The 57671-nt window shown below is 56.6% G+C and carries 44 protein-coding genes and 2 CRISPR repeat arrays (2 of these 46 running past the window's edge); of the genes, 40 read left to right on the top strand and 4 right to left on the bottom strand.

From position 1 onward, the window contains the following. From GXP70_RS30200 to GXP70_RS26840, 22 genes are all read left to right on the top strand, one after another. Positions 1-526, top strand: the 3' portion of a protein-coding gene (locus GXP70_RS30200; protein WP_318652393.1) for a M15 family metallopeptidase. Its footprint begins 104 nt before the window's first position; only the last 526 of its 630 coding nucleotides appear in the window; the start codon falls outside the window, past its left edge; it ends in the stop codon at positions 524-526. Positions 527-697: 171 nt separating this feature from the next. Continuing rightward, complete coding sequence (locus tag GXP70_RS26945; protein ID WP_162359661.1) at positions 698-1825, top strand: sugar ABC transporter substrate-binding protein; 1128 nt, start codon at positions 698-700, stop codon at positions 1823-1825. Positions 1826-2027: 202 nt separating this feature from the next. Further along, positions 2028-3551, top strand: a complete 1524-nt coding sequence (locus GXP70_RS26940; RefSeq protein ID WP_225442572.1) for a sugar ABC transporter ATP-binding protein — start codon at positions 2028-2030, stop codon at positions 3549-3551. Further along, on the top strand, positions 3548-4534 hold the full coding sequence (locus GXP70_RS26935; protein WP_162359660.1) for an ABC transporter permease: 987 nt from the start codon (positions 3548-3550) through the stop codon (positions 4532-4534). The genes GXP70_RS26940 and GXP70_RS26935 overlap by 4 nt, the downstream gene beginning before the upstream one ends. Positions 4535-5393: 859 nt before the next feature. Further along, positions 5394-7808: direct repeats of the CRISPR family, unit length 32 nt; unit sequence GTCGCATCCTACGCGGATGCGTGGATTGAAAT. 293 nt (positions 7809-8101) lie between these two features. Then, positions 8102-10537 (top strand): CRISPR-associated helicase Cas3', encoded by a 2436-nt coding sequence (cas3, locus tag GXP70_RS26930; protein ID WP_162359659.1) that lies wholly within the window; start codon positions 8102-8104, stop codon positions 10535-10537. A 205-nt stretch (positions 10538-10742) separates the two neighbouring features. Beyond that, entirely contained in the window at positions 10743-11462 is a 720-nt protein-coding gene (gene cas5c / locus GXP70_RS26925) for a type I-C CRISPR-associated protein Cas5c (protein ID WP_162359658.1), read from the top strand. Next, positions 11459-13345: a type I-C CRISPR-associated protein Cas8c/Csd1 gene (gene cas8c, locus GXP70_RS26920; RefSeq protein WP_162359657.1), complete on the top strand. Its 1887-nt coding sequence runs from the start codon at positions 11459-11461 to the stop codon at positions 13343-13345. The genes cas5c and cas8c overlap by 4 nt, the downstream gene beginning before the upstream one ends. Before the next feature lie 16 nt (positions 13346-13361). Further along, the gene (cas7c, locus tag GXP70_RS26915) at positions 13362-14228 is read left to right on the top strand and encodes a type I-C CRISPR-associated protein Cas7/Csd2 (RefSeq protein ID WP_162359656.1); all 867 of its coding nucleotides are present in this window, start codon (positions 13362-13364) and stop codon (positions 14226-14228) included. Beyond that, the gene (cas4, locus tag GXP70_RS26910; protein ID WP_162359655.1) at positions 14218-14877 is read left to right on the top strand and encodes a CRISPR-associated protein Cas4; all 660 of its coding nucleotides are present in this window, start codon (positions 14218-14220) and stop codon (positions 14875-14877) included. Before cas7c ends, cas4 begins: the two co-directional genes overlap by 11 nt. After that, a complete protein-coding gene (cas1c, locus tag GXP70_RS26905) occupies positions 14874-15905 on the top strand; it encodes a type I-C CRISPR-associated endonuclease Cas1c (protein ID WP_162359654.1) in 1032 nt (343 codons plus the stop codon). Before cas4 ends, cas1c begins: the two co-directional genes overlap by 4 nt. A gap of 9 nt (positions 15906-15914) precedes the next feature. Further along, positions 15915-16205 (top strand): CRISPR-associated endonuclease Cas2, encoded by a 291-nt coding sequence (gene cas2 / locus GXP70_RS26900; RefSeq protein WP_162360702.1) that lies wholly within the window; start codon positions 15915-15917, stop codon positions 16203-16205. Between the two features lie 178 nt (positions 16206-16383). Continuing rightward, positions 16384-18932: a CRISPR direct-repeat array (repeat unit 32 nt; unit sequence GTCGCATCCCGTGCGGATGCGTGGATTGAAAT). A gap of 236 nt (positions 18933-19168) precedes the next feature. Next, positions 19169-20041, top strand: coding sequence for a sugar phosphate isomerase/epimerase family protein (locus GXP70_RS26890; RefSeq protein WP_225442571.1), 873 nt, complete (start codon positions 19169-19171; stop codon positions 20039-20041). Positions 20042-20406: 365 nt separating this feature from the next. After that, a complete protein-coding gene (locus GXP70_RS26885; protein ID WP_162359653.1) occupies positions 20407-22029 on the top strand; it encodes a response regulator in 1623 nt (540 codons plus the stop codon). A gap of 15 nt (positions 22030-22044) precedes the next feature. Further along, positions 22045-23949 carry a cache domain-containing sensor histidine kinase gene (locus GXP70_RS26880; RefSeq protein ID WP_162359652.1) on the top strand — a complete coding sequence of 635 codons (1905 nt, stop codon included), beginning with the start codon at positions 22045-22047 and terminating at the stop codon, positions 23947-23949. Continuing rightward, a complete protein-coding gene (locus GXP70_RS26875; RefSeq protein WP_162359651.1) occupies positions 23930-25333 on the top strand; it encodes an ABC transporter substrate-binding protein in 1404 nt (467 codons plus the stop codon). The genes GXP70_RS26880 and GXP70_RS26875 overlap by 20 nt, the downstream gene beginning before the upstream one ends. A gap of 68 nt (positions 25334-25401) precedes the next feature. Beyond that, positions 25402-26352 carry a carbohydrate ABC transporter permease gene (locus GXP70_RS26870; protein WP_162359650.1) on the top strand — a complete coding sequence of 317 codons (951 nt, stop codon included), beginning with the start codon at positions 25402-25404 and terminating at the stop codon, positions 26350-26352. Between the two features lie 6 nt (positions 26353-26358). Then, a complete protein-coding gene (locus tag GXP70_RS26865) occupies positions 26359-27192 on the top strand; it encodes a carbohydrate ABC transporter permease (protein WP_162359649.1) in 834 nt (277 codons plus the stop codon). Between the two features lie 161 nt (positions 27193-27353). After that, positions 27354-28214, top strand: a complete 861-nt coding sequence (locus GXP70_RS26860; RefSeq protein WP_162359648.1) for a phosphotransferase — start codon at positions 27354-27356, stop codon at positions 28212-28214. A 380-nt stretch (positions 28215-28594) separates the two neighbouring features. Beyond that, positions 28595-29575, top strand: coding sequence for an ABC transporter permease (locus GXP70_RS26855; RefSeq protein WP_225442570.1), 981 nt, complete (start codon positions 28595-28597; stop codon positions 29573-29575). Between the two features lie 15 nt (positions 29576-29590). Then, positions 29591-30460, top strand: a complete 870-nt coding sequence (locus GXP70_RS26850) for a carbohydrate ABC transporter permease (RefSeq protein WP_162359647.1) — start codon at positions 29591-29593, stop codon at positions 30458-30460. Positions 30461-30711: 251 nt separating this feature from the next. Then, on the top strand, positions 30712-32391 hold the full coding sequence (locus tag GXP70_RS26845; RefSeq protein WP_162359646.1) for a type 2 periplasmic-binding domain-containing protein: 1680 nt from the start codon (positions 30712-30714) through the stop codon (positions 32389-32391). Between the two features lie 121 nt (positions 32392-32512). Beyond that, on the top strand, positions 32513-34789 hold the full coding sequence (locus GXP70_RS26840; protein ID WP_162359645.1) for a helix-turn-helix domain-containing protein: 2277 nt from the start codon (positions 32513-32515) through the stop codon (positions 34787-34789). A gap of 131 nt (positions 34790-34920) precedes the next feature. Here the strand turns inward: GXP70_RS26840 and GXP70_RS26835 are convergent, their stop codons facing one another. Next, a complete protein-coding gene (locus GXP70_RS26835) occupies positions 34921-36000 on the bottom strand; it encodes a hypothetical protein (RefSeq protein WP_162359644.1) in 1080 nt (359 codons plus the stop codon). Between the two features lie 419 nt (positions 36001-36419). Between GXP70_RS26835 and GXP70_RS26830 the strand changes: the two genes are divergently transcribed. Beyond that, entirely contained in the window at positions 36420-37733 is a 1314-nt protein-coding gene (locus GXP70_RS26830) for a glycoside hydrolase family 140 protein (protein WP_162359643.1), read from the top strand. Between the two features lie 139 nt (positions 37734-37872). Further along, positions 37873-38334 carry a GNAT family N-acetyltransferase gene (locus GXP70_RS26825; protein WP_162359642.1) on the top strand — a complete coding sequence of 154 codons (462 nt, stop codon included), beginning with the start codon at positions 37873-37875 and terminating at the stop codon, positions 38332-38334. Between the two features lie 90 nt (positions 38335-38424). On the opposite strand, the gene GXP70_RS26820 is transcribed toward GXP70_RS26825, so the two are convergent. Beyond that, a complete protein-coding gene (locus GXP70_RS26820) occupies positions 38425-38778 on the bottom strand; it encodes a VOC family protein (protein WP_162359641.1) in 354 nt (117 codons plus the stop codon). 160 nt (positions 38779-38938) lie between these two features. On the opposite strand from GXP70_RS26820, the gene GXP70_RS26815 reads away from it, so the two are divergent. The 5 genes from GXP70_RS26815 (at position 38939) to GXP70_RS26795 (ending at position 42809) form a co-directional block, all read left to right on the top strand. Then, a complete protein-coding gene (locus GXP70_RS26815) occupies positions 38939-39616 on the top strand; it encodes a hypothetical protein (protein ID WP_162359640.1) in 678 nt (225 codons plus the stop codon). A gap of 32 nt (positions 39617-39648) precedes the next feature. Beyond that, entirely contained in the window at positions 39649-39906 is a 258-nt protein-coding gene (locus tag GXP70_RS26810) for a hypothetical protein (protein ID WP_162359639.1), read from the top strand. A gap of 32 nt (positions 39907-39938) precedes the next feature. Beyond that, the gene (gene yidC, locus GXP70_RS26805) at positions 39939-40670 is read left to right on the top strand and encodes a membrane protein insertase YidC (RefSeq protein WP_162359638.1); all 732 of its coding nucleotides are present in this window, start codon (positions 39939-39941) and stop codon (positions 40668-40670) included. Positions 40671-41317: 647 nt separating this feature from the next. Then, complete coding sequence (locus GXP70_RS26800) at positions 41318-41734, top strand: Rrf2 family transcriptional regulator (RefSeq protein ID WP_162359637.1); 417 nt, start codon at positions 41318-41320, stop codon at positions 41732-41734. Positions 41735-41942: 208 nt separating this feature from the next. Then, positions 41943-42809, top strand: coding sequence for an SDR family oxidoreductase (locus tag GXP70_RS26795; RefSeq protein ID WP_162359636.1), 867 nt, complete (start codon positions 41943-41945; stop codon positions 42807-42809). Positions 42810-42992: 183 nt separating this feature from the next. Here the strand turns inward: GXP70_RS26795 and GXP70_RS26790 are convergent, their stop codons facing one another. Then, a complete protein-coding gene (locus GXP70_RS26790; RefSeq protein WP_162359635.1) occupies positions 42993-43343 on the bottom strand; it encodes a winged helix-turn-helix transcriptional regulator in 351 nt (116 codons plus the stop codon). A 127-nt stretch (positions 43344-43470) separates the two neighbouring features. Here GXP70_RS26790 and GXP70_RS26785 point away from each other — a divergent pair, with 127 nt between their 5' ends. From GXP70_RS26785 to GXP70_RS26760, 6 genes are all read left to right on the top strand, one after another. Beyond that, entirely contained in the window at positions 43471-43824 is a 354-nt protein-coding gene (locus GXP70_RS26785) for a DoxX family protein (RefSeq protein ID WP_162359634.1), read from the top strand. Between the two features lie 87 nt (positions 43825-43911). After that, entirely contained in the window at positions 43912-44679 is a 768-nt protein-coding gene (locus tag GXP70_RS26780; protein WP_162359633.1) for a DODA-type extradiol aromatic ring-opening family dioxygenase, read from the top strand. A gap of 417 nt (positions 44680-45096) precedes the next feature. Beyond that, positions 45097-45870: a phytanoyl-CoA dioxygenase family protein gene (locus GXP70_RS26775; RefSeq protein ID WP_162359632.1), complete on the top strand. Its 774-nt coding sequence runs from the start codon at positions 45097-45099 to the stop codon at positions 45868-45870. Further along, positions 45863-46078, top strand: a complete 216-nt coding sequence (locus tag GXP70_RS26770) for a DUF1450 domain-containing protein (protein ID WP_162359631.1) — start codon at positions 45863-45865, stop codon at positions 46076-46078. Before GXP70_RS26775 ends, GXP70_RS26770 begins: the two co-directional genes overlap by 8 nt. A gap of 89 nt (positions 46079-46167) precedes the next feature. Further along, positions 46168-47013, top strand: a complete 846-nt coding sequence (locus tag GXP70_RS26765; protein ID WP_162359630.1) for a helix-turn-helix domain-containing protein — start codon at positions 46168-46170, stop codon at positions 47011-47013. Between the two features lie 245 nt (positions 47014-47258). Continuing rightward, complete coding sequence (locus GXP70_RS26760; RefSeq protein WP_162359629.1) at positions 47259-47888, top strand: hypothetical protein; 630 nt, start codon at positions 47259-47261, stop codon at positions 47886-47888. Positions 47889-48212: 324 nt separating this feature from the next. On the opposite strand, the gene GXP70_RS26755 is transcribed toward GXP70_RS26760, so the two are convergent. Continuing rightward, positions 48213-49142 carry an ArsR/SmtB family transcription factor gene (locus tag GXP70_RS26755; protein WP_162359628.1) on the bottom strand — a complete coding sequence of 310 codons (930 nt, stop codon included), beginning with the start codon at positions 49140-49142 and terminating at the stop codon, positions 48213-48215. A gap of 235 nt (positions 49143-49377) precedes the next feature. On the opposite strand from GXP70_RS26755, the gene GXP70_RS26750 reads away from it, so the two are divergent. The 5 genes from GXP70_RS26750 to GXP70_RS26730 form a co-directional block, all read left to right on the top strand. Beyond that, complete coding sequence (locus GXP70_RS26750) at positions 49378-52131, top strand: glycoside hydrolase family 2 protein (RefSeq protein ID WP_162359627.1); 2754 nt, start codon at positions 49378-49380, stop codon at positions 52129-52131. Positions 52132-52407: 276 nt separating this feature from the next. After that, positions 52408-52599 (top strand): YiaA/YiaB family inner membrane protein, encoded by a 192-nt coding sequence (locus tag GXP70_RS26745; protein ID WP_225442910.1) that lies wholly within the window; start codon positions 52408-52410, stop codon positions 52597-52599. A 167-nt stretch (positions 52600-52766) separates the two neighbouring features. Beyond that, positions 52767-54464, top strand: a complete 1698-nt coding sequence (locus GXP70_RS26740; RefSeq protein ID WP_162359625.1) for a molecular chaperone HscC — start codon at positions 52767-52769, stop codon at positions 54462-54464. Beyond that, complete coding sequence (locus GXP70_RS26735; protein WP_162359624.1) at positions 54465-56084, top strand: hypothetical protein; 1620 nt, start codon at positions 54465-54467, stop codon at positions 56082-56084. Between the two features lie 102 nt (positions 56085-56186). Beyond that, positions 56187-57671 carry the 5' portion of a response regulator gene (locus tag GXP70_RS26730; protein ID WP_162360699.1) on the top strand. Its footprint extends 141 nt past the window's final position, so only the first 1485 of its 1626 coding nucleotides appear in the window; its start codon is at positions 56187-56189; the stop codon falls past the right edge of the window.

The raw sequence follows: 57671 nt of genomic DNA, 5'->3' as shown, positions 1-57671 counted from the left end.
TATCATCCATTCGCCTGCGAAAGAGCGGATTTGGCCGGGAATAGCGGGCGAAGAGACGCCGGCGCCGAAGTCCGCGGCGATGCCCGTCGAATCGCTTCATCCGGTTGTATCCGCGAAGATGATGGAGCTGATCCGGCGAACGTCGAAGGCGGGCATTACGATTCTGATCACCGACGGCTTCCGCAGCAGCCTGGAGCAGGACGCGCTCTATAAGCAAGGCCGCACGGCCAAGGGGCAGATCGTCACGAACGTCAAGGGCGGCGAATCCTACCATAACTACGGGCTCGCGATCGATTTCGCGCTGCGCGTCCCGAACGGCGATGTCATCTGGGACTTGGACTACGACGGCAACCGTAACGGGGAATCGGATTGGATGGAGGTCGTCGCGATCGCCAAGTCGCTCGGCTTCGCCTGGGGCGGCGACTGGACGAGCTTCAAGGATTATCCGCATTTGCAGATGGATTTCGGTTATTCCATCAGCGAGCTGAAGCGGGGCAAGCGGCCGCCGGACGACTCGCAGCCGTAACCGGATAAGGGGATGAAACCGTCGCGGCGAGCGGGGGTTATAGCCTTGGTATGGAGATAAATGGAATGGTAAATTATGTCTTTCATATTTCCGATTGACGTACTAGGATATAACGAGATATAGTAGATTTCATAGCTTAAGAGAGAATAGGGATAGGGAGGCAATTTCAACATGAACAAACAGAAACGCGCGTGGCTCTCGGTTACGCTCATCCTTGCGATCGCATTGGTGTTGTCCGCATGCGGCAGCAAGACGAACAACTCGAACGGCGCCGGCAATGCGGCGGCAAACAACGCATCGTCGAACAACGCGGCATCGGGCGACAGCTCGTCCGTCGATACGTTGAAAGGCAAGAAAATCGCGCTGATCATGCAATTCAACCAAGGCACGTTCTCGGCGCAGTACGTCGACGGCGTTAAGAAGCAGGTCGAGAAATTCGGCGGCAAAGTAACGGTGCTGGCGTCGGATAACGACTTGAATAAAATGGTATCCAACCTCGACACGGCCATCAACCAGAAGTACGACGGCATTCTGCTCGACCACGGCAACGCGGACGCGCTGACGAGCGGCGTCAACAAAGCGGTCGCGGCGCATATTCCGGTCGTGGCGTTCGACTCCGGTCTCTCCGTCGAAGGCGTAACGAGCCTGGCGCAGAACGACCAGATGCTGGCGGACAAATCGCTCGAGGCGCTCGCGAAGGACGCAGGCGGCAAAGGTAACATCGTTAAAGTATGGGTCGCGGGCTTCCCGCCGATGGAAAGCCGTCAAATCACGTACGCGAGCTTCCTGAAGAAATACCCGGACATTAAAGAGATCGCCCAGTTCGGCGACGCAAGCCAGCCGCAGCTCGACGCGCAAACGCGCATGGAAGCGATTCTGAAGCAGTACCCGGAGAAAGGCAGCATCACGGCGGTGTGGGCTGCATGGGATGAATTCGCCAAAGGCGTAACGAACGCCATCAAGCAAGCGGGCCGCACGGAAATCAAAGTGTACGGCATCGACATGAGCGACGAGGATCTGGCGCTTATCCAGGATCCGACGAGCCCTTGGGTAGCGGCAGCCGGCGCCGATCCGTCCTCGATCGGTCAAGTTCAAGTGCGCTACCTGTACCAGAAGCTGCACGGCGACGCAACGGACGCAACGGTTCAAATCGAGCCGGTATTCGTAAGCCGCGACGCGCTGCCGACGGACAAGAAATTAACGACGGCGGATCTCGGCGAGTACGTACAAGGCTGGGGCAAAAGCGAACAAGGCAACACGGACTACCTCAAAGAGCTGGAGCAAGCCGTCGGCAAGTAAGCAAGCAAGGTTAGAGAGGGACGGCGCGGATGCAACCGCGCCGTTTCCTGCTGTTTAGAAGCGTTAGCTGTTTATAGGATTAATTGTTTTATGAGTCTAGAAGCGTTAGCAAGTTATAATTAATGTGGTGAAAGAAGCGACCGGAGGGAGCGAGCCCTTTCACCAATCGATTATTCAGGCGAAGCGCGGAAGGGGAATCACGATGGTTACTGAACAGGCGGCGCGAATGCTGCGCATGAGCGGAATCGGCAAATCCTTCGCGGGCGTGACCGCGCTCAAGAACGTCGATTTCGAGCTGCGCGGCGGCGAGGTTCATGCCTTGCTCGGCGCGAACGGCGCCGGCAAGAGCACGCTGATGAAGATTTTATCCGGCGCCTACGAGGGCGATGAAGGCACGCTGACGATCGACGGCGAGACGCTGCTCGTCCGCTCGCCGGCGGATGCGAAGAAGTTCGGCATTCATTGCGTATATCAGGAAGTCGATACGTCGCTCGTCCAGCATTTGAGCGTTGCGGAGAACATTATGCTGGACCGCCTCGCGGCTTCGGAAGGCAGCGCATGGATTTCGTGGGGCAAGCTCAACGAAGAAGCGGCACGGGTGCTGGGCAGGCTCGGCCTGCGGATCGAAGTGCACCGCAGCGTGTCGGAGCTGACGCTCGCCGAGAAGCAGCTCGTGCTGATCGCGCGGCTGTTCGCCCAGGAGGCGAAGTTCGTCATCCTGGACGAGCCGACGGCGCCGCTCAGCATCGAGGAGGCGGAGCGGCTGTTCGGGCTCATGGACGGCTTGAAGGCAGCCGGTATCGGCATCGTCTTCATCTCGCACCGTCTGCCGGAGGTGTTCCGGGTCAGCGACCGGATCACGGTCATGCGCGACGGCGGCGTCGTCATGAACGAGCCGGCCGAGGCGACGAACGCGGCCGCAGTCATCCGGGCGATGCTCGGCAAGAGCTTCGAGGAGGAGTATCCGAAGCTGCCGGCCGTTATCGGCGATCCGCTGCTGGAGACGAAGGGACTGGCCGCGGGACGGCGCGTCCGCGGCGTGGACCTGTCCGTGCGCAGCGGCGAGATCGTCGCCGTCGTCGGTCTGGTCGGCGCGGGCAAGACGGAGCTGTCGCGGCTGCTGTTCGGCGCGGACGTCGCGGAGCGCGGAACGATTACGCTCGGCGGCAAGAACATCATTCCGCGCTCGCCGGCCGAAGGCGTGGAGGCCGGCATCGTGCTCGTGCCGGAGGAACGCCGCAAGGAAGGCATTCTGGTGCGGGAGTCGGTGCTGCATAACCTCAGTCTGCCGATTCTGCGGACGCTCGGCCGGTTTGGCGTCATTTCCGGCGCGAAAGAGAAGCGGCATGCCGCGGATACCATCGCGCGCCTCGGCATCAAGACGCAGAGCGCCGAAACGGCGGTCGCCTTCTTGAGCGGCGGCAACCAGCAGAAGGTCGCGATCGGCAAATGGACGAGCACGGATGCGAAGGTGTTCATGTTCGACGAGCCGACCAAAGGCGTCGACGTCGGCGCGAAGCGCGATATTTTCCGGATTATCGGAGAGCTTGCCCAGCAGGGCAAGGGCATTCTGTATTTAACCTGCGAATTCGCCGAGGCGCTCGGCCTGGCGGACCGGATTCTCGTGCTGTGCGACGGCGAGATCGTCCGATCGTTCGACCGGGGCGAAGCGACGCAGGAAGATTTGCTTTATTATGCGAGTGCGGGTAAGGAGGAATTGGCGTGAACAATCGCCTGCTGCAGTTTTCGTTCAAATACGGAGCGATCGTTTTCATCGGCATCGTCCTGGTTTTCTTTTCGCTCTACAATGAATATTTCTTGACCTATAACAACCTGGCGGATATTCTGCGCTCCATCTCCATCGTGACGTTCGTCGCCATCGGCGTGACGATTTCGCTCACGGTCGACGGGTTCGACTTGTCCGTCGGTTCGACCGTGTCGCTCGCGACCGTGCTCTCGGCGACGCTGATGGTGTGGTTCCAGCTGCCGCTGGCGCTCGTCATTATTATTCCGCTCGTCTTCGGCGCGATCGTCGGTCTCATCAACGCGTTCCTGATCGTCAAGATCCGGATTCCGGATTTGCTGGCGACGCTGGCCGTCATGTATATCGTGAGCGGCGTGCACAAGACGTACACGAAGGGCTACTCCATCTATAGCAACATGCAGATGCAGGACGGCACGAAAGCGCCGGGCGCCATCACGAAGGAATTCCTGTGGATCGGCCAAGGCAAGCTGTTCGGCGTGCCGTTCCCGGTCATCCTGATGATTATCGCGGTCATCGTGGCGCATCTGTTCTTCAAGTACACGCGGCTCGGCCGGCAGATGATCATGATGGGCGGCAACGAAGAAGCGGCCCGCCTGTCCGGCCTGCGCGTCAAGCGCGTGCGCACGATCGCGTACGTCGCGTCCGGCGTGCTGGCGGCCATCGGCGGCATCCTGTTCACGGCGCGGGTCGGCAACGGCCAGATCGACGCCGGCTCGCCGATGCTCATGGAAGCCGTCGCATCGGTATTCGTCGGCTACTCCGTGTTCGGCGCGGGGCGCCCGAACATCATCGGCACGTTCATCGGCGCCGTCCTGATCGGCGTGCTGGTGAACGGCATGACGATGTTGAACGTCGAGTATTACACGACGGATATCATCAAGGGCGCGGTGCTTGTACTGGCGCTCGCGGTGACGTTCATCCATTTGAACCGCCGGCGGAATTAACGCTTCTGGCGGCCGGGCCGGCCGCAGCAGCCGGCCGTTTCTGAAGGCAGCCCGGGACTCGTCCCGGGCTGTCAGCATGTAGAGAAACCCGTGGATGATGAAACGGAATGACTCGTAGAACCTGAACGGCCGACTTCGGGCAGTTCTGGCGGCCGCATCTGTGTTCCCCAGCTTAGACAGCTCTAGCTGCATGGCTAACATCGCTTCAGGAGAGATAGGCAGCAGCCCTGTCTGCGAAAAGCATTGCATCCGGACAGGAGATCCGTTATTCGCCTGCTTTCATGGTTTTTTTAATACCCGCGGACATAGGATCCTTTATTTCGTCAAAAAGGCAGACTTTCGATGCTTTCCGGAGGCAATAACGAATCCTGTGTCCTTTTGCCAACCCAAACCTACCGATTTCCACCAAATAACGGATTCTGTGTCCGTTGCCCATGAAGACGATCTAGCCGGCATGGGCAATGTCGATACATCGAGTGCTTTCTCGACAGCCAGGCAGCCCGGGACTTGTCCCGGGCTGTTTTTGGCATGCCGCTCGGTGAATTGCGGGCGCAGCGAATGATCTGAATATAGTAAAATATTGGTACTTATTATATGATTTATGAGAGATAGGATAAAGGGAGGATGAAGTGGATCACGTAGTTGGACGGGGAGCGAATCAATAGTAGGCAATTCTTAATGCGAACTTGTGGTGCGAATGTCAAGCTCACATGATATTCTGGGGGCATTCGCACCTGTTTAAAGGTATGCATGAGTGGGAAAATGGCCTTATTTTGTTGAATCAGTACTAGATTTACTTATTTATGAAATATTCAATCAATAAAATGATTGGAAAAGTCGGATTCTATTGAAAATCGCTGTCGCATCCTACGCGGATGCGTGGATTGAAATTCGTTTTGCCGCCCACTCTTCCAGGGCGTCCAAGTCGCATCCTACGCGGATGCGTGGATTGAAATCTCTCGACAGCCGGGACAGTAGTAAGCGCGTGGACCGTCGCATCCTACGCGGATGCGTGGATTGAAATTTCGAGTGCGTAGTTATTGTCACCGGATATTTGTGTCGCATCCTACGCGGATGCGTGGATTGAAATCATCGGATTTCACATACCTAATATACTGATCGTAAGTCGCATCCTACGCGGATGCGTGGATTGAAATACCGTCGTCATCGATAAACGAGATCACAGGTTCAAGTCGCATCCTACGCGGATGCGTGGATTGAAATCTGCTCATACAATCCGCGAAGCCGCTCGATTTCCGTCGCATCCTACGCGGATGCGTGGATTGAAATTCTGTTATGGACGTCTTATTTCCTCGCTTCTGCGGTCGCATCCTACGCGGATGCGTGGATTGAAATTCCATCTCATCCGCGATCATATCCGCCGCTTTAAGTCGCATCCTACGCGGATGCGTGGATTGAAATCTACTAATTTCCACGGACTCTGTCCCGCGTAAACGTCGCATCCTACGCGGATGCGTGGATTGAAATTCATGCACGCTCCCTATATCGGCGTTTGCCATAGTCGCATCCTACGCGGATGCGTGGATTGAAATATCGTTGCCATTGCCAAACCTGTTTCTGGCGAAAGTCGCATCCTACGCGGATGCGTGGATTGAAATCTCCTAGTCCGCCTCAAAATGTTCATGTTGTGAAGTCGCATCCTACGCGGATGCGTGGATTGAAATTATGAACCTGATTACTTCTTCGGGACTTTGAACGTCGCATCCTACGCGGATGCGTGGATTGAAATCCCATGGTATCGTCTGGTTAGCGGTAGACGGCGTGTCGCATCCTACGCGGATGCGTGGATTGAAATGCTGTAAACGACATTTAATGTAACGTTACCGAGTGTCGCATCCTACGCGGATGCGTGGATTGAAATGGATATTTTGCCCTTGATTGCCTTGCCGGATCGAGTCGCATCCTACGCGGATGCGTGGATTGAAATCGTAAAACCCATCGCCAGGTATGCTCAACCTAATGTCGCATCCTACGCGGATGCGTGGATTGAAATCGCCCCTTCCAGTCCTGCGGTCAGCCGCGATAGATGTCGCATCCTACGCGGATGCGTGGATTGAAATTTTAATCGGGCGGCGGACAATGATGCAAGACTGACAGTCGCATCCTACGCGGATGCGTGGATTGAAATTTGGCTCCGCGTATCCTTGTAACGCCCAATGCCCGTCGCATCCTACGCGGATGCGTGGATTGAAATTATGCTCTCTGATCTGAACCCAGCCATGCCAGCGGTCGCATCCTACGCGGATGCGTGGATTGAAATCCCATCGACCCGATCCTCTTGAATTTGGTTTCAGAGTCGCATCCTACGCGGATGCGTGGATTGAAATCGCCACCCGCGCGAAATACTCCCCGAACTTGATCGTCGCATCCTACGCGGATGCGTGGATTGAAATCTCCTGATCACGGGCAAGCGGTCATGAAGATCGGGTCGCATCCTACGCGGATGCGTGGATTGAAATTCGGACAAATCACTGATCGTGCGTGTTTCGATCGGTCGCATCCTACGCGGATGCGTGGATTGAAATGATTTGCTTGAGGATTTGCAGGATATGGAGTTGATGTCGCATCCTACGCGGATGCGTGGATTGAAATTATAATACGAAGTATATGCAGAAGGGAGTTAATGCGTCGCATCCTACGCGGATGCGTGGATTGAAATTTTACTCTCGGTTCGTGCCGCTCTATGTGCCGCGTCGCATCCTACGCGGATGCGTGGATTGAAATGTCGATACCCGCAAAATCGATTTGGTTGCGATCCGTCGCATCCTACGCGGATGCGTGGATTGAAATATGGCAATATGGCCGGATGATGCAAATGATCGAAGTCGCATCCTACGCGGATGCGTGGATTGAAATATGCCAACGAGGCCGAGCAGCGTTGGTGCGTCATGTCGCATCCTACGCGGATGCGTGGATTGAAATTGCGATAATCAAAAAGAACAAAATACCGGAAGACGTCGCATCCTACGCGGATGCGTGGATTGAAATCAATCAGTGCCCAGCGTGGCATCGAATTTATGCAGTCGCATCCTACGCGGATGCGTGGATTGAAATGGTTATCCGATCTCGTTATTTCGAATCGAGGAACGGTCGCATCCTACGCGGATGCGTGGATTGAAATTTGTTACTCTTCCTGCTCCTCCATCCAATCGCAAAGTCGCATCCTACGCGGATGCGTGGATTGAAATTTGAAGAACGCGTCAGAAGCGTACCGGGACACCGCCGCATCCTACGCGGATGCGTGGATTGAAATCGTCTGACCATACCCATATGACGTGACATGCCAGTCGCATCCTATCACGGATGCGTGGATTTAAATGTATACAGGGCGATCAATAGATGTGACGCCAGAGGTCGCATCCTACACGAATGCGTGCATAGAAAATCTCGACATCGACAGCCAGATGAATCACCGTTACTAGTCGCATCCTATGCGGATATGGATATAACGTTGCTAGAACAGATGGGCAGAAAGCCGAGTGTATGAGCATTCATTACGAACATGATTAGCATCACTCATTCAATTTGAGATGGGAGTGTCTGAAAATGAACTATATCGCCCACATTCGTGAACGGGATAAACAAATTCAGACTGTAGAAGAACACCTGCTTGGCGTTAAATGTATAGCAGAACAATTCGGCAAGAAAATGGGTGTCAAACATATTGCGGGTCTTGCTGGCATGTTGCACGACATGGGCAAGTATACCATCGAGTTCAGGGAATACATTTGGGCTGCTGTTCACGATCCGGGGTCATCGCCGAAGCGTGGAAGCGTCGACCATTCAACAGCCGGCGGTAAGTTGTTATTCGAATTATTCCATCAAGGCACGCCTTCAAGATACGAGTGGATGATAGCGGAAGTAGTCGGAAACGCAATTATATCGCACCATTCGTACTTGCATGATTTTTTAAATGCAGAGTTGAGATCGCCTTACCTGGAGCGTACCAGTCAGAAACATCTGAAGGAGTTTGAGCAAGCCAAACAATGTTTCTTTGAACACGTTTTAAACGAAGAGGCATTTCGGCATTATGTGGCCGAGGCCTGTCGTGAATTGGAAGCTTTTCTATTGAAACCTTCGGCTATTAATGTCGAGGGTAAGTTGATGTATTTAACCAAATTTATATTTAGTGCATTAATTGACGCAGATCGGACGAACACAAGGCTCTTTGAAGAAGATAAAACTATGGAAGAGGAGTCAGATCGCAAGGTATTGTTCCAGTCCTACTATGCAAAGCTGATGGGGAAAATCGATTCTTTCCCCGATCAAACGGAAGAATTCGCAAAGGCGCGAATAAACAGGTTAAGAAGAGAAATGTCGGATAGGTGCGGTCAGTTTGCAGAGAGGCCTTCCGGCATTTATACGTTATCAATTCCAACCGGCGGAGGCAAAACATTGGCTAGTTTGCGGTATGCGCTCAAGCATGCCGTCGAGCATGGGAAGAAGCATGTCATTTTCATCGTTCCCTACACGACGATTATCGAACAGAATGCGCAGGAGATTCGCAAGATTTTGAAGGACGACCCAAACATTCTGGAGCATCATACGAACGTTATTCAAGATGCGAACGATGACGACGAGCATGAGGACGGCATGACCACTATGCAGCAGAAGCTAAAGCTTGCCAAGGATAATTGGGATGCCCCGGTTGTGTTAACCACCTTGGTGCAGTTTCTGAACGTGTTTTATGCCAAGGGAAGCAGAAATATCCGTAGGCTTCACAATCTATGCCAGTCGGTTATTGTGTTTGATGAAGTGCAGAAAGTCCCTGTTTCTTGCATCTCGTTATTTAATCAGTCGCTTAATTTTCTGAAGTCATACGGCAGCTCTTCGCTCATTCTTTGCACTGCAACCCAGCCCGCTTTGGATTTCGTCCAACATAGGCTGGATAAGCACATAGATGCCGAGATCATCCCAGACTTGGAGCGAGTCGTAGATGCATTTAAACGGGTTGAAGTCGTCGATCGCGCTACGAACGAAACATTCGGCACTGACAAGCTTGCTGATTTCATTGTGGAGAAGATCAACGAGGTCCAGAGTGTACTCGTTATTCTGAATACGAAGACAGTCGTTAAGAAGCTTTATCATCAACTAAGTCAATCAATTGGGAGCGAGATCCCCATCTACCACCTAAGTACATCTATGTGCGCAGCGCATCGGAAGGACATCCTGGACCAAGTAAGAGGCGGTCTGAACAAAGAGAAGATGATCTGTATCAGCACTCAACTAATCGAGGCGGGAGTGGATATTAGCTTCGATTGCGTGATTCGCTCGCTGGCTGGTCTTGACTCTATCGCGCAAGCCGCCGGGAGATGCAACCGGCATGGCGGTTCGGAAATTCGACACGTGTACGTGATTGATCATGAGGAGGAAAGTCTGGACCATCTGGCAGAGATTAAGGCCGGAAAAGGCGTCGCGAAGGCAATTCTAGTCGATTTAAATCAGGATCGGAGGCATCATGGCGGCAGTGTACTATCCGTTCAGGCGATGGAAAGGTATTTCAAAGCGTTCTATTCGAAATTCGAGTCGAGTCTGAATTATTTTATTCCGAAATTACGGAAGGACATGATGGAGTTGCTGACGGCCGATAGGGAAAGCAATCCTTATAATCAGGAGTATGTGCTTGAGAATCGAAAGTCTCTACCTTTATTTATATTGAACAGTTATAGGTCCGCTGCTGAGCATTTTCGGGTTATCGAGGATCGAACGACTTCTGTTATTGTCCCTTATGGGGATAAAGGGAGGGACGTGATCGCTCGCTTGAACGGCGGTGAATCGATTGATGAATTGACTAGATCGTTGCGTGAAGCACAGCAGTATACGATCCAGCTATTCCCCCATGAAGAAGATAAACTATCGAAGAATGGCGGATTAGTTAGCCTGATGGACGGCAAGGTGCTGGTGGTGAAGGAAAATGCATACAACGATGAGTACGGACTGGATCTCGACAATGATAGCGGGTACAGGCTGAGCATGTTTTGACAACAATTAGAGCCTATCAATGAGGGATAGGCTCTAATATCATAAACTATATTTTTCAATCCACGCCATGTGAGCGACATATAATTATAGCATGACGAGTGAGAAATCAAAGAGAAATTCATATATTTTATTATATAGACAATTGGTTATATTTGGTATAGTATAAAATTACCAATTAATCCATTCGCGGGGAGGAGGAGAGTTAATGAGGAATGCAATCGAATTTGAAGTTTATGGAAATTACGCCCTATTCACGGACCCTTTGACTAAACTTGGTGGAGAGAAGTTATCGTACCAGGTACCGACCTATCAAGCTTTGAAGGGAATCGTGGAGGCTATCTACTGGAAGCCGACTTTGACGATTTATGTCGATGAGGTGCGCGTTATGAATGCGATACGCATGGAATCCAAAGGCATACGTCCAATGGAGTATGGCGGTGGCAATACCTTGGCGAACTATACGTATTTACGAGATGTTCGCTACCAAGTCCGCGCTCATTTCGAGTTTAATATGAACCGGCCGGACATGGCGTATGACCGCAATGAGCACAAACATCATAATGTTCTGCGCCGGTCGCTCAAGATAGGAGGGCGCAGAGATATTTTCCTTGGCGCTCGGGAATGTCAGGCATATGTGGAACCCTGCGTCTTCGGAGAAGGTGAAGGATTTTATGATAGCTACGGAGCTATCCACCTGGGCTCGATGGTGCATGGTCTGAGTTACCCGGATGAGACCGGCAGAAACCAACTTGAAGCAAGGTTATGGAATCCGGTCATGAAAGACGGTTGCATTCAATTTATTAGACCAGAACAATGTACGCAGGTACGTGTCATTGCCGAAATGGTGGCGAAACATTTCGATCCATTGCAGATCGAATCGGCGGATGACTTGCTTGCACAATTGGAAGAGGGGGGGAATCCATGAGTTGGCTGCTGAACTTATACGAAACCTATGAGTCGAATTCCAGCCATATTGGCAAGATCGAGAAGAAACATAACGATCAAGAGTACACGTTGCTGCCAGTCTCCCATACGACGCAAAATGCGCACATTGAAGTGCTGATCACCGAAGAGGGCGAGTTTCACTCGGCACGTGTCGTTGACAAGGACGATATGAGCACATTAATCCCTTGCACCGAAGATGCCGCGAACCGCGCCGGTTCCAAAATCGCCCCTTATCCGCTCCATGATAAATTGAGTTATGTGGCGGGAGATTACACCGCCTATGGAGGGGAAGTGAAAAAGGAAGAACTATTCCCCTATTACATCAATCAATTGAGGGAATGGGCTGATTCACCTTTTGCGGTGGCGAAAGTAAAGAGCATTTACGGGTATTTGAGCAAGGGTAGCCTCATTCGGGATCTGGTGATGGCGCGAGTGTTATTCGCGGATGCTGACCGCCGTATCTTCGATAAATGGGATGCAGTGGCCGAGGCATTGCACGGGGCAAAGCCGCCCTTATACGCGCTTGTTCCCGGCGATCCTGGAAGCGCTTTCGTAAGATTCAATGTCTATTCTGCCGACAAGCTGCTAACAGATGTCTGGAAGGATAAAGAGATGTATGATTCTTTCATCCAATTTTATAGCGGTAAACTGGGCGACGAAGAGCTTTGCTATGTCTCCGGGAAGCGACTCCCGTCTACGGACAAGCATGCGAACAAAATCAGAAATGCGGCGGATAAGGCGAAGTTGATCTCGGCTAATGACAACAGCGGCTTTACTTTCCGGGGGCGATTCCGGACAAGCCTGGAAGCGGCATCGATCAGCTATGAAGTATCTCAGAAGGCTCACAATGCATTGAAGTGGCTCATTAATCGCCAGGGTATGCAAATGGATCAGCGTGTCTTTCTGGTATGGGGTAACGAGGAACCGGATATTCCTGGGGTTACCGAAGATATGTTTTCGATTTCGCCTATCACAGTGGCTGTTAAAGAGAAGAAGGTGTCCACCAATCGGGAGTTCGCCGGCGAGGTGGCAAAAGCGTTTGCCGGGTACAGGAATCGGTTGCATTCCCCGTCGAAGGCAAACGTGAACATACTAATCCTGGATTCTGCGACAACTGGACGTATGGCTGTTCTATATTATCGGAACATGGATAAGGAAGTTTATCTCAATCGCCTCGTGAAGTGGCATTCTACTTGTGCTTGGCTGCATCGATATCGTAAGAATGAGGATGGAAACTATACGCAATTTTATGGTGCGCCTGCAACGAAGGATATCGCCTATGCCGCATACGGACCCCGAGCCGGCGACAAGATCGTCAAAGGTTTGATGGAGCGTATGCTCCCATGTATTATCGATGAACGCAAGATTCCTCCGGATATTGTAGCTGGCGCCGTGCAGCGAGCATCCAATCCGGTAGCGATGGAACGTTGGGAATGGGAGAAGACGCTCAGCATTACTTGCGCTTTAATTAACAGAAGGAGGGGACTCGAATTGTCACTAGATGCAGGTAACAACGACCGCGATTATCTATTTGGCCGATTGTTAGCCGTCGCCGATGTGTTGGAAAGAAGGGCGCTTGGCAGTGAAGAGCGGGAAAGTAACGCGCTCCGCTACATGAGTGCGTATGCCAAGCATCCGGCCAGAACCTGGCGTACGATCCAAGATAGCTTGCGGCCATACCAAGCTAGACTCGGGCCGAAAGGGATATACCTATCGAAATTGATTGATGAAATCGGTTCGCGAATGCCGATTGAAGCTTTTACTAATAAGCCCTTATCGGATTTGTACTTGCTTGGATTCTACAGTCAGCGGCATGAACTTTATCAGTCCAAAATTCACAACGCGGACGACGCGTCGAATTAAAAAAGGGGAGATCGACATGGCTACATTATCCAAGAAGATTGATTTTGCGGTAATACTTTCGGTAACTAAGGCTAACCCGAACGGAGACCCATTGAATGGCAACCGGCCTAGGCAGAACTATGACGGACATGGCGAGATCTCGGATGTGGCCCTGAAACGGAAGATTCGCAACCGGCTGCAAGACATGGGAGAATCAATCTTCGTTCAGTCGAATGATCGTAAATCGGATGCATTCAACAGCTTGAGAGAGCGAGCAGATGCGAATGCCGAGCTTGAGAAGCTATTGAAATCGAAGAACGTTTCAAGCGAAGAATTTGCTAACGTCGCCTGCCGAGAGTGGATGGACGTTCGCAGCTTTGGACAAGTGTTTGCTTTTAAGGCGGATAAGAGCACAGGCGGAGGAGTTTCGGTAGGTGTAAGGGGGCCGGTATCCATTCATACTGCGACAAGTATTGATCCAATCGATATCACGAGCATGCAGATCACGAAGAGCGTCAACTCCGAGGCGGGGGCGTCGAGAGGCTCGGATACGATGGGGATGAAGCATCGGGTGGATTCCGGGGTTTACATGTTCTATGGCAGCATCAATACGCAATTGGCGGAGAAAACAGGATTTACGAATGAAGACGCCGACAAGATCAAACAGGCTCTAATTACGTTGTTCGAAAATGATGCTTCATCTGCCAGACCGGAAGGAAGTCTTGAGGTTCACAAGGTATTTTGGTGGGAGCACCACTCGAAGATGGGACAATATTCTACCGCGAAAGTACATCGTTCGTTGTTGGTAGAGAAGCTTGTCGAGGAACCGAAGGCCTACACCGACTACCAGTTTACTGTGTTGCCTTTAGAGGGATTGAAGGTTGAGCAATTGGATGGCAGATAAGGATGACGAAGACTTTTTATTGTTGTCAGGGATTCAACATTATCAGTTCTGCAAGCGACAATGGGCATTGATTCATATCGAACAGCAATGGGCGGAGAACGTGAGGACGATCGAAGGTGAACATCTTCATCGGAAAGTCGATCAACCGTTTACAAGAGAGAAACGCGGTGATCGGCTTGTCGTTCGTGCGATGCCCGTAAAGTCAGAGCGTCTTCAATTAACGGGCGTATGCGATGTGGTCGAGTTTGTTCGGAACGAAAGCGGAGTTGAGGTTCATGGGGCTGATGGAAGGTACATACCTTACCCAGTGGAGTATAAGCGAGGAAAACCGAAGCGGAATGAAGAGGATATTTTGCAATTAGCTGCGCAAGCGATTTGCCTTGAAGAAATGACACTTTGCAATGTAGATTCCGGATTTATCTTCTATAACGAAATTAAGCATCGTATCGAAGTGGAACTTACTGAAGCGATCAAGCATAAAGTCAGACTCGTTGTGGCTCAGATGCAAGATTACTATAAACGAAGATATACGCCTCGAGTAACGCCCGGTTCTTTCTGTCAAAGCTGCTCTCTTCTTCATATTTGCATGCCAGAGATGATGACCAAGCGATCTGTGAAAAGTTATGTTGAAGGGAAAATCAAGGAATGAAAAAACTGCTTAATACGTTATTTATTACACAGTCTGACGTGTATTTATCGCTGGATGGTGATAATATCGTTCTGCTGAAAGACGAGGAGAAATTAGGCAGGCTGCCATTACACAATTTGGAATCGATTATTTCCTTCGGATACACGGGAGCCAGTCCGGCACTAATGGGATATTGCGCAGAGCGCAATATCTCCATTTCGTTCTATACGGCAAATGGCCGATTTCTTGCCAGAGTGATTGGTGAGAGCAGAGGTAATGTCGTACTTCGAAAGAGACAATACGCGTTATCGGAAGATGAGCTGCAATCGGCGTTAATAGCACGAAACTTTATTATCGGGAAAATTTATAATCATAAATGGATGATTGAAAGGATGACGCGTGATTACCCGATGCGGATTGACGTGTCGCATTTTAAGACCGTTTCACAGCAACTATCCGGCTTCATCAAGGAGGTGCGGGAGTGTGACAATCTACAACGGTTGCGAGGATTGGAAGGCCTGGCAGCTGTATGTTACAACAAGCTGTTGGATGCGATGATCCTGCAGCAAAAAGAAGATTTCTATTTTCATTCCCGCTCTCGGAGACCACCGCTCGATAACGTAAATGCCATGCTTTCCTTCGCTTATTCGCTGCTAGCCAATGATGTGGCGGCAGCACTTGAAGGTGTCGGTTTGGACGCCTATGTCGGATTTCTTCACCGTGATCGGCCAGGACGGGCCTCCTTGGCATTGGATATGATGGAAGAGCTGCGCGGTGTATATGCAGATCGGTTTGTGTTGTCGCTCATTAATAAACGGGTGGTTAATAAAGACGATTTTCTGACTAAAGAAAATGGTGCCGTCCTTATGAAGGACGAGGCAAGAAAAAAATTTTTGACTGCATGGCAAGCGAAGAAACAAGAGAAGATTAGCCACCCATATCTGTCGGAGAATATTTCATGGGGGCTGGTCATGCATGCACAGGCTTTATTATTGGCCAGATACTTGCGTAATGATTTGGATGAATATCCACCATTCCTGTGGAAGTAGGTGAATATCCTGCTAGTATTGGTTACTTATGATGTGAATACAACTAGCAATACCGGACAGCGAAGACTTCGCCAGGTATCTAAAATATGCCAGAATGTTGGTCAGCGCGTACAAAATTCGGTTTTCGAATGCGTAGTCGATGCAGCACAGTTAGCACAATTGAAGTTGAAATTACTTGAAGTTATTGACGTTCATCAGGATAGTCTACGGTTCTACCAGTTGGGCAACAATTACAAAAACAAAGTGGAGCATGTAGGAGCGAAAGCTTCGATTGATTTAGAAGGACCATTGATTCTATAGTGCGAAACGAGGTGCGAATGTGAAGCTCACATGGATTTACAGGGAGATTCGCACCAAGAAACTAGCAGGTTATCAGTTAAAAAGTGATATTCGAACTGAAAACTAATTATTTCTTTAATATAATGAAACTTTCAACCAAAATATTGTTTGAAACAATCGATTTTGGTTGAAAATCGCTGTCGCATCCCGTGCGGATGCGTGGATTGAAATCGAAATATACTTCCATTCCGGCTGTTGCTTTCGGAGTCGCATCCCGTGCGGATGCGTGGATTGAAATATTTAGCATGTCGTTGTTGAAGCGTTCGGTTTCGTCGCATCCCGTGCGGATGCGTGGATTGAAATAAGCACCAGATTCGCCTCACGGCTCCACGTACATGTCGCATCCCGTGCGGATGCGTGGATTGAAATCGTATTCAGCGAATGTTCATCCGACTGACTTCAAGTCGCATCCCGTGCGGATGCGTGGATTGAAATTTTACCGCACGCCGATTCCGTTGATAGCGCCGATGTCGCATCCCGTGCGGATGCGTGGATTGAAATATATACGCCATCGCCTACAGTCCATTCCGTCGAGTCGCATCCCGTGCGGATGCGTGGATTGAAATTCAACACTCCTGATCGGCTGCACTACTTCTATGCGTCGCATCCCGTGCGGATGCGTGGATTGAAATTGCTGTTGGCTGCGGCAGTGTAGGAACGCCTGCGTCGCATCCCGTGCGGATGCGTGGATTGAAATCGTTTTCCTTGAGCCGTTTCCGCGCTTCCGCGACGTCGCATCCCGTGCGGATGCGTGGATTGAAATGTAACGACATCTCCGCCACAATGATCGCATTTAATCGTCGCATCCCGTGCGGATGCGTGGATTGAAATCAGATACTCCAGCCAATCCATTTGCGTAAATTTGTGTCGCATCCCGTGCGGATGCGTGGATTGAAATCGTCGAGCCATACTGATTTGGGTTAACGAACGACGTCGCATCCCGTGCGGATGCGTGGATTGAAATATATGAAGGGAGATCGTCGCGGGAAGCCGCAATAAACGTCGCATCCCGTGCGGATGCGTGGATTGAAATCGTCGTAATCCATCAGGATTTCTTTTCGTTGCTTGTCGCATCCCGTGCGGATGCGTGGATTGAAATTTCGGTATCGCTGACATACACGACATAAGCGCCATCGTCGCATCCCGTGCGGATGCGTGGATTGAAATAAGAACTATTGTCGAAAACGCTCCAGGACAACGGGTCGCATCCCGTGCGGATGCGTGGATTGAAATTCCGTCACCTTGCCGGTGTCCATCAGCACACTCACCGTCGCATCCCGTGCGGATGCGTGGATTGAAATATCGTTGCCATTGCCAAACCTGTTTCTGGCGAAGTCGCATCCCGTGCGGATGCGTGGATTGAAATCCTGTGCCGATTTCGTAATAAATCTTTCTCCCAAGTCGCATCCCGTGCGGATGCGTGGATTGAAATCGTCCGATAGGTTACGCTTAATCTTCGCCTTTAGTCGCATCCCGTGCGGATGCGTGGATTGAAATTGTAACAAAGTCGCTGCCGTTGCTGGAATGCGTTCCGTCGCATCCCGTGCGGATGCGTGGATTGAAATGGCACATCGACCATTATCCATCAATCCCTTTCATGTCGCATCCCGTGCGGATGCGTGGATTGAAATAACATAGTTTGGAAGATTGACAGATGCCTTGCTCGTCGCATCCCGTGCGGATGCGTGGATTGAAATGCCTGCGTATCTGTTTCCGACGATCCCTGTCTGAGTCGCATCCCGTGCGGATGCGTGGATTGAAATTCGACGATCAGAGATACATTTGTGCCAGGCAACAGTCGCATCCCGTGCGGATGCGTGGATTGAAATGATCATTGTTGCAATTTCGCGCATTATCGTCATTGTCGCATCCCGTGCGGATGCGTGGATTGAAATCGCCCGAACCTTTTTTAAGCATAACGGAAATGTCGTCGCATCCCGTGCGGATGCGTGGATTGAAATTTCGAGTAACATCATGTCTGGTTGTTCAACTTCGCCGTCGCATCCCGTGCGGATGCGTGGATTGAAATACCATCGGAGAGTCCGTCGATCAACGTCCCGTTGAGTCGCATCCCGTGCGGATGCGTGGATTGAAATCCGATTCGAATGCCGAAGATCTGGCCGAGGATACCGTCGCATCCCGTGCGGATGCGTGGATTGAAATGACCGCAGCGACCGCATCGTCTTGTCCGTTTTTCGTCGCATCCCGTGCGGATGCGTGGATTGAAATTCCGATCCATTAGGGGGAATGGGTATGAGTTGGGTCGCATCCCGTGCGGATGCGTGGATTGAAATTTGTGTGTGATGAACTTCGACGGGCTCATTTTGATGTCGCATCCCGTGCGGATGCGTGGATTGAAATCTTACGAAGACAGTCAATAACGCGGCCGTCGACGTCGCATCCCGTGCGGATGCGTGGATTGAAATACCGCATTCGTATTAAAGTTCCATGCATCCAAAGTCGCATCCCGTGCGGATGCGTGGATTGAAATACATCGTTAAACGGTGAATATGGCAATGATACCGGTCGCATCCCGTGCGGATGCGTGGATTGAAATTACGGGACGCAGAACGCATGGGCATCAGCGCATCGTCGCATCCCGTGCGGATGCGTGGATTGAAATCAGCCGCCCCGGCCGCCAGTGAAGCTACCGGTCGTCGCATCCCGTGCGGATGCGTAGTATTGAAATTCCTAGCCATGGGAAATTCCGTCTTTCGTGAAATGCCGCATCCCGTAGCGGATACGTGAATTCAATGACTACCAACGGGCCAACTAAGATCGAGGGTCAGATTGCACCCCGCACTAGCCGCCTCAAGCGCTTCCAAAACCTGCAAGATTCCGCCAAAGACTATCTTTCCGGGCGAGCTGGTATATAATCGGTTTTGAAGCGATTACATGATCTCATCCGAGGAGGAATAAACGGTATGATTAATGTCAAACTGGGTATGCGGATCCCGCCCAAAATCGGGGCGGAAGGGATGGAATTCACGGCAAAGCTGGCCAAGCAGGCCGGTCTTGACGTCCTGGATTTGCCGCGTCTGACGCCGGAATGGAAGGCGGCTTGCGAAGCGGAAGGCTTAGGGTTCGGTACCATCGACGCGCATTACACGGGACAACTGCTGAGCCGGGACGATGCGCGCCGCGCGAACGCGGTGGAATCGGCGAAGAAGGAAATTTCGGATATCGCGGCGCTGGGCGGCCGCGTGCTGTTCATGTGCCTCGTGCCTGAAGATCATACGCTGCCGCGCAAGGAAGGCTTCGAGCTCTTCAAGGATTCGTTCCCGGAAGTCGTCAAGCATGCGGAACAACAAGGCGTCTACATCGCCATCGAAGGCTGGCCGGGACCCGCGCCGCACTATCCGACGCTCGGCTGCACGCCGGAGATGTGGAGAGCGATGTTCAACGCGATTCCTTCGCGGCATTTCGGCTTGAACTACGACCCGTCCCACATGGTTCGCCTGGGCATCGATTACATCCGCGCGCTCGGCGAATTCGGCGAACGGATCAACCACGTTCACGGCAAGGACACCGAAATTCTGCATGACGAGCTGTACGAGTGCGGCGTGCTGGAAGCGACCTTCGGCGCGAAATACGGCTTCTCCGAAGGCTCCTGGCGCTATACGATCCCGGGTCACGGCGAAGTGGACTGGGGCAAGGTTGCCGTCCGTCTCGAGCGGCTCGGCTACCAAGGCGCAGTCAGCATCGAGCTGGAAGATCACCGTTTCTGGGGCTCCCTGGAAGCGGAGAAGCAAGGCATCGAGACTGCCGCCCGTCACTTGGAGAAGTATTTCAAATAAACGCGATGCACGCCGGAACGCCTCGAGCAGGGTCATTCGTGACCTTGACCGGGGCGTTTTTGCGTTGGGCGGATATCGGAATCGGCCGGAGCGATGTGCGTCACCGCGTGCGGTGGCGTAATATTGAAGTATAGGTTAAGGGCTTAACATAAATTTAGATGCGCGGTAAAGGGGGCATGTGCTACATTAATGGGTAACTCTGTACATCACTTCGCTGATCTGGACAGAACGCTGTAGAGGGCTTCTGCATCACCGAATTTAACCTTGTTTCTTGCTTCGGCCAGCTCTGGGCCATCCTTCTTCTGGTCATTGAAGCAGCCTGTTTGGCAACTTTATGAAAACGAATTCAAAGAAAGGGTGAAACTATGTTTTCTTTATTGGTTGTGGAGGACGAGCAATGGATTCGGAGAGGGCTTTGCGAGACGATCGACTGGGCGAATGAAGGCATCCGGCTGTCGGGAGAAGCGGCGGACGGCGAAGAGGCCATGCGGTTCATGGAGAGCCATTCCCCGGATATCGTCATCACGGATATTGTCATGCCCGGCATGGATGGGATTACGTTTCTGAAGAGCCTGCGAGAGCAGAAGATGTCGTCGGAAGTGATTATCATGAGCGGCTACAGCGATTTCGAATACGCCCGGACCGCCTTGAAGAACGGCGCGTTCGATTACGTGCTGAAGCCGATTCACGAGCAGAACATGTTGAGCGTCATTCGCCGCTGCGTGCAGGAACTGAAACAGAAACGGCAGGCGGAGTCCGAAATGAACCGGCTCGCGCGGTCGGCGCGCGAGACGCTGTTCCTTGCCAGGCAGCGCTTGTTCGATATGCTGCTGACCGAAGCGCCGTATTCGCCGGGCTGGCTGACGGAGCAGATGAAAGCGCTCCAGGTCGAGCTGGAGCCGGGCCGGATCCGCACGTTCGTCGCGAAAATCGTCGATTGGGGGGACAAGGCGGAGAACGACCGGGATCGCGCCCTTATGCTGTACGCGCTGTGCAACATGCTCGAGGAGACCGGGAGCCGGTTCGGCCCGGCCGTCGCGTTCCCGATCCACAACGGGAAGACGTCGGGCGAAGCGGACGTGGCGATGCTGCATACCGATAACGGTTCGGCCGGCGGCGGGCAGCCCGGCGTCGCGGGCGAGCTTCCCGGTCTGATCGAGGAAGTCGGACGGATGCTCGGCTTGCGCATCAGCGTCGGCTATTCCAGGGAGGCGGACATCGGCCGGCTCTCGGTCATGCTCGAGGAAGCGCTGCACGCCGCCGCGCATTGGTTCTACGAAGGCGGAGGCAGCCTGCGCGGAGCCGAATCGCTCGCCTCCGCCATGCAGACGGATCTGCCGTACTGCGGTCCGGCCGGCTGGGACGGACGATTCGCCTCCGCGCTGAGGATGGCCGACGCCAAGCTGATCGAGCAGCTCGTCCGGGAGCTGGGCGAGCATATTCGCGCCAGCCGGGCAAGCCATTTGCCCTTGACGATCCGGCGGGGACTCAAGCTGCTCTTCCAGAACGTCAACCAGAAATGCGACGCGCTGCATCGCCGCTCGCAATGCGGGGAACCCGCCGCGTCCGAGCCGCTCAAGCTGCCGCCGGCCACGGCGGATGCGTTCGAGAACGTCCTGCTTGAAAACCTGTCCCGCGCGATGCCGGGCGACCGCCCGGTTCGTAACCGCAAGTGGATCGTCGAGCGCGCGCTCCAATATATCGAAGCCAACCGCGGCAAGATCGTGACGATGAACGACGTCGCCGCGCACCTGTACTTGAATCACTCGTACTTCAGCAAGATTTTCCGCGAAGAAATGGGCGAAACGTTCAGCAAATACGTCCTTCAATCCCGCATCGAGACAGCGAAACGTCTGCTCAAGGAGACGCCGCTCAAAATTTACGAAATCGCCGGCCAGCTCGGCTATACCGATATCCGTCATTTTACGAAAATGTTCAAGGAATCCGAAGGGATTACCCCGGCGCAGTTCCGGGACTACGGCTTGTGAGAAGGAGATGCGCACATGAAATGGCTGCCGAAGTTTAATTGGACCTCCGTTGGACACCGCTTGTTCTTGCTATGCTTCGTCGGCATTTCCGTCAGCATCGCATTCATGGGGTACTATTTCTACCACAAATCCACGCGCATTATCCAGGACAAGGTCGGCTACATCACGCAGCAGGCGATTCAGCAGTCCGGCGAGCGGCTCGACCTCATTATGGAGGAGTACAGCACGAGATCCTTCTATCTGCTCGGGAACAAGAAGCTCCAGAAGGGGATCAAAGACGATTTCGTGGACAATTACGACCGGGAAGAGACGAATAAGGACATCGGCGAGTTCATCGCCAACCAGCTCAATACGAAGAACGACCTGATTAATCTGTACATCTTCGGCGAGTATGCCAATTCGTACAAATACTCCACGGGGTATCAATCGATGCCGGCCACGACGTCGGCGATCCGCACGACGGACTGGTACCGGGACATCGTTGCCGGCGACGGCAAGGTCGTCTGGTTCGGCATGCGCAAGGGGCTCATTCGGCAGCCTTGGGCCGACGATCGCTGGGAGGAACCGGTCTTCTGCTTCGGCAGGGCGATCAAGGACATGAACAATCTGAACCGGGTTATCGGCGTCATGCTGATCGAGATCGATCCGGAGACGATTCTGTCGCAGATCAACCTGGGCAAAGTGGGAAGCTCCATGCTCGTGGACGCGGAGAACCGCATCATCGGCAGCCGCGCGCCGGACCAATTGCTGTCGGCGATTCCGTTCAAGATGCCGCAGTCGGCTTCATCCATCGACACGCAAATGATCGGCAGCGAACGGATGATGGTAACGCATGCGCAGCTCGCGAACGGCTGGAGCCTGGTCGGTCTCGTCCCGGAGAAGGCGCTCGTCCAGGAATCGCGCGTGCTCGGCTGGTTCACGTTCTACCTGGCGGTGGGCTTCATGGCCGTCGCGCTCGGCTACGCCTTGTTCGCGGCCTGGCAGCTGAACAAGCCGGTGCGGCGCCTGCTGAAGGGGATGCAGGAAGCGCGGAGCGGCAACTTCGAAATCCAGATCGACGCGAACCGCAAGGACGAGTTCGGCCTGCTGTCGCGCGGTTTCAATACGATGATCGCCCGCATCAAGGAGCTGATCGACGAGCTCTACGTGCAGCGGCTGCTCCAGCAGGAGCTGCAGCTTAAGATGTTCGCTTCGCAAATTAACGCGCATTTTCTGTACAATACCCTCGATTCCATTCATTGGATTGCGAAGTTATATAAGGTCAAGGAACTGGATACGATGATTCACTCGCTGTCGAGCTACTTCCGGATCAGCCTGAACGAAGGCCGGGAGTTCGTGAAGGTCAGCGAGGTGATCGCCCTGATCGAGCATTACTGCGACATTCAGCAGACGCGTTTCGGCAGCCGGGTGGCGCTCTCGCTAACCGCGGATCATGAGCTGCTGGATTGCGAGGTGCTGAAATTCGCGTTTCAGCCGATTGTGGAGAACGCCATTTTCCATGGCATCGAGAAGAAGAGGGGACGCGGGAAAGTAACGGTGGAATGGAAGCGGGTAGAGGACGGGCTGCTCTTCGTCGTGTCCGACGACGGCGTCGGCATGCGGCAGGACAAGCTTGCGGAAATCCGCGACGCGCTGCAGGACGGCGAAGCGCTCCGGGCCGGAAGCAATTTTGCCATCAAGAACATCAACACGCTGCTGCGGCTCACCTACGGTCCGGCATACGGACTCGAAATCGACAGCATCTGGGGAGAGGGAACGCGCGTAATGATGCGGCTTCCGATTGTAGATGTCGAACTAAGAGACAAAAACGCACACGGTAAAAACAAAAGAGACCTCCCTTACTTATCCAATGAACACGCTTACAATAAAAGAGACTCGAACATAAAAAGGGAGGATTCATATGAAATGGAAACTCAATAGCCTTTCGGTGGCGGCATTGGCGGCCATTGTAGTGCTCTCGGGCTGCGGCAGCAATTCCGGCAACGGCAACTCCGGCACTACCGGCAACGCAGACTCCGGCACGAACGCGCCAGCCAACGCTGCGGCGAACAACGGCAAAGATGATGCAGCGGCTTCCGGCGGCGATAAGGCAGCCGACTCCGGCAGCGGGGACAAGCAGGAGACGGTCAACTTCTGGGTCAACTGGGGCGGCGACTTCAAGAAAGACTATCAGAAGTACGTCATCGATGAGTTCGAGAAGAAATACCCGAATATCAAAGTAAAAATGACATACGTGGAAGGCACCGACAAACTTCTGACCTCCATCGCCGGGGGCAATCCGCCGGACATCGCGCAGCTGGACCGCTTCATGGTCGGCTCCTGGGCCGCCAAAGGGTCGCTTGAAGATATTTCCGATCTGGTCGAACGGGACAATATCAGCAAAGACGACTACTACCCTGCGGTATGGGCGGAAGCCAACTATGACAATAAGACGTATGCTCTGCCGTGGGGCACGGACGACCGGGCATTGTATTACAATAAAACGCTCATGAAGCAAGCTGGTCTCGATCCGGAGAAGCCGCCGACCTCGATGGAAGAGCTGGACGCGATGGCGGACAAGATCTTCAAGAAGGGCGGCAACGGCAAATACGACACCGTCGGCTTCGTGCCATGGATGAACCAAGGCTCGATCTATGCATATGCTTGGGCGATGGACGGCAAGTTCGAGGACAATGGCCAACTGACGCCAAACGATCCGCAGAACGTCAAGGCGCTGCAATGGATGGCCGACTACGCGAAGAAGTATAACATCGCCACGCTGTCGAGCTTCTCGAACGCGATGGGCCAAACGGGTCTCAATCCGTTCTGGACGGGCAAAGTCGGCTTCATCGTCGACGGCAACTGGATCCTGAACGATCTGGCGAAGACGAAACCGACGTTCGAATGGGGCGTAACGCCGATTCCGGGTCCGGAAGGCACGCAGCCGACGACATGGTCCGGCGGTCACTCGTACGTCATGCCGAAAGGCACGAAGCATAAAGAAGCGGCTTGGACGCTGCTGAAATTCATCGCGGGCCACGACGGTACGCTCCTGTGGGCGAAACGTCCGGATGCCGGCAACGATATCACGGCAATGCCAGGCGTTAATACCGAATTGAAGATGGATGAGAACCCGAACCTGAAAGTATTCCTCGATCTGATGCCGAATGCGCATTTCCGTCCGGTTTCGCCTGTCGGCCAGAAGCTGTGGGACGAAATGTTCCGCGTGCAGGACTTGGCGATCAACGGCAAAGGCGAGCCGCAAGCGCTGCTCGACGATGTTAAGAAGAACGTAGACAACGAGCTCGCCAAAATCACGAAATAAATCGGCAAAGGCGCCTCTGCGGGTAAGGCACGCCGGAGGCGCCTTTAGATCGGAGAGGAATGATTCAAATGGCCGCAAACGAGAATGTAGCGCCGACGCTGAAGGCCGTTCCCAATAGCAGGACGAAATCCTCGAGCTACAAACGCAAGATGGCGCTGTACGGCGTGTTGTTCGCCTCGCCGTGGATCATCGGCATTCTGACATTCAGCGCGTATCCGCTGATCATGTCGATCTATTACAGCTTTACGACCTACAGCATCCTGGATCATGGACAGTGGGTAGGCTTCGGTAACTACAAGGAACTGATGGGCGACACGACGTTCAAGATCGCGATCTACAATACGCTGTACTATACCTTAATCTCCGTGCCGCTCAACATTGCCGTCGGCGTCGGACTTGCGCTTCTGCTGAATACGAAAATCAAAGGTCAGGGCATCTACCGGACGCTGTTCTTCATTCCGAGTCTCGTGCCCGCCGTTGCGACGACGATCATTTGGCTGTGGCTGCTGAACCCGCAGTTCGGACTTGTCAACTATTGGCTGGAGCAGATCGGCATTCCAGGCCCGCCGTGGCTGGGTTCCGAGAGCTGGTCCAAGCCGTCGCTTATTCTGATGAGCCTATGGGGCGTCGGGCAAGCGATCGTCATATATTTGGCGGGCCTGCAGGATATCCCGCAAGATTACTACGAAGCCGCGGACATCGACGGGGCGAGCACGTTGCGCAAGCTGCGGCATATCACGCTGCCGCTCATGACGCCGGTTATTTTCTTCAATCTCATCATGGGCGTCATCGGCACGATGCAGAACTTCGTTCTGCCGTATACGCTGACGAATGGTACGGGCTCTCCGGCCGATTCCCTGATGTTCTACGTCATGTATCTGTACCAGAACGCGTTCCTGTATCTTAAGATGGGCTATGCATCCGCCATGGCTTGGATTCTGTTCCTTATGGTGGTCGCGCTGACGGCATTGATCTTCATCTCGCAGAAACGCTGGGTCCACTACCAAGGAAAGGAATGACGATCGATGTCACCAAACGCAATCCGCAGAATCAAGAACTCCGCGACCCATATCTTCTTGGTGGTGTTCGGCTTGTTCTTCTTATCGCCGTTCCTATGGATTATCTCGACCGCGCTGAAGCCGGATGAGGAACTGTTCCTCTGGCCGCCGAAATGGATTCCGAGCCATCTCATGTGGAGCAACTTCCCGGACGCGATCAGCTACTTCCCGTTCTGGAGCTACCTGGGCAACACGCTGACGATTACGGCGCTCGCGACGGCCGGCGTGCTGTTCTCGTGCCCGATCGTCGCTTACAGCCTTGCGCGCATTCCATGGAAGGGCTCGAAGCCGCTGTTCGGCTTGACGCTGATCATCATGATGCTTCCGTATCAGGTTACGATGATTCCGATCTTCATCGTGTTCAAGAATCTCGGCTGGGTCGGCACGAACGTGCCGCTGTGGCTGCCGGCCTTCTTCGGCGCTCCGTTCTACATCTTCCTGCTGCGGCAGTTCTTCATGGGGCTTCCGAAGGAGCTGGAGGACGCGGGACGCATCGACGGCGCCTCGGAGCTTCGCATCTACTCTCAGATCATGCTGCCGCTCTGCAAGCCGGCTTTGCTGACAGTGGCGCTGTTCCAAGTCATGGGCAGCTGGACGGATTATCAAGGTCCGCTCATCTACTTGTCGGATGAATCGCAGTACACGCTGATGCTCGGCCTCTCCTCGTTCAAGACGCAGCACGGCGCGGAATGGCAGATGATGATGGCGGCAAGCGCCTTGATCACGGTGCCGATTATCCTCCTGTACTTCGGCGTGCAGAAGGCGTTCATCCGGGGGATCACGTTCTCCGGCATCAAATAACCGATTGCCGCCTAGCTGCCAATCCGACGATTGCGCGGCGGCGACGGGTGACGGATAATGGTGACGGAAAGCGTCACGGCTGGCAAGCCCGCTGGGGAGCACCCGGCGGGCTTGTCGTCTTGTGACCCGGAGAACGAGCAGAAGATGGGAGGAGCAAGGACATGCATTTGCATCCGCACTTCGAATTATCGCTTCACGATGACGGCGAACTGGCCGATATCCTTGGCAGTCCGGTGACGGAGCGGGCTTCCATTCACGAATGGCCGTTGTCCTGCGTGCAGCGGATTCGTACGGCGGACGGGCGCAGCTATATTTATAAGGTGCAGGCGCCGCCGACGCTGGAAGCCGAGTTCTATGCCCGGGCCCGTTCGCCGCTGCTCGCGGAGGCGAGCGCGATCGAGGTGAAGGGCCGTCCGCCCGCATTGCTCATGGCGGACATTGAGGCGCCGCGGCTGAGCGAGCTTCGTCCGCGGAAGGCGGAAGCAGCCGCGATCGCCGACGAGCTATTGGCCGGCATCGCCGCGATCGAGGGCGAGCTGCCGGCCATGGCGGACCTCCGCACGGAGGAGCGCTTCGCCGCGTATATCGGCGCCGCCTTGGACGATGTGCAGGCGTCGATCGACGACGGCAGCTTCGTCAAGACCGGCGAAGCCATGCTGGGCCGTCTCCGGCAATGGAGCGGAAGCGCGGCGATCCGGGAGGCGTTCCGCACGCCGTCCGGCTACGTTCATGCCGACCTGAAGGCCGACAATGTGCTGGCCGCGCCGGGCGGGTACATCATCCTCGACTGGCAGCGGCCGATTCTCGCGCCGGTCGCGCTGGACCGCGCGGCGCTGCTCCTCTCGCTCGGCGTCGAGCCTTCGGGCCTTGTCGAGCCCGGCATACTGCAGCTCTACCACTTTCTGCACCTCGCCTGGTTCGCGCAAGCGGGCCGGCGCTGGTTCCCGCAAGGCAAGCCGTGGTTCGACGGCATCATCGCGGGGATCGCGGGCGAGCTTGAACGCTTGCAGCAAGCGGATTGAACGGGAGAGCGGCCGCATGATATCCCGGCCGCAATTACAGCCGAACCGAGAACGCCCCAAGCATGGTCGCCGACCGCGCTTGGGGCGTCTTTGCGTTGCGCGGCGTCCTACCCGTTCGCAAGGCTCGCAAGAGGCAGCCCGTGAGCGCGCCCGTCTCCCTCGCCGAGAAGCCGCAGTGCGCATTCGGGACATTCGGGCGCGAATAAGCCCTTCATTAATAATAGGTCCTGCATATGCGGGAAAAGTCACTACTTCTCCGATGCGGGTGTTGGTATACTGAGGCTGTTTTCACTTAACCGCATTCCTTCAACCATGAATACCCAATAGGCATGAACGCCGTTCAGTCGAAGCCGTTCAGTCGAGAGAGAGAGGAGAATGATATGGAACTCACGGAACCGATGAAGTCCGAACCGGCGAAGCGGCGAAGACGCGCCAGCACAGGCAAGTCCGGACTGACGGCCGGGCTGAAGGGCGTCGTGAAGCATTGGCAGCTCACGCTGCTGCTGCTTCCGGTCCTGATCGCGATACTCGTCTTTTGCTATTTTCCGATGCTGTGGCTGGTGATCGCGTTCAAGGACTACAACATCGGGAAAGGCATTTGGGGCAGCCCGTGGGTCGGGTGGAAGCATTTCCACATGTTCTTCACGTACCCGGACTTTCTGCGGCTCATCCGGAACACGCTTGTCATCAGCCTGCTCAACCTGGCGTTCGGCTTCCCGGCGGCGATCCTGTTCGCGCTGCTGCTGAACGAGATCCGGCATTCGATCTTCAAGCGCACGGTGCAGACGCTGACGTATCTCCCGTATTTCATTCCGTGGACGATTATGGCGGGCTTCATCAGCCTGCTGTTCTCCATCGACGGCCTTATCAACGGCTTGCTGGAGGATATGGGCCTGCGCACCCACAACTTCCTGACGAACAATACGAACTTCATCGAATTGGTCATCGGCTCGGGCATATGGAAAGGCATGGGCTGGAGCTCGATCATCTATCTGGCGGCGATCGCTGGCGTGAATCCCCAGCTGTACGAGGCCGCGCTTATCGACGGGGCAAGCCGCTTCCAGCGGATCAAGTCGATCACGGTTCCGGCGATCATGCCGGTCATCGGGATCACGTTCATCTTGCAGGTCGGCGGGCTGATGTCGGCGAACTTCGACCAGCTGTTCAACCTGTACAATACGCAGGTGTACAAGGTCGCCGACGTCATCGACACGTATGTCGTCCGCATGGGCGTCTCGCAGCTGCAGTACAGCATCACGACGGCGATGGGACTGTTCAAGGGCGTTGTCGGCTTCGTGCTCATCATGCTGTCCAACTGGGTCATCCGCCTGACGAGCGACGGCGAAAATTCACTCTGGTAGAAGGAGGCGGGCGCTGTGGCAGGCCGCAAATCCACCTGGTTCGATTGGCTCAATTACGTCTTCATGGTTCTGCTCTGCTTCACGATGGTGTATCCGTTCCTGCATACGTTCTCGCTGTCGTTCAGTTCGCCGCTCGAGGCGGGCAAAGGCGGATTCATGTTCTGGCCGCGGGGCTTCCAGCTCGATACGTACAAGGGCTTGTTCCATGACGACGTCTTCTGGCGCAGCTACTTGAACATCGTCATCGTAACCGTCGTCGGCACCGTCGGCTGCCTGCTGCTGACGGCCGGCGCCGCGTATACGCTGTCGCTGCCCCACTATCCGTTCCGCAGGTTCATTACGATGATGATCGTCTTCACGATGTTCTTCTCCGGCGGCATCATTCCGAGCTACCTCTTGGTCAAGCAGCTGAACCTTATGGATTCCTGGATTCCGCTATGGGTGCCCGGGCTGATCGCCGGGTTCAACATCATTCTGCTCATCAACTTCTTCCGGCAAATCCCGGCCGAGCTGCGCGAGGCGGCCGTCATCGACGGGGCGTCCGACTTCGCGGTCTTCCTGCGGATCGTCATACCGCTCTCGAAGCCCGTGCTGGCGACGGTCGGACTGTTCCTCGCCGTCATGTTCTGGAACGACTGGTTCTCGGCCTACCTGTACATCAACGATCCGAACAAATACACGCTGCCGCTCATTCTGCGGAAGTACGTCGCCAACGCCGAGATGGATTCGCTCTCCGGCTTCATTCGCAGCACCAATAACCGGATTCTGCCGGGGCAGGTCAAGGCGACGGTCATTCTGGTCGGCGTGCTGCCGACGCTGATCATCTACCCGTTCATCCAGAAGTATTTCGTCAAAGGGGTGACGCTCGGCTCGCTCAAAGGCTAGCGGCGGGCGATGGCAGCGAGGTAAGCGCTGGGCGATAAGCAGAGGATACGGGCAGTGGTCGATGGCGGAAGGCGGCGGGCGGCGGAGTGCGCAAAGCGAATATAGGGGGCTTTTTCCGTTCATCCGCGTTCGGCAGCGCCCATGAGCACATAAATGCATAATCGTCCGTTATCCGCGACCGGTCCGTCATGGTACATTTCAGGCATGGTACACTTCAGGCGTCAACGATCAATCGAAGGGGAGGGTCACGAATGAATCGAGCAATGACGAAGACGAGAAGAGGCTTGATGCTCAGTTTCGCCGTCCTGATGACGGCCGGCATGGTCGGCTGCTCCGGCAATTCGAACTCGAACGGCGGCGATGGGGGGAACGGCAGCGGAAGCGCGGCGGCGAACAACGGAGGAGGCAGCGCGGCGGCCGCGAACGGCGCAGGCTCGACGAACGCGGGCAATGCGGCGGAGCCGGCGCCGGCAGACAAGACGTATGAAATCAAGTATCACGGCTCGTTCCAGTTGGACGGCATGAAGCAGGATTCGGACGTCGAGCAGGCGATCGAGAAGAAATTCAACGTCAAGATCGACCTCGTCAATGCGAAGATGGACAAAATCAACCTGCTCGCCGCCTCCAACGACCTGCCGGACATTATCCGCATCGCCGACCCGAAGGACGTCGCGACGCTCGCAAGCTCGGGCATGCTGCTAGAGCTGCCGGAAAGCCTGCTTCAAGAGCAGATGCCCGACGTCATCAATTCCTTGAATCAGGTCGACCAGGGCTTATGGGGCTTGACCAAGGTTGAGAGCAAGAACTACGCGATTCCGCAATATCTGACGGTCGTGCCGTGGGATTCCGCGATGACGTTCCGCAAGGATATTCTGGATGCCGCCGGCATTGCCGACGTGCCGGCGACGATCGATCAATACGACGCCGCCTTCAAAGCGATCAAGGCGGACGAGAAAGCGATCGCCGCCACGACGAGCCCGGGCGTGAAGAAGCTGTACATGTTCGGCGGAGCCGACATGCAATACGGCTGGAACGCCTGGTCGTGGCTGTTCGGCGCGTACGGCTCGATGCCGGACACATGGCAATTGGACGCGAACGGCAATGTCGCGCGCGGAGAGACGCTGCCGGGCACGAAGGACGCGCTGGCCAAACTCCGCGAATGGTACGCCGCGGGCTATATCGATCCGGCGTTCGTCACGGACAAAGGCGATCAATACGGCGCCAAGTACAACACCGGCACGTACGTCATGGGCACGCGCGGCTTGAACCAAATCAGCTCGCCCAACACGGACGACCTGCAGAAGAACATTCCGACCGTGCAGTACGTGAATGCCAAATCCCCGGCGGGACCGAACGGCGATGCGGGCGTCTGGTCCTGGGGCAAACGCCAGAATTTCGTCGGCATCTCCGCGAAGCTGAAGGACGACCCGGACAAAGTGAAGAAAATCCTCTCCATGCTCAATACGATCGCCACGGACGAGGAGCTGTACAAATTGACGCACTGGGGCATCGAGGGCAAATCGTATAAGCTGACGGACGGCATTCCGGTGGCGATCCAGCCTTACGACAACGATAAATCGCCGGAGACCGCCGCGCTCGGCGTCGGCTCGATGGACGGCCAGGGCGGGTCGCTGTTCGGACCGTTCGGCAACATCGATCTGGTCAAGAAATATATGGATCCGAAGCTGGTCGAGGCGACTAACCAATATTACACCGGCAAGCCGGACGTCATCTTCATGCTTCCGCTGCCGTCGACGGCGACGACGGAGCAGCGCATCATCGACAAGTGGAACGAGACGTTCACGAAGATCGTCATCGGCGAAGCGCCGCTCAGCGCCTACGACGATTTCCTGAAATGGTTCAAGGATAACGGCGGCGAGCAGCTGACGAAGGAAGCGAACGATCTCTACGCGGCGAATTTCAAATCATAACGGCTGTTTCGTTAAGGAAGACCGGCGAGAATCCGGTCTTCCTTAGGCCGTTCTCCGGTATAATGGACATAAGCGAAGAGAGCGAATCAGCAAAAGTTATGCACGGAGAGGGGCATATCTATTGAAGAGGAAACGTCGCTTATTGAACAATATTTATACGAAGCTGCTCATCGTGCTGCTGTGCATCGCCATCATTCCGTCCGTGCTGGCCAGCATCTTGTCCTATCAGGTCTCGATCGGCAATGCCAAGAAGCAGAGCGAAGCGTACAGCAGGCAGCTGCTCGCGGAGATGGTGAGCGCGAACGATACGACTTTCCAGCAAATGCAGGCGTTCATCTACGAGATCATGATGAATTTCAATTTCTACGGCAGCGTCCTGTCGAAGGTGCCCTACTCCGCCGCTTACCTGGACGTGCGTTCGGAGCTCGACCGCAAGCGGCAAGCCTACCAGAACCATATCAAGAATTTCGCGCTCGTCGATCTCCGCTCCCAACGGATGATTTCGTCCGTGGACGGGATCGCCGTCTATGAGTTTGACGATTTCCGCAGCAAGGTGGACGCCAAGCTGATGGATATGATATTCAATCCCGATGCCAACGACGTGCCGAACGACCTCGTCCTGCGCCGCACGAGCAAGAACGAGAGCGTCTTGACTTACATCGCGAGATACGGCTTAGCCAATAACGTAAGCGGATACATTGCGGTCGATATCGACGCGGCGAAGCTGACCCGTCCGGACGCAAGCGGCCAGTACGGCTATTTGTTCGTCCGCAACAGCCACGGGATGCTGCTGACCGACCGGAACAAGGACGTCTACGAAGCGGCGCACGCCAGCGGGACGACGGACCGTTATGTCGTCATCTCGCAGAAGTCGTCCGTCTCGGACCTGCAGTACGAATACGTCGTCTCGAAAGCAACCATTACGAAGAACAACCGGATTCTGCTCTGGAGCATTCTCTCCATCTGCCTCGTCCTCATTATTCTGGGAGCGCTGGCCGCCTGGATGAGCTCGAACAACATTTACAACCCGCTGCGCGAGCTGCTGCGGTACCTCCGCAATCTGTCCGGCGACCGGACGCAGCCGGAGCCGGCTGCAAGGCTGAACGAGATCAACTACCTGGAACAGCTGTTTAACCGCATGAATCATCAGAATCAAACCTATATGAAGACGATCCGCATGAACCAAGGCATGTTCAAGCAGCGTCAGCTGAGCTGCCTGCTGACCGGCAATGTGAGCGGCTTCGCGCAGCTGGAAGTGCCGGAGCCGATGCGGATAGCGTTCCCGCACGACAGCTTCGTCTGCTTCGCGATCGAGCTGGAGGACGTCGCGGATTTCAAGCAGAAATTCACGCCGCTCGAACAGGAGCTGATGTACTATTCGATCGAGAATATCGCGGAGGAGTCGTTCGGCAGCCGGGGCGTCGCCGTGGCGGGGCGCCAGGAGCCATACCGGATCGCCGTGCTGCTCAATTACGACGCCGCGCGGAACGGGCAGCCGGAGCTTCCGGTCGAATGGAGCCGTCAGGTGCAGTCCGATCTGGAACGGTACTTGCATATCCTGGTCAGCATCGGCATCAGCGGCAGCGGCGCGCATATGCAGGCCATCAAGGGCTGTTACGATCAAGCGATGCACGCCGTCTCGCACAAGGCGTATTTCGGCAAGGGCAGCATCGTGCACGACCCGATCGTGGCGCAGATGGATACGAACCGGGAATTCGACGCGAGCGTCATCCCTTGGAACGAGATCAAGGATCACCTGAAGATCAGCTTCCGGCTCAACGAGTGGGACAGAATCATCGCCTGCATCGACGAGATTATCGGCAAGGTGTCTTACGTGAGCGTGACGCCGTCCGACTTGCAGTTCGTGTACTTGCAATATTTGTCGTGCTTATCGGATACATGCGTCGAGTTCTCGCTGCAGCTGCAGGACGTCTTCGGGGACCGCTTCTACATGGACCGCCGCCTCGCCCGCCTGTCGACGATGAAGGAAGTGCATGCGCAGATGGCCGCGCTCGCCCGCAGCCTGTTCGAGAAGCTGGAGGAGAAGAAGTCGCATGTCCATCAGGAGATGATCGAGAAAATTCTCGTCCATATCCACGCGCATATCGACCGCAACTTGACGATCGAATCCATCGCGGAGAAAGTGTTCATGCATCCCGCGTACCTGAGCCGGATTTGCAAGACGATCACGGGGCTCAGCCTCGGCGAGCAAATCGTGCAGGCCAAGATCGGCAAAGCGAAGGAGCTGCTGACCGGGACGCAGGTGACGGTCGGCGATATCGCGGAGCGGCTCGGCTACACGACGCCCAGGGCGTTCTACCGCATCTTCAAGGATTACACCGGGTTCACGCCGAGCGACTACCGCAAGCAGGAGGGGCTGCGGAAGATCATCGAATAGCTGCGGCCGACGCGCAAATTAAACCATCAGAAGCACGTATCGCGCTTCATACGACCTACCGACGACAAAAACGGCTTTCCCATTCAGCGGGAAAGCCGTTTTGCGAATTGTATGGCGATGAACCCGTCGACCTATTCGACGACGACGTTCGCGTACTTATGCGTGATCAGCGCGTCCTCGAGCTTCGCTTTCCATTCCGCCCTGTGCTCGCAGTTCGGCGACAGGACGATGCGGCGCAGCTTGTCCGCCTGGAAGGCGAGCGGGAGCTGCTTCTTCTGCTGGTTGAACAGCTTCTTGTTCTGCGGCAGCAGGACGGCGCGCACTTCGTTCTCTTGACGGGCGGCGTTGTCCTTGACCAGAACGCTTCTGAGGTCGATCCAGGTCGCTTGAATCATCTCCGGATTCTGCTTCAGAATTTGCTTGATCTCCAGCTTCGTCGGCGGCTTCTGGCCGGTTTCCTTGCGGAACGTCGTCGTGAAGTCCTCGACGATATAGCCGTGGATGAAGTTGACCGTGTCGACCGTTTCCTTCTGGCTGTACAGGTCGAGCGGCGTGTACGATTCTTCGCTGGCGCGGTTGTCTTCGATCAGGCCCGCAAGCACGTCATGGATGACGTTCGTGTAAGCCAACTGCTGCTTCTCGAGCTTCTCGATGTACGCGGCGAGAATATCGGCGAAGGTCGCATCGGATTCTTGCGCGATGCTGTCCATGAACTGCGTCATGTCGTCGCCGTTGTCCGCCAGCAGCCTCTTCACTTTCGCGGAATCGGTGTAATGCACTTTATTGAACAGCAGCTGGAAGCCGTGGGAAGCGCTCAGCGGGTTCGATTCGAACTCGAAGGCGATCTCGCCGCCGGCCGCGCCCGAGAACGCGCCGGCTTCTTCGCTGAAGCTGGTCATGTAGCTGTGCTGCTTCAGCATGCCGGCCAGCGAGCCTCCGAGGGAGACGCCGTTCTGGTAAGCGACTTTGCGCAGCTGAGCGGCCAGGAACGTATGCGTGAAAAATTGCTTGTGGTTTAAGTTCGGCGTTTGACGCATCAATTTAAGCGCTTGCTTGAAGGTAGCGATCAAATCTTGCGTGTAATGCAGGCGATTGAATTCGTTCAGATAGAACAACGCGTCATCGTGATCGCCGACGCGGGTCAGCAACAGCTCCTTGGAGCTCAAAATGCTTGCGGCGCTGTTGATATCTTTTGTGTAATGTACAATCATGTCAGGTGCTCCCTTTTCCCATATGAAAATAATCTGGTACTCACTACATTATGCAGTAATTCGCTGGTTCTGTCCCCTATGAATGCATTGGGCAACACGACAGTATTCGACAGTTCTGGAAAATATCCTGCCTTGCGGCGGAATCTCCGTAAGCCCATTCCATTTTACCATAAGAAAGGCGCCATTCCAGCATGATGAGACAAGTTTACCGAAGTTTCCCGAGGCTCGCAACTTTTTGAGTCGAATCGCAGGGAAAAAAGCGTCCGGCTTGCGGTTGAAGCGGGGATATGGACCGTTGCATGTTCGATATACATTGTATACATTTTGAATAGACAGCGCTTTCTTGCCATGCTATATTGCGGAGTGAAACGCAGGAATGGATCAGAATTTGCCATTATGAACAAGCGGAGGGGAACAACATGCCGGCACAAGCTTCTTTGCCATGGTTGAAAGTCAGCGAGAATCGGCGCTATCTCGTCACGGAGGACGGAGAACCCTTCTTCTGGCTCGGCGATACGGCCTGGGAATTGTTTCACCGGGCGACGCGCGAGGACGCGGCCCATTATCTCGCCAATCGCGCGGAACGGGGCTACACCGTTATTCAAGCGGTCGCGCTTGCGGAATTCGGAGGCTTGACGAAGCCGAACGCCTACGGCAGAGTGCCGCTCCATAAGCGGAACGGCGCGTTCGACCCGGCTTCGCCGGACACGGACGCGGAGCCGGGCGGGAGTACGTATTGGGATCATGTCGATTATATCGTCGACCTGGCGGCCGAGCACGGCCTGTACGTCGCGCTCCTGCCGACGTGGGGAGACAAGTATCATATCGCCTGGGGCGAGGGACCGGATATTTTCACGCCGGACAACGCGAGAACGTACGGCCGCTGGATCGGCGAACGGTATCGGGACCGCTCCAACGTCATATGGGTGCTCGGCGGCGACCGGCAGCTTGTACAGCGCAGGCATTTCGAGATCGTCTGCGCCATGGCGGAAGGAATTGCGGACGGGGACGGCGGGCGCCATCTGCGCACCTTCCATCCGAACGGCGGACAGTCGTCCTCGCATCATGTCCATGACGAGCCTTGGCTCGACTTCAACATGATTCAATCCGGCCACGGGCACGGCGAACGGGACAATTACAAGCTCGTCGCAGCCGATTACGCGCGCACGCCGGTCAAGCCGACGCTGGAAGCGGAGCCCTGCTACGAGGATCACCCGCGCAACTTCAATCCCGTCAACGGGTATTTCGACGAGGCGGACGTGCGCAAAGCCGCTTACTACGGTATTCTGTCCGGCGGCCTGGGCATTACATACGGGCATCATTGCGTTTGGTCGTTCAACGCGGAGCCGACGAGCGTATTCGTCATGCCGTGGAGGAACGCCATTCTGCGTCCCGGCGCCGCGCAAATGCAGCATGTGCGGCAGCTGGCGGAATCCCGCCCGATGCTGGAGCGCGTGCCGGATCAAGGGCTGCTCGCCGCCAACGAGGAAGGCGCCAACTACGCCGCGGCGGCCAGGGGCGAACGCCATGCCTTCATCTATTCCCCGAACGGCCTGGCGCTGCAGGTAGCGATGGGCCGGATCGCCGGCGACGAAGTGACCGCGTCCTGGTTCGATCCGCGCACGGGCGAATCGACGCCGATCGGGCAGTTCCCGAACACGGGCGAGAGGAAGTTCCTGCCGCCGATGGCCGGCAGGGGCAACGACTGGGTGCTCGTGCTGGACTCGCTCTAGGCTCGGCCAACGGAAGAGGAGACGAAGGCCATGCGGTGCTCGTCATCGGAAGAGCCCGGCCGGGCAGCGCAGCGGGCGCGATCTGAAGCCGCACGTGGTATAATGGCGCAGAGACAACAAGCAAAGGTGGTCATTCGCTATGTTAATTCCTATCGCGCCGCGGCTCGGCGAGGCCGAGATCCAAGAGCTGCTCGGCTGGTCGGTCTTTCCCGATCCGGAGAGCCTGCAGCGGGCGGTCGACTTGTACGCGAACGGCAAGGCGCATACGCTGCTCGGCCTCGAGTCCGAGGGCCGTATAATCGGCTTGATCGGCTATTGCCGCCCGAACGCCGATACGATCGAAATCGCGCATATCGCGGTGACGCCCGAGGAACGGTACAAAGGCTACGGCAGAGGGCTCATTCTGGAGCTGCTCGCCATGGAGAATCCGGCTGTGCTCGTGGCGGAGACGGACGAGGAAGCGGTCGATTTCTATCGGAGCAGCCGCTTCACGGTCGAGAGCCTCGGCGAGAAATACGGCGTGGAACGGTTCAAATGCACGTACGACCCGGCAGCCTTCGAAGACGAGGCCGAGGATGAAGACGAAGACGAGAATGCATGAGGCGCTCCTCGCGCAATAAGCATGACGAGAGAAGAGCTGCCGCGGCAGCTCTTCTCTCGCAATTGCCGGACGTTCGGTCATCCGTTCCGCTCAGCCCTCAAGGTCGAAGGCCGTGGGATGCAGCGGCTGATAAATCGGGAGATCGGCGCCGCTGGGAAGCGTGACAGAGGCAAGAAGCCCCCACCGCTGGTTGACCGGCTCCGAAACCGTGACGCCGTTCGCGGTTAATTGCGCCATCGTCTTCCCGATATCGTCGCACATCAAATAAAACTCGTGCTTGCTTGGTCCATCCGTCGGATGCACGGCAATCTCGGAAGGCGGCAGCTTGAAGATCAACCATCCGCCGCCGGCGTCAACGCCTGCGAATTGGAGCACGTCCCGGATGAACGCTCGGTCGGCCTCCGCGTCGGCGCTATACAAAATAACATGCGATGCGTTGAACATCGTTTTATCCTCGCTCCCATGGAATGATGGATTCCTTACTATTATTGCCCTCGGCGACCTAACGATGCAATGGATTCGCGACAGGCGTAATACCGACGACGGCGTGCCGGGCCAGAACAAGAGCGGCAATGTGTCAAACCGATAAGGAGGGGTTGTCGAGATGAAGCTGCTGCATCGCATTTCGGAAGATGAGGTCATTGCCGAATTTCTGAGAGCCGAAATCGATTCCGCCCGATTCGCGGAAGGCATTGTCCGAGCGCTCGGGGACGTCGACGTTAGCGTGATCAGAGAGCCGGATTTGAACGACGGCGAGCAGAATCGAATTCGGAAGCAAGTATTAGGCGAAGTAAGAGGTTACGGCCGGGATGCGAGCTTATTCGAGAACTTCCCGGACGAGGTCGAATGGTACGCCGCCGTTATGTCGAGAGAAGAGCTCTCGTCCGTGATGTATATCGATTACAGCTATTGGAACGAGCTTTCGCGCATGTCGAGACTTCCGGGCGATGCTGCCCAAACGATCCGGAGCGGTATTGAAATATACGGCGTAAGCAATGACGGATTCCTAGCGATCGGCGAGGCAATCAAGCGCTGCAAGACGTTTCCGAGACTGATTCTGGTCGCCTGCAATGCACGCTCCCGCATCGTCGTATTGGAAGGTCATGCCAGGCTGACGGGCTACTTCCTTGACCGCGAACGCATTCCGGCGGAGCTCGAAGTCATGATCGGCTATTCGGAACGGTTTGCGGCTTGGGGATTGTACGGAGCGCAATCCGCCGACGGGACGAAGTCTCGTCCGCCTGAAGGCCGATGCGCTCCGCTTCGCAATGGACTAGAATGAACGAATCGATTGAACGGAAGGGGGTATGATCATTGTTCGAGCTGCATGACGCGCTGCTGTATGCGATGTCCGTCTGTTCGCTGGTGTCGCTGGCGTGCTTGTACCTCGCCTGGGCGCCGGCGGCGTCGCTCGTCGACTGGACGGCGGTCCGCGAAACGCGGATGGCGCCTGCGCGGATTCGGCTGCCGCGTGGCATGACGCCGACCCGCAGGCAGCGCTTCGCCAGGCTGACGAAGCGCAAGACGGCGCCTGACGACGATTCATCCCCGTGCGCAGCCCTGTTGAATTAGCCGCATCCTATTCAACAGGGAGGATATAAAGAATGGAACAGAATTATTTGCAAATCGGTGTTTTTCATCAGTACGTCGTGGAGCCTTTCTCTTGGCTGATCGATCATTTCGCCGGTTGGTTCGGGGGCAGCTTCGGCTTGGCGCTCATTGCGATTACCGTCCTTGTCCGGCTGGCGTTAATGCCGATCATGATCAACCAATTCAAGAAGCAGCAGATCATGAGAGCGAAGCTGGCGGCGATGCAGCCCGAGCTCGATGCCATTAAGGGCAAATACGCCGGCAGCAAGGAACAAGACGCGCGGGGCAAGCTAAGCGAGGAAACGATGGCGGTCTACGGCAAGCATGGCTACAATCCGCTCGCGATCGGCTGTCTGCCGATGCTGCTGCAGCTTCCGGTCCTTTCGGGGCTGTATTACGCGATCCGGTCGAATCCGGAGCTCGCGCATCACAATTTCCTGTGGTTCCAGCTCGGAAGCTCGGACCTCGTCCTTCCGTTCCTGGCGGCGGCCGTTTACCTGCTGCAAGCGGTCATCGCGAGAGCGGCGCAGCCGCCGGCGAACGCGCAGCAGGGAATGGGCTGGATCGTCTATTTGTCCCCGGTCATGATGGGGATCTTCTCGTTCACCGCGCCGGCCGCGCTGCCGCTCTATTGGTGCGTCGGCGGCTTGATCATAATTGCGCAGACGCTGCTCGCCAAGCGGCTGTATCCGGCATCGGCAGCGGATGCTCTCGCGCCGGCCGCCGCCAATGTTCAGGAGGCGTAAGGTCCTGCTATAGCAGCGATTGCGAAGAACGAAGCACGAAAAACGAAGAACGAAGAACGAAGAACGAAGAATGAAGACGAAGGGCTGCCGCGGCAGCCCTTCGTTCAGTTTGTTGAGCAATATACGCTGCTACGGGCAGGCCCGTGGCAAACTGCGCCCTGGCGCACGACCAGATCCTGCTGCCGCTTCGCCGGCGCGGTATGGACTGCTGTAACCGTTTCGAACCGGCCGGCTTCACGACGGCTGGTTCGCGGTGCATCCGTCGGTGCCAAGGAAGCCAAGGAAGCCAAGGAAGCCAAGGAAGCCGAGGAAGCGGACAGGAGATCCGTTATACGCTTCTTTATGACGTTTTTTCGTATGCTGGCGGACAGGAGATCCGTTAAATCAGCCGATTAACATGTTTTCGATGTCATTCGTGCACATTAACGGATCCTGTGTCCGTGCGCTCTCCCAAAAGCCCGATTCCGCCCAAATAGCGGAACCTCTGTCCGCGAGTCTTAGAAGGGGACCTAAGCGAACGGCAGGCGGCGTTCATTTGACAAATCGTTTCGTAGTAACTAAAATGGTTACAACGGAGCGGATAAGGCTGCGTTCGCAGCCCGTTATCCAATCCGGCGGCATCCCGTCATCAGGTGGTGAGCACATTAATGAAACAAATCAGCAGCCGGTTCTCCATTGCCGTGCATATCCTCTCGCTCATTGCGGTCAGTCCGAACGACTGCACCGGCGACTACATTGCGGGCAGCGTGAATACGAATCCCGTTATCGTTCGCCGAATCATGGGCATGCTCAAGAAGGCCGGCCTCATCGATATCCGGCCGGGCGTCGGCGGCGCTTCGCTGCTGAAGGAGCGGGATCAAATCACGCTGCTCGACGTGTATCGCGCCGTTGAAGTCGTCGCGGACGGCCGTCTGTTCAACTTCCACGACGCTCCGAATCCCGCTTGTCCCGTCGGTCGCAGCATCGAAGCGGCGCTGGGCGCGGAGATGACGGAAGCCCAGCTTGCGATGGAGCAGCGGCTGGCGCAGACGCGGCTGAGCGATTTGACGGAGCGGTTTGCGTAACTCCGGGAGGCGTAGGCGGCGTTCTTCGGACCGCCGGTTCAGACTGGATGATCATAACTTCCATTGATGCATGAGCTTGATGCGCAAGGTATGGGTGGAAGTTTTTTCATGCCACAGTTGTAACCGAATCGGTTATATCGGTGGCGATATACATGGCAAGTGTTCGCAGCATTACCATTTCATAATCACGAAACGGGAGGAATTTATCATGACAATTCTAGTGACGGGCGCGACAGGGAAATTAGGAGCTTTGGTCGTCGAGCATCTGCTGGCATCCGTGCCGGCGAAGGAGCTGGCCGTGAGCGTGCGGCAGCCCGAGAAAGCGGCAGGACTGCTCGCCAAGGGCGTTGACGTGCGTTACGGCGACTTCGACAAGCCGGAATCGCTGACAGCCGCTTTTGCCGGCATCGACCGCTTGCTGATCGTCTCGGCGGACGGCGACAACGATACCCGTATACGCCAGCACGGCAACGCCGTCGAAGCGGCGAAGCGCGCTGGCGTAGGCTTCATCGCCTATACCAGCTTGGCCAATGCCGCCGAGAGCGCGAATTTCCTCGCGCCGGTGCATCGTTACACCGAGGAAGCCATCCGGAATACCGGTATCCCATATGCGTTCCTGCGCAACAATTGGTACCTGGAGAACGAGACGAGCAGCATTCAGGCGGTGCTCGGCGGGGCGCCATGGCTGACCTCCGCGGGTTCCGGCAAAGTAGGCTGGGCGGCGAGGAACGACTACGCGCAAGCCGCGGCTGCCGTGTTGACGGGAGAAGGGCACGCCAACCGGACGTATGAACTGTCCGGCAAGCCGCTGACGCAGGCGGAATTCGCGGCGGTCGTCGCCGGCGTGCTGGGACGCGAAGTTCCGGTGCAGCAGGTGGACGACGCGGCGTACGGCGAGATTATGGCCGGTGCGGGCGTGCCGGAAGCGGTCGTTCCGTTCCTGATCGCGATTCAGGCGGGCATTCGCAGCGGATCGCTCGATATCGAGAGCGGCGATCTGGAGCAGCTGCTGGGCCGGCCGGCCGAAACGGCGGCAGCGGCGGTTCGCCGAATCGTGAACGGTCTGGCCGATTAAACGGCGCGTTAACGCAGCAAGGTCTCCCGTTCGGACGGTTTCGTCCGAGGGGAGACCTTGTTCTTCGTGAGGCGCTTCATTGCAACGGCGAGGCAGCGGCAGGACACCGCCTAGTCGAAGGCCATTTTTTCAAGCCTCGTTCGGCTTCGCTTCTAGCCTCGATTCAGGCCTCGTTTCAAGCATTCATTCCGCCACTTGCTCCGACGCTTCGCCGCCGTACTTCTGCTCCAGATGAAGCATATGCTTCTGTCCCCAGTCATGCATCAATTCGATGATCGGGAACAGCGTCTGTCCGTAATCCGTGATGGAGTATTCCACCTTCGGGGGAATTTGCAGATAGACTTCGCGGTGCACGACGTCGTGATATTCAAGCTCGCGCAGCTGCGAGGTGAGCATTTTCTTCGTAATGTCGGGAATCGCCTTCTGCAGCTCGCTGAACCGCAGCGTGCCGCCGATGCCGAGGTGATAGAGGATGACCGGCTTCCATTTGCCGTTCAGAATATCGATCGCCGTCGTTGCTTTGCATTCTTCCAAGTCGAGACCTCCTCTATGGTATCCGAAATGATACTAGGATACATTAAAGTGCCTACTTTATAAAAGTAAGTTTATTATCGTATTATACGCCTATAAACCTCAATCGCACAAGGGAGTGGGTATCGGGATGAATATTGCATTGTGGATCGGGCAGATTTTGCTGGGACTGATGTTTCTGATGGCGGGCGTGTCGAAGACGTTCCAGTACGAGAAGACGAAAGCGAAAATGCCGTGGGTGAAGGACTTCGGCAAAGGGATGGTGCTGTTCATCGGGTTCGCGGAGCTGCTGGCGGGCATCGGGTTTATTTTGCCGCAAGCGCTGGATGTATGGCCATGGCTGACGGGAGCCGCAGGCATCGGCATCGCCGTTATTATGGTGCTCGCCGCCATGTATCACGCCCGGAAGCGAGAGAACGGCGCGATCGTCATGAACGTCGTGCTGCTGGCGATCGGCGTATTTATTGCGATCGGCCGTCTATAATGAAGAAAAGATTGCAGCGATCGCATGTCTGTGCGATTCCGTCACGATCGAACGCTGCCTGCAAACCGAATAGGAGCTGAGCGAATAATGCTGCCATCATTGTTTATATGCCACGGTTCGCCGATGATGGCCGTGGAGGAATCGCCGTATACCGCGTTTCTGCGGGAGACCGGCCGCCGATTCAAGCCGCGGGCGATCGTTATTTTCAGCGCGCACTGGGAGGCGCGGACGACGACGATTTCGTTCGCGGAAGGCCCGCTGCCGACGATTTACGATTTCGGCGGGTTCCCGGACGAGCTGTACCGGATGACGTATCCCGCCCCGGGCTCGCCTGCAATCGCGGCCGAGGTGGAGGAGCGGTTCCGCCAAAGCGGCATCGGGACGGAGCGGGACGTCGGACGCGGCCTGGATCACGGCTCGTGGGTGTTCCTTCGCCATATGTATCCGAACGCGGATATCCCGGTCGTGACGATTTCCGTCCATCCGTTCCTGCCGGCCGCGCAGCAGATCGCGATCGGCGCGGCGCTTCGCGGTCTCGGCGAGAGCGATATCCTCGTGATCGGGAGCGGCACGACGGTGCACAATTTCGGCGAGATCAAGTGGAAGCAGGAGCACGCGGAGCCGTGGGCGGTCGAATTCGACGCCTGGATCGTCGACAACGTCACTCGCCGCGACACCGATGCGCTGGCGAATTACGAACGGCTCGCGCCGCATGCGAGACGCGCCGTGCCGCGCGCGGAGCATTTCGTTCCGCTGCTGCTCGCCTACGGCAGTTCATCGGGAACCGCCGTGCCGCGCGTGCTGTTCGAAGGCTTCCAGATGGGCACGTTCAGCCTGTTGTGCCTGGAAATGTAATATGAGCGGACCCGCCGAAGGCTGACGGCCATCAAGCGCTGTCGCACTTCGCGCAGGGAGCTGCGCTTCATTAGACAAGTCCGCCCGCGGCCGCATGAGCCGGCATCGTCTCCATAAGGGGAAGATGCCGGCTTTCGTCGTGTTTTTGTCGTGCTTCGTCATGACTTCGTTATGCTTTCGTCGTCCTATCGTCGTCCGCTCGGCAGGAGAATGACACCGCTTACGCGAATACCCCCAATAATGGGATTAAGAAGTGGAGAAAATACAATGAAGCGGCGGAGATAAGACATTGAGCGAATCATGCGCATCGCGGAAAATGAAATCATCACGCATTGCAAAAAATACACCCCATGCCTCCGCAGCTTCGCCGCTCGCGGCCGTCATGGCGGTTCAGTGACGATGAGGGAGCGATGAAGCATGCCGAAATTGACGGAAGAGCAGATGAAGCAGTATAAGGAACAAGGGTATATCGTATTCGAGCATTTGTTCAACGAAGCGGAGATCGACGTCATCCGCGAGCATATCGACCGGCTGGACGAGGAGTCCGCGCGCAGGCTGAGCGAAGGCCGCGATTTCATCAGCGCGGCGAACGAGATTAATTTCACGAGCCACCTGAACTACCAGCATCCCGACATTCAGAGGTTCATCGCCGATGAGCGTTTCGTCGATATTACGACGCAGATTCTCGGTCCGGACATTCGCCTGTACTGGGATCAATCCGTCTACAAGCGCCCGGAAGCGAAGCGGGATTTCCCTTGGCACCAGGACAACGGCTACGTGCCGACCGAGCCGATGGAATATTTGACCTGCTGGCTGGCGCTGGAAGACGCCACGATCGAGAACGGCTGCATCTACGTACAGCCCGGCACGCATAAGCTCGGCTTCGTCGAGCATGTCTACTCCGAAATCGGCTTTGTCTGCTATCAAGGCGAAGATCCGGGCATTCCGGTCGAATTGAAGAAAGGCAGCATGGTGGCCTTCCATTCCCTGCTCTTCCACCGCAGCACGCCGAACCAAAGCCAGACGAACCGCAAAGGGTACGTCATTCAATACTCCCAGGTCGGATCGTTCAATCCGGACACGGGCAAAGAGTTCCTGAACGGCCCGATTATCGCCCAAGACGGCAAGAGCGCCTATACGGGCTTCGTGTCGCGCGAAGAGGTCGAGCAAGGCGGCGCGGGCAGTGTCTAAAGCGATTCGCTGCTGCGTCAACAATTTGAGGCAGTTTCAGTACGGCGCGACGCTCCAGGAGCTGGCCGACGCCGGCGGGGACGTCAAGCTGGAACGCTGCCTGAGCTTCTGCATCGGCTGCCGCCAGCAGCGTCAGGCAAGCATCGACGGGAAGCTCGTGTGCGGAGCGGACCAGGACGAGTTCGAGCAGATCTTGAAAGGCGACTAGCCGCGCGGAGCGCGCCGGAATATCACTTCCGGCGCGTCCGCCTTTTATAAGCATAGAAGCATAGATGACGGAAGGAGCAAGACGCGGACATGACGGGCAACTTCTTTGAAGACGGATGGCGGGTGCGGCCGTCGATGGTCGGCCATGCGTCGTACGACTCGCTGGACCTGCAGGGTATCGTCTATCCGCACTGGGTGGTCAGTTACGTAACGGAAGGGCATGTGGAGTTCGAGGCCGGGGGCGTGACGAGCTACGCGTCCGCCGGACAAGTGATGCTGCATGCGCCGCATCTGCCGTTCTCGGAACGGTCCGCGCGCAGCGGCAACCACCGCTGGTTCGTCGTCGACGCCGTCAATGCGCACGGGATGGAGCTGCTGCGGCTGTACCCCGTAGGCGAGGCGACGACGATCGTCGACGGCTGGCGGTATGCCCGGGTCTTCGATCAGCTAATGGAGGCTTGGGGGCGCAGAGAAGAGCCGTTCCGCGAGCTGGAGATGTCGAGCCTCTGCCAGCTGCTGCTGTACTACTTGCTCCAAAGCTGGGAGCAGGGCGGAAGGAAGCCCCGGTCGCTGCCGCCGTCCAAGAACGACGAGCGGTTTCAGCTGCTCATCACGTATTTGAACGCAAGGCTGGACGAGAAAATCTCCCGCGAGCAGCTCGGCGAGCTCGTGCACATGAACCCGAACTACCTGGACCGGATCTTCGCGGAGAAATTCCGGCTCACCCCGATGCAGCTGCTGCGCGAGCTTCGGCTGCGCAAGGCGATGCGGCTGCTGGAGCAGACGGAGCTCCCGCTCTCGCAGATCGCCGCGCAATGCGGCATGGGCGACGCGGCGTACATCAGCCGCCAGGTCGTCAAGAGCTGCGGCGTGACGCCGGGCGCGTACCGGGAGCGGGCGAAGCTCGCGAACCAGAATTATTACGGCAGCTTCTAGCAGCCGTTTGGCGAATGGGAAAGCGCGACGCCGCAGCGATATTCGACGCGGCATATGTTGGTTGCTGCATGTGATGGTTGAAGAGGTAGTCCTATAGCCTCTGCCTCTAGTGCGGAACCTGGGCGTCACGGGATATTCCCGTGGCGCTTTTGCCATTGCAAGCTGCCGGTCTGGCGATGCTGATGAAACCTTTCGGCGCCTCGCCTCGTCGAGTGGGAGAGAACGGGGAAGCAGGAGGGAACGCGTTGGCAGGCGAGACAAGAAGAGGCGGAACGAGGGACAAGGCGATCGTCGCCGCCTTGCTGTGCATATTCATAGCAGGGGCAGCGGTGCTTATCGGCATGCAAGGCCAGGTCGGCAAGCCTCGTGCCGCTGCCGGGCGGGCCGTGAATAGCGGAACGACCGCGAGAGCGCATGCGGGGCAAGTAACGGAACCGCTCCGAATACCGCTGCAGGAGAAGGAACCGGGCAAGCCTGCCGCCGCCCTTCCAAGCCGTCTCCATCCGACAGGCGCGACGATTGCCCGTACCGGCAAGCTGCAAGACGTTCGCGTTCAGCCGCCGCAGACCTATCGGGTGACGGACGAGCCGCTCGCCGCAAGGCTGTACAAGGCACTGCTCTCGCTCGATTTCGTCCCGGAGCCGGATGGCTATTTCTGCCCGATGGACGCGGGGATTTCGTACGAGGTCCAATTCGCAGAAGACGGGAAGAACGTGCTGCATATCCGGGCAGCGGCCAGCGGCTGCCGGTTCGTCTATTCGGACGACGGCTCCGCTTACCGCGAGAACGGCGAATTCCGCCAAGCGCTCATGGATGCGACGGGCATGAACGAGGAGCAGCTCAGCGGGCTGCCGGGCGCATTCCGTTCACAATGAACGGTAGTTATGCACATGGTTATCCCCATGGTGTACATAACTACAGCCCATGGGGACCATAAGTATCGGAAAGTAGTGAACATATCCACAACTCAAGTTATCCACATCGGGACAGCGCAATCCGTCAGCGCGCAAATGTGGATATAGCTTTGGAAGCGCATATGGCACCGCCGGCAGGAACAGTACTGGCGCACGACGCTGCCGTCACGCCAACAAAGCCGGGCAGTCCTGGCTGCCACGGCATGAAGAGAAGCTCGACGTTTAGGAAACGTCGGGCTTCTCTCGCTGTTATTGGGCTCGGGTCTTCGCATGCGCGAGTACGAGCTACTCCGCGCTGCGAATGAACGCCAGCACGAGGTCCTGGCGATGGTCGCCGAAATTCGCGCCGAACAGGTTCATGCCGCGGCAGTTCGCCGCATCCTCGCGGACTTCGAGCCGGACGCGGATCGGCTTGTTGTACTGGAGTCCGAGGGAGTCGATCGTCGCGGCCGAGGACGGCATGCCGTTCACGCGGCTGTCCGTCCTGGTGATCCGCCATTCTGTCAGCTGGCCGTACTCGGTGCCGCTGCGCCACTTGTCCGGCGTTAGTTTGCCTTTGCGGTCGCCGAGGTCGCCGGGGCTCGTGTAGATGCCCACGAACGTATCGTTTATGTAGAGCGAGATGTCGGACGGCCAGTCCATCTGGAAGGACGGCGCTTCGGAGCACAGCTCGGCGCTGAAAGCGAGCTCGTCGATCGACACGCCCGGCGGCATCGGATTGGAGAAGTAGTATTCCACGTAGCCGGCGCCCGAGAACCAGAGCAGCGCGGCGTCGACCCGCTCGGGCATGTAGAAGGAGCGGGGGTCGTCGAACGATCCGACGTTCGTGCAGTCGCGCGTCATGATGCCGCAGGTCGGCTGGACGGAGCAATGCGAGTACATGCCGATCGGCATGTGCAGCTCTTCCGTGCGGCGCAGCCCTTCGCCGAGCTTGACCGGAAGGTCGAGCTGGATGGAGCGGCAGGTGGCGGAGCAGATTTTCTCGCGATTGGCGCCGAGCGTCGAGGACACCAGGTCGACGCCTTCGAGGATTTGCACGTTAATGGAGATCGTCGGCTGCGCGACGCCGAGCGCCTCGGCCAGCTGGCTGACGCTCATCGGCTTCTCGCCGAGCGCCTCCAGGATGCGCACCCGGACGTCGCCGGACAGCGCTTTGGCTACGTCCACGATGCGGGTGGAGGGGAAACGCAATATATCTTGCATGGATTCGTTCATGATCAGGATCCGTCCTTCGTTCTTGAGATGGCGCTGCAGCTGCAGGCGCGGCGCATACGCTCTTGCGCACAGGCGGCGCTAAGCTTGAGGCCCGTTAACCGGTACCCACAAGTGTACAAGAAAACCGTTACATTGTAAAAGTATAATACATATTGATAAAAATATATACCAGTGATAGAATCAAGGCTAGCAGGAACATCAAATTCACGATTATCGAAAGGTTGTGTATTCGATTATGGCAGCTCAAGCATTGCAAACGACAACGGCGGCATTGCCGCGTCCCGAATACCCGCGTCCGGACTGGCAGCGCCAAGACTGGCTGAGCCTGAACGGCAGCTGGTCGTTCCGTCTTCTCACGGACCGCGATGAGAGCGGTTCCACCCAGCCTGAAGGCGGCTTCGACAGCGAGATCACCGTGCCATTCTCCTGGGCGAGCCCGCTGTCCGGCATCGGCCGCAGCGAAACCGGCATCGGCTGGTACAAGCGCGAGGTCTCCTGGTCGCCGGAAGCGGCCGGCTCGCTCGTATTCCTCCGTTTCGGCGCGGTCGATTACAACTGCGACGTATGGATTAACGGCACGCATGCCGGTTCTCATTCCGGCGGCTACGGCAGCTTCGAATTCGACGTCACGAGCGCATGGAAGCTCAACGAGGCGAATACGATCGTCGTGAAGGCGGAAGATTTCGATTTGAAATCGCAAACCCGCGGCAAGCAGGGCTACGGCGAGAGCCGCGGCATCTGGCAGCCGGTATGGCTGGAGGCCCGGCCGCAAACGTTCGTCCAGTCGGCGAAATTCATCACGAAACTGGACGGCACCGTTCAAGCGAACACGACCGTAACGGCGGGCGTATCCGGCGATGCGCAGCTGCGGTTTGCTTTTGGCGGCGGAGCAGTGTCGCATACGGTGAATGTCAAGCTGGCCGAAGGCGAGAACAGCATCAGCGCGTTGTTCCAGGTGGCGGATCCGCAGCTGTGGAGCCCTGAAACCCCTTACCTGTACGAGGGGGAAATCCAGCTGACGAGCGGCGACGGCACGGACAGCGTAGCTGCGTATTTCGGCATTCGCGAAGTCGGCACGGCCTTGTTCGGCGACCGCAAGTACCGCTGGATCACGCTGAACGGCAAGCCGGTTTACCTGAACGGCACCCTGGATCAGGCGTACCACGAGACGGGCTATTTCACGTATCCGACGGACGAGTCCATGCGGGACGAAATCTATTTGGCCAAGCGGCTCGGCCTGGACTTCATCCGGATTCATATTAAACCGGAAGATCCGCGCAAGCTGTACTGGGCGGATAAGCTCGGCCTGATGGTCATGGAAGACATGCCTTGCTTCTGGGGCAATCCCGACGAGACGGCCCGTCCCGCTTACGAGCGCGAAGCGAAGGAAATCATCGACCGCGACTTCAATCATCCGTCGATTTTCTCGTGGATCATGTTCAATGAAACATGGGGCCTGCGCACGGACGCCGAGACGATCGCCTTGACCAGCCAGGATGCCGCCAAGGCCGAAGCGACGTACCTGCCGGAAACGCAGGAATGGGTGCGGTCGATGTACCGCTGGGCGAAGAGCGTCGATCCGACGCGGATCGTCGAGGACAATTCCCCGTGCAACTACGATAAAGTCGAATCGGACATCAACACCTGGCATTTCTACATTAATGGCTACGAAGAGGTTCGCGCCCATGTGACGGACGTCGTCGAGAAAACGTATCCGGGATCGTCCTTCAACTGCATCGGCGATAACGTGCAGACCGATGCGCCGCTGATGAACAGCGAATGCGGCAACGTCTGGGGATTCTCCAACGGCGCGGGCGACAGCGACCTGGCTTGGCATTACCGGTACATGCTGAACGAATTCCGCCGCCATGACAAAATGTGCGGGTTCGTCTTTACCGAGCTGCGCGACGTAACCAACGAGTTCAACGGCTACTATCGCCTGGACGGCCGCGAGAAATTCTTCGGCTACGACGGCTTCGTGCCGGGCATGACGATCGCGGACTTGCACGCGCCGGACTTTATCGTCATCGACGCGCCGCCTTGCCAGACGGTTCAAGCGGGCGCAAGCGTGTCGGTGCCGCTGCTGGCGTCGAGCTTCTCGGACCGCTATCACGGCCGGCAGCTGCAGCTGGGCTGGGAGCTGTGGCATGACAACCTCGGCACGCGCGTGACGACCGAGCGCGGAACGGTGGCGCTTGACTGGAACGGCTACGGCGTTACGCCGATCGCCGAGCCGCTTGCGTTCAGCGTACCGAAGCAGGATGCGGTCGCGGTGCTGGCGCTGACGCTGCGCGCCGGGGACGGCACCGTCGTGACCCGCAACTTCGTCACGTTCGACGTGCGCAGCGGCGAAGGCGTGCCGGTATACGACGCGGACGGCCGATTCATCGCCGTGCCGGTGACGGCTTTCGCGGAGCAGACCTTCGCTTATCAATGGAACGCGATCCAAGAAGGCAAGGCGAACGGCGGCAAGGCCGGACGCTTCGTCTACGACATCCAGCTGCCGGACGCAGGCGAGCAAGCCATCGTCTCGCATGTCGAGCTGGCGTTCGAAGCCAGCTCGAAGCGGCTGCTGGCGCGCAATCTCGAAGGCGCACGCGACCGGGATCATACGATCAGCATGATGCACGGCGCGGATGCCGCGGTAGAGTACAACTCGAACACATACTACATGACAGACAACGAGCTGCACGAGTCGCTGATTCATGTGCTCGTGGACGGGGAGAAGGTCGCCTCGTTCCTGTTGCCTGACAATCCGGCCGACAGCCGCGGCGTGCTCTCGTACCAGTACCAGGAAGTCCAGAACAAGCTGGATGAAGCGGGCTCCTACGGCTATCTGTGCAAAGTCGCGCTGCCGAGCAGCGTGACGGCGAAGCTCGACCGCAGCCGCGGCTTCAAGCTGGCGCTGGAAGCCGGCGAAGGCGGATTGGCGCTGTACGGACGCAATGCGGGACGGTATCCGATTGATATCGTGGTGAACGTGAAATAATCCTTTTCCCTAATATCGGGGCAGGCTGGGAGGCTTGCCCCTTTGTTCTGCCGGTCGCTATACGGCGGAGGAGCATCCGCCGGTCAGGTACTAAGTGAAGTTGGTACTTATGGCGTTCCCGCCCCGGTCGTACAATGAAGCCATATCACATAACCGACGAGGTTATACGGGAGGCTTCATGCCATGAGTACGACGGAAACCACGGAACATACCGCACAAGTTCGCAGCCAAGTGATCCCATTCTATCGCCGCCGCAATACCCCGACATACACGTTCATGGCCTGGGCCGGCTTCGCGCTGGCGGTCCTGGCGCAGTACGCGGGCATTTTCAACCTGGAAGAACCGCTCGCGGTCAAAGGCTACTACGCGATCGGCGGCGCCTTCCTGATCGTATCGTGCCTCGTGCTGCAGAAGACGATCCGCGACAACGAAGAGGACCGGTTGAACCGGGATGACATCAACGAATAGCCGCATGGCGCGGGCTTCCCTTAATGCAGCATAGGGAAGCCCCTTTTTTGTTGAGCGCGGTTAAAGATTGCGGGAATTCGATAGAAGAAAAGAGGAGAACAGGCAGATTTTATATAAATGTATTAGGAAATAGAATTCAGCGTATTAACGCGAAGCGAGGGCAAAGCATGGCGACGATCGGCATCGATTTGGGAACGACGAACAGTTTGGCCGCTTATTGGTCGGAAGACGGACCGGTATTGATACCGAATGCATTGGGGGAACATCTCACGCCTTCCGTCGTCAGTGTGGACGAGAGCGGAACCGTGCTGGTCGGGCAGATTGCCAAGGAGCGGCTGATCACGCATCCCGATTCGACGGCCGCGGTGTTCAAGCGTTTCATGGGCACGGAGAAAACGTTTCAGCTCGGCAAGCACCGCTTCACGTCGGAAGCGTTGTCGGCTTTCGTCATCCAGTCGCTGAAAGCCGACGCGGAGGCGCTCCTCGGCGAGGAGGTCACGGAGGCGGTTATCAGCGTGCCGGCGTATTTCAACGATACGCAACGAACGGCAACGAAACGCGCGGCGGAGCTGGCCGGCTTGAAGGTGGAGCGGCTCATTAACGAGCCGACCGCGGCTGCGATCTCATACGGGCTTCACGAGCAGCAGGAGGAAACGAAAATCGTTGTTTTTGACTTGGGCGGCGGCACGTTCGACGTGTCGGTGCTGGAGTTTTTCGAAGGCGTTATGGAAGTCAAGTCGATTGCCGGCGATAATTTTTTGGGCGGCGAAGATTTTACGCGGCTGCTCTTCGAGCATGGCCTGGCGCAGAGCGGCATCGACGAACGGACGCTGGATGCGAAGATGAGATCGGCTGTCTGGAAGCAGGCCGAACAGTGCAAGCAAGCGGTCAGCGAGCGCCTTGAAGGACGAATGAGCTTCACGCGGGAAGGTAGCCTCATCGAAGTCCGTGTGAACCGGGAGGCATTCGAGCGGCTGGCGGGCGAGCTCGTGCTGCGGCTGCGGCACCCGATTGAGCGGGCGATGCGCGACGCGGAGCAGAGACCGGCCGATATCGATGCGGTTATTCTGATCGGCGGCGCGACGCGAATGCCAATGATTAAATCGATCGTGGGCAAGCTGTTCGGCAAGCTGCCGTATACGCAGATCAACCCGGATGAGGCGGTCGCGCTCGGAGCGGCCGTTCAAGTCGCCTTGAAGGAACGCCATGCTTCGCTGCGGGAAGTCGTGCTTACGGACGTGTGTCCGTATACGCTCGGCGTGGAGGTGGCCAAGCAGCTGGGCGAAGGCAAATATGAGCAAGGGTATTTCAGTCCGATTATCGAACGGAACACGCCGATTCCCGTCAGCAGAATGGATCTGTATCGGACGGTTCAAGACAAGCAGCGCATGTTACGGTTAAACGTCTATCAAGGCGAAAGCAGGCGGGTGGAGAATAACCTGCTGCTGGGCGCGCTCGAGGTCGATGTGCCTGCGGACGGCGCAGGCAGGCAGACGGTGAACGTTCGGTTTACGTATGACATCAATGGCATATTGGAAGTTGAAGCGACGGCGATCGGCACGGGGAAGATGAAGCGAGCGATTTTGATGAACCGTGCGAACGCCATGTCGGAGCGCGAGATTGCAGAGCGGTTCCGGCAATTAAAGGACATCAAGGTGCATCCGCGCGATCAAGCCGAGAACCGCCTGTTGCTTGCCAGGGGCGAACGGCTCTATGAAGAAGCGCTCGGTTCGGAGAGAGAGGAGATCGGCGCTCTGATCGATCAGTTCGAGCAGGTGCTCGCCTCGCAGGATCTTAGAGAAACGCGGAAGGCTGCCGATCGGCTTAAGGCTCAGCTCGATCATCTGGAGAGGCGGAACGATTAAGTGGGAATTTGGGAAACGCTCGGCATCGGGCAGCCGACGGCCGAAATCGCAGCCATTCGAAAGGCGTATGCCTCGCAATTGAAACTTCATCATCCCGAGGACGATCCCGAAGGGTATCAGCGGCTGAGAGAAGCGTATGACCGGGCGCTCAAGCTGGCGAAGCGGCAGCGGTCGGAAGAATTGTTCGCCTCGGAGCAAGAAGAGGACACCGGGCAGTCGCTTGACCCGTTCGCGCGCGAGCTCGCCGCGCCGTCAGCGCCGTTCGACGGACTTGAAGGCGAGTCGCTACGGTTATTCGAGGCCTCTCCCGCATCGGTAACAGATGCTGGCACAGATCCTCTTGACCGTTTTATGGCACGGGCGGCAGCCTTGTACGCGAATTTTCCTGCCCGAATCCAAGTCGAGCGTTGGACGGAGCTGCTGCAGGAGGACGTCGTATGGGATCTGCGGCTGCAGCCTGCGCTCGTGCAGCGGCTGCTGGACTTTTTGGACGAGCGTTACTTCTTGCCCGCGCCGGTATGGGAACTGCTGACGCGTACCTTCGAGTGGCTCGACGCCTCTCCGTTCGAATTGCATCGTCGCTATCCGAATGTGTTCAATCACGCATACGACAAGGCGTACCTCGCGGCGATCATGGACTACGAGTCGTTGCCCGACGCGGGAGCTGTGGATTACGATGCCTATCTCCGGCACCGCGAAGCAGCTTGGCGCGCGCTGCGCGACAATGAGCTGCCGGCGATGAAAGCCGAGCTCGATCATGCTTCTCCGATGTATGGCGGCGATCCCGACCTTCTCTATTTGCAAGCGGCCTATTGCTGGCGCGCCGGCGATAGCAAAGGCGCGCTGGCGTACATCGAACGGTTCGCCGCCCTGCTTCCGGAGCGATACGAGCACAAAGAAGCGTTGTCCTTGGCGGTATCCGTATTTGAAAGAAACCGTCGGAACGATGAGGCGCGTGCTTTGCGGGCGCGTATTAACGCCTTGAATTCGCGCATCGGCGAAACGGCGATGGCGTGGAGGAAACCTCCGAGAACGCGTTCGACTTTCCGGGTCAAGCTATGGTTCGCGGTCAGGTATACCGTTCTTGGCGTTCGTTGGGCGATAGCGCTTTTGATATTGGCAGCTATTGTCGTGCACGCGATTTCCTCTCTAGGCTTACATGGAGGCGGTCATTCGATTGACCCTGACGCCCCCGGCTCCATTGGGCAAAAGCTCGGTAATCGCAACGCCCCGTCTGGAAGCAAGCAGGTGGCCGTTGACTTAAGCGATCTCTCTTTCACGGGCGTTCAAGAAGTGGTCGCGAATGTCGAGGGGGGAGAACGGCGGCGGTATATCGTATACGAGGACCCTGGCAGCTTGACGGAGCATCCGCGCACGGCTAACGATCAAGGGTATATTTTTGTCGGGTATAACAAAGGCATTACGTATTATGTCAGCGTCAATTACGAACTCGCCGCAGCCATAACGAAGTCTCATCGGGCAACCGTCGCGGGCTATGAGTACCTCTTGTTTCCCGAGGGACTGAAGGCCGAGGTGGCCGCGAACGGCATCGATCGGAAGCCCGAGGCGAACGCGCAGCCTTTTCGCTACCTCTTGGCGACGTTGGCCGTTGCCCGCTAAGAGGATAGAATTCCCTCCTATAAAGACAACATCTGCTCATTGTGCGCGTCACGTATCCCGGTATATGATGACTGAAAAAGACGGGGAAGGCGTGGGTTGCCGATGCTGGTGCTGATCGTGGACGACGAATATGAGATCCGTGAAGGGCTGCGCCGGAATTTTCCTTGGCGGGAGTACGGCATTGAAGAAGTCATTACCGCCGATGACGGCGACAGCGCGCTGGAGCTGGTCAGGGCAAGACGGCCCGAGCTGATCTTGACCGATATCCGGATGAAGCGGATGTCGGGCCTCGAGCTGATCGAGCAATGCGCCGCCGAGCGCGCCGAAGGCTGGAGAGCGGTCGTCATCAGCGGCTACGACGAGTTCGAGATGGTTCGCCACGCGATGAAGCTGGGAGCGATGGATTACTTGCTGAAGCCGATCAACACGGCGGACCTCGGCGATATTTTACGCAGAATGACCGATCAGCTGCAGCAAGAGAAGCGGGACCGCGACAACGAGCTGCTGCTCCAGTCGCATGTCCAGAGCGCGCTGCCGAAGATGCGGGAGGAAGTGCTGCGCGAGCTGGTCGATTTCAAATACAACGCCTACCGGGAAACGAGAATCCGGCACCGGCTGCGCACGCTGGAGCTGGAATGGCTGATGGAGGAGCGGCTCGCGCTCATGCTCATCGAGGTCGACGACCTGAGAGCGATCGAGAGCCGCGGCGAGCGGGACTTGATTCTGTTCGGCATCGGCAATGTCGTGCGGCAGACGCTGGAGGAGGACTGCGCCTATCGCTCCGTGCTCTACGCGGACGGCAAGAACCGGTGGGTCGCGCTGCTCGAATGCCCGGACGCGGCGAGGCTGGAGGCGTACAAGGAGCTGGGCCAGCTGTGTATCAAGCGCGTGCGGCAATATGTCAAAATCAACGTTTCGATCGGGCTAAGCTCGACCTTCGATCATGCCAACGGGCTCCATGCGACGTATACCGAGACGGAAGAGATTTTGGAGCAGAAGGCCGTCTACGGCGGCAACCGGCTGCTGACGGGACTGGGCTGGGAGAGCGACGCGGAGGACGGCAATCTATCGCTCCAGCATCCGGCGGAAGTGCTGGACTTGATCCGGTACGGATCGGACGACGAGATCCGGGCGGTGATGGCCTCTTTCACATGCATGGTCAAGAGCTGGTCGTTCACGCAGATCAAAGACATTCAGCAGCGCATCTTCGAATGGCTCCTCGAGCTGTTCAAGAAAGCGTGGCAGCACGGCTGGACGGACCGAAGCTGGGAGCGGAACCCGATGGCGGTTTGGGAGCGGCTGGAGCAGTTCGATACGCTGGAATCGCTGAAGGAGCAGGCGGAACAATTTCTGCTGACGATCGCCGCCGGATTCCGGTACCAGAGCGTTTCGCCCAGCCAGATCATCCAGGAAGCGGAGCGGTTCATTCGCAAGCATTACGCGGAGAGCCTTACGCTGCAGAGCGTCGCGGAGGAGGTTCACGTCACGCCGGTCTGGCTCAGCAAGCTGTTCAAGAAGGAGCTGCGCAAGACGTTCCTGGAGTATTTGACCGATATTCGGATGGAGCGGGCGAAGGGGATGCTGGGC

This window comes from Paenibacillus lycopersici, assembly GCF_010119935.1.
Lineage (GTDB): Bacteria > Bacillota > Bacilli > Paenibacillales > Paenibacillaceae > Paenibacillus_Z > Paenibacillus_Z lycopersici.
The sequence above is the reverse complement of the archived record's forward strand: the minus strand, read 5'-3'. Positions and strand labels throughout refer to the sequence as shown.

Excerpts from the sequence above, each read along its gene's own strand:
- GXP70_RS26830 (WP_162359643.1), top strand. The coding sequence starts at position 36,420 with ATGCCGGCACAAGCTTCTTTGCCATGGTTGAAAGTCAGCGAGAATCGG.
- GXP70_RS26800 (WP_162359637.1), top strand. The coding sequence starts at position 41,318 with ATGAAACAAATCAGCAGCCGGTTCTCCATTGCCGTGCATATCCTCTCG.
- cas4 (WP_162359655.1), top strand. The coding sequence starts at position 14,218 with ATGGCAGATAAGGATGACGAAGACTTTTTATTGTTGTCAGGGATTCAA.
- GXP70_RS26885 (WP_162359653.1), top strand. The coding sequence starts at position 20,407 with ATGTTTTCTTTATTGGTTGTGGAGGACGAGCAATGGATTCGGAGAGGG.
- cas5c (WP_162359658.1), top strand. The coding sequence starts at position 10,743 with ATGAGGAATGCAATCGAATTTGAAGTTTATGGAAATTACGCCCTATTC.
- GXP70_RS26780 (WP_162359633.1), top strand. The coding sequence starts at position 43,912 with ATGCTGCCATCATTGTTTATATGCCACGGTTCGCCGATGATGGCCGTG.
- GXP70_RS26835 (WP_162359644.1), bottom strand. The coding sequence starts at position 36,000 with ATGATTGTACATTACACAAAAGATATCAACAGCGCCGCAAGCATTTTG.
- cas1c (WP_162359654.1), top strand. The coding sequence starts at position 14,874 with ATGAAAAAACTGCTTAATACGTTATTTATTACACAGTCTGACGTGTAT.
- cas3 (WP_162359659.1), top strand. The coding sequence starts at position 8,102 with ATGAACTATATCGCCCACATTCGTGAACGGGATAAACAAATTCAGACT.
- GXP70_RS26890 (WP_225442571.1), top strand. The coding sequence starts at position 19,169 with ATGATTAATGTCAAACTGGGTATGCGGATCCCGCCCAAAATCGGGGCG.
- GXP70_RS26945 (WP_162359661.1), top strand. The coding sequence starts at position 698 with ATGAACAAACAGAAACGCGCGTGGCTCTCGGTTACGCTCATCCTTGCG.
- GXP70_RS26765 (WP_162359630.1), top strand. The coding sequence starts at position 46,168 with ATGACGGGCAACTTCTTTGAAGACGGATGGCGGGTGCGGCCGTCGATG.
- GXP70_RS26855 (WP_225442570.1), top strand. The coding sequence starts at position 28,595 with ATGGAACTCACGGAACCGATGAAGTCCGAACCGGCGAAGCGGCGAAGA.
- GXP70_RS26870 (WP_162359650.1), top strand. The coding sequence starts at position 25,402 with ATGGCCGCAAACGAGAATGTAGCGCCGACGCTGAAGGCCGTTCCCAAT.
- GXP70_RS26820 (WP_162359641.1), bottom strand. The coding sequence starts at position 38,778 with ATGTTCAACGCATCGCATGTTATTTTGTATAGCGCCGACGCGGAGGCC.
- GXP70_RS26865 (WP_162359649.1), top strand. The coding sequence starts at position 26,359 with ATGTCACCAAACGCAATCCGCAGAATCAAGAACTCCGCGACCCATATC.
- GXP70_RS26845 (WP_162359646.1), top strand. The coding sequence starts at position 30,712 with ATGAATCGAGCAATGACGAAGACGAGAAGAGGCTTGATGCTCAGTTTC.
- GXP70_RS26795 (WP_162359636.1), top strand. The coding sequence starts at position 41,943 with ATGACAATTCTAGTGACGGGCGCGACAGGGAAATTAGGAGCTTTGGTC.
- GXP70_RS26940 (WP_225442572.1), top strand. The coding sequence starts at position 2,028 with ATGGTTACTGAACAGGCGGCGCGAATGCTGCGCATGAGCGGAATCGGC.
- GXP70_RS26880 (WP_162359652.1), top strand. The coding sequence starts at position 22,045 with ATGAAATGGCTGCCGAAGTTTAATTGGACCTCCGTTGGACACCGCTTG.
- cas7c (WP_162359656.1), top strand. The coding sequence starts at position 13,362 with ATGGCTACATTATCCAAGAAGATTGATTTTGCGGTAATACTTTCGGTA.
- cas8c (WP_162359657.1), top strand. The coding sequence starts at position 11,459 with ATGAGTTGGCTGCTGAACTTATACGAAACCTATGAGTCGAATTCCAGC.
- GXP70_RS26785 (WP_162359634.1), top strand. The coding sequence starts at position 43,471 with ATGAATATTGCATTGTGGATCGGGCAGATTTTGCTGGGACTGATGTTT.
- GXP70_RS26875 (WP_162359651.1), top strand. The coding sequence starts at position 23,930 with ATGAAATGGAAACTCAATAGCCTTTCGGTGGCGGCATTGGCGGCCATT.
- GXP70_RS26745 (WP_225442910.1), top strand. The coding sequence starts at position 52,408 with ATGGCCTGGGCCGGCTTCGCGCTGGCGGTCCTGGCGCAGTACGCGGGC.
- GXP70_RS26815 (WP_162359640.1), top strand. The coding sequence starts at position 38,939 with ATGAAGCTGCTGCATCGCATTTCGGAAGATGAGGTCATTGCCGAATTT.
- GXP70_RS26825 (WP_162359642.1), top strand. The coding sequence starts at position 37,873 with ATGTTAATTCCTATCGCGCCGCGGCTCGGCGAGGCCGAGATCCAAGAG.
- GXP70_RS26755 (WP_162359628.1), bottom strand. The coding sequence starts at position 49,142 with ATGAACGAATCCATGCAAGATATATTGCGTTTCCCCTCCACCCGCATC.
- GXP70_RS26750 (WP_162359627.1), top strand. The coding sequence starts at position 49,378 with ATGGCAGCTCAAGCATTGCAAACGACAACGGCGGCATTGCCGCGTCCC.
- GXP70_RS26740 (WP_162359625.1), top strand. The coding sequence starts at position 52,767 with ATGGCGACGATCGGCATCGATTTGGGAACGACGAACAGTTTGGCCGCT.
- yidC (WP_162359638.1), top strand. The coding sequence starts at position 39,939 with ATGGAACAGAATTATTTGCAAATCGGTGTTTTTCATCAGTACGTCGTG.
- GXP70_RS26775 (WP_162359632.1), top strand. The coding sequence starts at position 45,097 with ATGCCGAAATTGACGGAAGAGCAGATGAAGCAGTATAAGGAACAAGGG.
- GXP70_RS26860 (WP_162359648.1), top strand. The coding sequence starts at position 27,354 with ATGCATTTGCATCCGCACTTCGAATTATCGCTTCACGATGACGGCGAA.